The organism is Streptomyces umbrinus (assembly GCF_030817415.1).
GTDB lineage: Bacteria > Actinomycetota > Actinomycetes > Streptomycetales > Streptomycetaceae > Streptomyces > Streptomyces umbrinus_A.
The window spans coordinates 8,643,789-8,700,795 of record NZ_JAUSZI010000002.1 but is presented as its reverse complement, the minus strand read 5'-3'; the positions used below and the strand labels follow the sequence as shown (position 1 = coordinate 8,700,795).

At 69.8% G+C, this 57,007-nt stretch carries 49 protein-coding genes, 1 tRNA gene and 1 pseudogene (2 of these 51 only partly in view); 21 read left to right on the top strand and 30 right to left on the bottom strand.

The features are described 5' to 3' along the window. The 3 genes from QF035_RS38410 to QF035_RS38400 all read right to left on the bottom strand — a co-directional run. Window positions 1-494: the 5' end (the start) of a glycoside hydrolase family 6 protein gene (locus QF035_RS38410; RefSeq protein WP_373466799.1), read on the bottom strand. 532 nt of this gene lie to the left of the window's left edge; the window shows 494 of its 1,026 coding nt (coding positions 1-494); it begins with the start codon at window positions 492-494; its stop codon lies off the left edge, out of view. 276 nt (window positions 495-770) lie between these two features. Continuing rightward, window positions 771-1,487, bottom strand: coding sequence for an aspartate/glutamate racemase family protein (locus QF035_RS38405; RefSeq protein ID WP_189840405.1), 717 nt, complete (start codon window positions 1,485-1,487; stop codon window positions 771-773). A gap of 2 nt (window positions 1,488-1,489) precedes the next feature. Then, window positions 1,490-2,983, bottom strand: a complete 1,494-nt coding sequence (locus tag QF035_RS38400; RefSeq protein ID WP_307525626.1) for an NCS1 family nucleobase:cation symporter-1 — start codon at window positions 2,981-2,983, stop codon at window positions 1,490-1,492. 271 nt (window positions 2,984-3,254) lie between these two features. Here QF035_RS38400 and QF035_RS38395 point away from each other — a divergent pair. Both QF035_RS38395 and QF035_RS38390 read left to right on the top strand, forming a co-directional pair. Further along, window positions 3,255-4,005: pseudogene (locus QF035_RS38395) on the top strand (GntR family transcriptional regulator). Next, window positions 4,002-4,409, top strand: a complete 408-nt coding sequence (locus QF035_RS38390) for a (2Fe-2S) ferredoxin domain-containing protein (protein WP_307525624.1) — start codon at window positions 4,002-4,004, stop codon at window positions 4,407-4,409. Before QF035_RS38395 ends, QF035_RS38390 begins: the two are co-directional and overlap by 4 nt. Here the strand turns inward: QF035_RS38390 and QF035_RS38385 are convergent. Further along, window positions 4,406-5,140, bottom strand: a complete 735-nt coding sequence (locus tag QF035_RS38385; RefSeq protein WP_307525623.1) for a uracil-DNA glycosylase — start codon at window positions 5,138-5,140, stop codon at window positions 4,406-4,408. The two genes, QF035_RS38390 and QF035_RS38385, sit on opposite strands and share 4 nt — an antisense overlap. 66 nt (window positions 5,141-5,206) lie before the next feature. Between QF035_RS38385 and QF035_RS38380 the strand changes: the two genes are divergently transcribed. Continuing rightward, a complete protein-coding gene (locus QF035_RS38380; protein ID WP_307525622.1) occupies window positions 5,207-5,701 on the top strand; it encodes an RNA-binding S4 domain-containing protein in 495 nt (164 codons plus the stop codon). Window positions 5,702-5,800: 99 nt separating this feature from the next. Here QF035_RS38380 and QF035_RS38375 read toward each other — a convergent pair whose 3' ends face one another. From QF035_RS38375 to QF035_RS38365, 3 genes are all read right to left on the bottom strand, one after another. Next, entirely contained in the window at window positions 5,801-6,259 is a 459-nt protein-coding gene (locus QF035_RS38375; RefSeq protein ID WP_307525621.1) for a DoxX family protein, read from the bottom strand. Between the two features lie 209 nt (window positions 6,260-6,468). After that, the gene (locus tag QF035_RS38370) at window positions 6,469-7,200 is read right to left on the bottom strand and encodes a class I SAM-dependent methyltransferase (RefSeq protein ID WP_307525620.1); all 732 of its coding nucleotides are present in this window, start codon (window positions 7,198-7,200) and stop codon (window positions 6,469-6,471) included. A 135-nt stretch (window positions 7,201-7,335) separates the two neighbouring features. Beyond that, a complete protein-coding gene (locus tag QF035_RS38365) occupies window positions 7,336-8,373 on the bottom strand; it encodes an acyltransferase domain-containing protein (protein ID WP_373466798.1) in 1,038 nt (345 codons plus the stop codon). A 35-nt stretch (window positions 8,374-8,408) separates the two neighbouring features. Between QF035_RS38365 and QF035_RS38360 the strand changes: the two genes are divergently transcribed. Further along, window positions 8,409-8,672 carry a DUF6343 family protein gene (locus QF035_RS38360; protein ID WP_307525619.1) on the top strand — a complete coding sequence of 88 codons (264 nt, stop codon included), beginning with the start codon at window positions 8,409-8,411 and terminating at the stop codon, window positions 8,670-8,672. 45 nt (window positions 8,673-8,717) lie between these two features. Here QF035_RS38360 and QF035_RS38355 read toward each other — a convergent pair whose 3' ends face one another. The 5 genes from QF035_RS38355 to rpsA all read right to left on the bottom strand — a co-directional run bounded on the left by QF035_RS38355 (window position 8,718) and on the right by rpsA (window position 14,368). Beyond that, window positions 8,718-9,098 (bottom strand): tetratricopeptide repeat protein, encoded by a 381-nt coding sequence (locus QF035_RS38355; RefSeq protein WP_055617514.1) that lies wholly within the window; start codon window positions 9,096-9,098, stop codon window positions 8,718-8,720. A gap of 49 nt (window positions 9,099-9,147) precedes the next feature. Continuing rightward, window positions 9,148-9,756, bottom strand: a complete 609-nt coding sequence (coaE, locus tag QF035_RS38350; RefSeq protein ID WP_307525616.1) for a dephospho-CoA kinase — start codon at window positions 9,754-9,756, stop codon at window positions 9,148-9,150. A gap of 132 nt (window positions 9,757-9,888) precedes the next feature. Then, on the bottom strand, window positions 9,889-10,827 hold the full coding sequence (locus tag QF035_RS38345; protein ID WP_307525614.1) for a PAC2 family protein: 939 nt from the start codon (window positions 10,825-10,827) through the stop codon (window positions 9,889-9,891). Window positions 10,828-10,982: 155 nt separating this feature from the next. After that, window positions 10,983-12,509 (bottom strand): flavin monoamine oxidase family protein, encoded by a 1,527-nt coding sequence (locus tag QF035_RS38340; RefSeq protein ID WP_307531738.1) that lies wholly within the window; start codon window positions 12,507-12,509, stop codon window positions 10,983-10,985. A 347-nt stretch (window positions 12,510-12,856) separates the two neighbouring features. Then, on the bottom strand, window positions 12,857-14,368 hold the full coding sequence (rpsA, locus tag QF035_RS38335; protein WP_307525612.1) for a 30S ribosomal protein S1: 1,512 nt from the start codon (window positions 14,366-14,368) through the stop codon (window positions 12,857-12,859). Between the two features lie 346 nt (window positions 14,369-14,714). Here rpsA and QF035_RS38330 point away from each other — a divergent pair, with 346 nt between their 5' ends. Together QF035_RS38330 and hrpB are read left to right on the top strand one after the other, a co-directional pair. Then, window positions 14,715-15,626, top strand: coding sequence for a class I SAM-dependent methyltransferase (locus tag QF035_RS38330; RefSeq protein ID WP_373467014.1), 912 nt, complete (start codon window positions 14,715-14,717; stop codon window positions 15,624-15,626). A gap of 22 nt (window positions 15,627-15,648) precedes the next feature. Next, complete coding sequence (hrpB, locus tag QF035_RS38325; RefSeq protein WP_307525610.1) at window positions 15,649-18,231, top strand: ATP-dependent helicase HrpB; 2,583 nt, start codon at window positions 15,649-15,651, stop codon at window positions 18,229-18,231. A 15-nt stretch (window positions 18,232-18,246) separates the two neighbouring features. On the opposite strand, the gene QF035_RS38320 is transcribed toward hrpB, so the two are convergent. From QF035_RS38320 to QF035_RS38310, 3 genes are all read right to left on the bottom strand, one after another. Then, window positions 18,247-19,239 (bottom strand): DUF3068 domain-containing protein, encoded by a 993-nt coding sequence (locus QF035_RS38320; RefSeq protein ID WP_307525608.1) that lies wholly within the window; start codon window positions 19,237-19,239, stop codon window positions 18,247-18,249. Window positions 19,240-19,317: 78 nt separating this feature from the next. After that, entirely contained in the window at window positions 19,318-19,452 is a 135-nt protein-coding gene (locus tag QF035_RS38315) for an SPW_0924 family protein (RefSeq protein ID WP_143637639.1), read from the bottom strand. A 153-nt stretch (window positions 19,453-19,605) separates the two neighbouring features. Next, on the bottom strand, window positions 19,606-21,318 hold the full coding sequence (locus tag QF035_RS38310) for a lytic transglycosylase domain-containing protein (RefSeq protein WP_307525607.1): 1,713 nt from the start codon (window positions 21,316-21,318) through the stop codon (window positions 19,606-19,608). 325 nt (window positions 21,319-21,643) lie between these two features. Here QF035_RS38310 and QF035_RS38305 point away from each other — a divergent pair, with 325 nt between their 5' ends. Further along, a complete protein-coding gene (locus QF035_RS38305; RefSeq protein ID WP_307525606.1) occupies window positions 21,644-22,498 on the top strand; it encodes a DUF4184 family protein in 855 nt (284 codons plus the stop codon). Here QF035_RS38305 and QF035_RS38300 read toward each other — a convergent pair. Both QF035_RS38300 and polA read right to left on the bottom strand, forming a co-directional pair. After that, window positions 22,419-23,495: a hypothetical protein gene (locus QF035_RS38300; protein ID WP_307525605.1), complete on the bottom strand. Its 1,077-nt coding sequence runs from the start codon at window positions 23,493-23,495 to the stop codon at window positions 22,419-22,421. The two genes, QF035_RS38305 and QF035_RS38300, sit on opposite strands and share 80 nt — an antisense overlap. 357 nt (window positions 23,496-23,852) lie before the next feature. Further along, the gene (gene polA, locus QF035_RS38295) at window positions 23,853-26,579 is read right to left on the bottom strand and encodes a DNA polymerase I (RefSeq protein ID WP_307525604.1); all 2,727 of its coding nucleotides are present in this window, start codon (window positions 26,577-26,579) and stop codon (window positions 23,853-23,855) included. A 188-nt stretch (window positions 26,580-26,767) separates the two neighbouring features. On the opposite strand from polA, the gene QF035_RS38290 reads away from it, so the two are divergent. The 9 genes from QF035_RS38290 (at window position 26,768) to QF035_RS38250 (ending at window position 36,753) form a co-directional block, all read left to right on the top strand. Further along, window positions 26,768-29,071 carry an FdhF/YdeP family oxidoreductase gene (locus QF035_RS38290; protein ID WP_307531736.1) on the top strand — a complete coding sequence of 768 codons (2,304 nt, stop codon included), beginning with the start codon at window positions 26,768-26,770 and terminating at the stop codon, window positions 29,069-29,071. Between the two features lie 61 nt (window positions 29,072-29,132). After that, entirely contained in the window at window positions 29,133-29,621 is a 489-nt protein-coding gene (locus QF035_RS38285; protein ID WP_307525603.1) for a PaaI family thioesterase, read from the top strand. A 67-nt stretch (window positions 29,622-29,688) separates the two neighbouring features. Next, window positions 29,689-30,099, top strand: a complete 411-nt coding sequence (locus tag QF035_RS38280; RefSeq protein ID WP_307525602.1) for a hypothetical protein — start codon at window positions 29,689-29,691, stop codon at window positions 30,097-30,099. Then, entirely contained in the window at window positions 30,096-30,728 is a 633-nt protein-coding gene (locus QF035_RS38275; RefSeq protein ID WP_307525601.1) for a Tat pathway signal sequence domain protein, read from the top strand. Before QF035_RS38280 ends, QF035_RS38275 begins: the two co-directional genes overlap by 4 nt. Before the next feature lie 280 nt (window positions 30,729-31,008). After that, window positions 31,009-32,244 (top strand): branched-chain amino acid ABC transporter substrate-binding protein, encoded by a 1,236-nt coding sequence (locus QF035_RS38270; protein ID WP_307525600.1) that lies wholly within the window; start codon window positions 31,009-31,011, stop codon window positions 32,242-32,244. Between the two features lie 111 nt (window positions 32,245-32,355). Continuing rightward, window positions 32,356-33,288, top strand: coding sequence for a branched-chain amino acid ABC transporter permease (locus tag QF035_RS38265; protein WP_055615817.1), 933 nt, complete (start codon window positions 32,356-32,358; stop codon window positions 33,286-33,288). Between the two features lie 5 nt (window positions 33,289-33,293). Beyond that, complete coding sequence (locus QF035_RS38260) at window positions 33,294-35,123, top strand: branched-chain amino acid ABC transporter permease (RefSeq protein WP_307525597.1); 1,830 nt, start codon at window positions 33,294-33,296, stop codon at window positions 35,121-35,123. A 5-nt stretch (window positions 35,124-35,128) separates the two neighbouring features. Next, window positions 35,129-36,040: an ABC transporter ATP-binding protein gene (locus QF035_RS38255; RefSeq protein ID WP_307525595.1), complete on the top strand. Its 912-nt coding sequence runs from the start codon at window positions 35,129-35,131 to the stop codon at window positions 36,038-36,040. Next, window positions 36,037-36,753 carry an ABC transporter ATP-binding protein gene (locus QF035_RS38250; protein WP_055615814.1) on the top strand — a complete coding sequence of 239 codons (717 nt, stop codon included), beginning with the start codon at window positions 36,037-36,039 and terminating at the stop codon, window positions 36,751-36,753. The genes QF035_RS38255 and QF035_RS38250 overlap by 4 nt, the downstream gene beginning before the upstream one ends. A gap of 107 nt (window positions 36,754-36,860) precedes the next feature. Here the strand turns inward: QF035_RS38250 and QF035_RS38245 are convergent, their stop codons facing one another. Beyond that, on the bottom strand, window positions 36,861-37,517 hold the full coding sequence (locus QF035_RS38245; RefSeq protein ID WP_055615813.1) for an ANTAR domain-containing response regulator: 657 nt from the start codon (window positions 37,515-37,517) through the stop codon (window positions 36,861-36,863). A 98-nt stretch (window positions 37,518-37,615) separates the two neighbouring features. On the opposite strand from QF035_RS38245, the gene QF035_RS38240 reads away from it, so the two are divergent. Both QF035_RS38240 and QF035_RS38235 read left to right on the top strand, forming a co-directional pair. After that, a tRNA-Leu gene (locus QF035_RS38240) sits at window positions 37,616-37,691 on the top strand. 106 nt (window positions 37,692-37,797) lie between these two features. Then, the gene (locus QF035_RS38235) at window positions 37,798-38,562 is read left to right on the top strand and encodes a helix-turn-helix domain-containing protein (RefSeq protein ID WP_307525592.1); all 765 of its coding nucleotides are present in this window, start codon (window positions 37,798-37,800) and stop codon (window positions 38,560-38,562) included. 10 nt (window positions 38,563-38,572) lie between these two features. Here QF035_RS38235 and pyk read toward each other — a convergent pair whose 3' ends face one another. Continuing rightward, the gene (gene pyk / locus QF035_RS38230; protein ID WP_307525591.1) at window positions 38,573-40,009 is read right to left on the bottom strand and encodes a pyruvate kinase; all 1,437 of its coding nucleotides are present in this window, start codon (window positions 40,007-40,009) and stop codon (window positions 38,573-38,575) included. A gap of 132 nt (window positions 40,010-40,141) precedes the next feature. Beyond that, window positions 40,142-40,870 carry an SIMPL domain-containing protein gene (locus QF035_RS38225; protein WP_307525589.1) on the bottom strand — a complete coding sequence of 243 codons (729 nt, stop codon included), beginning with the start codon at window positions 40,868-40,870 and terminating at the stop codon, window positions 40,142-40,144. Window positions 40,871-41,021: 151 nt separating this feature from the next. Here QF035_RS38225 and QF035_RS38220 point away from each other — a divergent pair, with 151 nt between their 5' ends. After that, the gene (locus QF035_RS38220) at window positions 41,022-42,833 is read left to right on the top strand and encodes a bifunctional metallophosphatase/5'-nucleotidase (protein ID WP_307525587.1); all 1,812 of its coding nucleotides are present in this window, start codon (window positions 41,022-41,024) and stop codon (window positions 42,831-42,833) included. Window positions 42,834-42,889: 56 nt separating this feature from the next. Here the strand turns inward: QF035_RS38220 and QF035_RS38215 are convergent, their stop codons facing one another. The 6 genes from QF035_RS38215 to QF035_RS38190 all read right to left on the bottom strand — a co-directional run bounded on the left by QF035_RS38215 (window position 42,890) and on the right by QF035_RS38190 (window position 50,758). Beyond that, entirely contained in the window at window positions 42,890-44,323 is a 1,434-nt protein-coding gene (locus tag QF035_RS38215; protein ID WP_307525585.1) for a lysine N(6)-hydroxylase/L-ornithine N(5)-oxygenase family protein, read from the bottom strand. Continuing rightward, the gene (locus tag QF035_RS38210) at window positions 44,320-45,705 is read right to left on the bottom strand and encodes a pyridoxal phosphate-dependent decarboxylase family protein (protein ID WP_307525583.1); all 1,386 of its coding nucleotides are present in this window, start codon (window positions 45,703-45,705) and stop codon (window positions 44,320-44,322) included. Before QF035_RS38210 ends, QF035_RS38215 begins: the two co-directional genes overlap by 4 nt. A gap of 419 nt (window positions 45,706-46,124) precedes the next feature. Beyond that, window positions 46,125-48,632, bottom strand: a complete 2,508-nt coding sequence (gene pepN, locus QF035_RS38205; protein ID WP_307525581.1) for an aminopeptidase N — start codon at window positions 48,630-48,632, stop codon at window positions 46,125-46,127. A gap of 95 nt (window positions 48,633-48,727) precedes the next feature. After that, a complete protein-coding gene (locus tag QF035_RS38200; protein ID WP_307525579.1) occupies window positions 48,728-49,201 on the bottom strand; it encodes a response regulator in 474 nt (157 codons plus the stop codon). A 182-nt stretch (window positions 49,202-49,383) separates the two neighbouring features. Then, window positions 49,384-49,758, bottom strand: a complete 375-nt coding sequence (locus tag QF035_RS38195; protein WP_307525577.1) for a chorismate mutase — start codon at window positions 49,756-49,758, stop codon at window positions 49,384-49,386. Between the two features lie 109 nt (window positions 49,759-49,867). Next, window positions 49,868-50,758 (bottom strand): helix-turn-helix domain-containing protein, encoded by an 891-nt coding sequence (locus QF035_RS38190; protein WP_307525575.1) that lies wholly within the window; start codon window positions 50,756-50,758, stop codon window positions 49,868-49,870. A 122-nt stretch (window positions 50,759-50,880) separates the two neighbouring features. On the opposite strand from QF035_RS38190, the gene QF035_RS38185 reads away from it, so the two are divergent. Continuing rightward, the gene (locus tag QF035_RS38185; protein ID WP_307525573.1) at window positions 50,881-52,632 is read left to right on the top strand and encodes a glycoside hydrolase family 35 protein; all 1,752 of its coding nucleotides are present in this window, start codon (window positions 50,881-50,883) and stop codon (window positions 52,630-52,632) included. A gap of 36 nt (window positions 52,633-52,668) precedes the next feature. Here QF035_RS38185 and QF035_RS38180 read toward each other — a convergent pair whose 3' ends face one another. Beyond that, window positions 52,669-53,337 carry an alpha/beta fold hydrolase gene (locus QF035_RS38180; protein WP_307525571.1) on the bottom strand — a complete coding sequence of 223 codons (669 nt, stop codon included), beginning with the start codon at window positions 53,335-53,337 and terminating at the stop codon, window positions 52,669-52,671. A 356-nt stretch (window positions 53,338-53,693) separates the two neighbouring features. After that, the gene (locus QF035_RS38175) at window positions 53,694-54,491 is read right to left on the bottom strand and encodes a S1 family peptidase (protein ID WP_189840369.1); all 798 of its coding nucleotides are present in this window, start codon (window positions 54,489-54,491) and stop codon (window positions 53,694-53,696) included. A gap of 174 nt (window positions 54,492-54,665) precedes the next feature. On the opposite strand from QF035_RS38175, the gene QF035_RS38170 reads away from it, so the two are divergent. Beyond that, entirely contained in the window at window positions 54,666-55,571 is a 906-nt protein-coding gene (locus QF035_RS38170) for a hypothetical protein (RefSeq protein ID WP_307525568.1), read from the top strand. A 233-nt stretch (window positions 55,572-55,804) separates the two neighbouring features. Here the strand turns inward: QF035_RS38170 and QF035_RS38165 are convergent, their stop codons facing one another. Together QF035_RS38165 and QF035_RS38160 are read right to left on the bottom strand one after the other, a co-directional pair. Continuing rightward, window positions 55,805-56,851 (bottom strand): hypothetical protein, encoded by a 1,047-nt coding sequence (locus QF035_RS38165; RefSeq protein WP_307525566.1) that lies wholly within the window; start codon window positions 56,849-56,851, stop codon window positions 55,805-55,807. Between the two features lie 114 nt (window positions 56,852-56,965). Next, window positions 56,966-57,007, bottom strand: partial view of an AAA family ATPase gene (locus QF035_RS38160; protein ID WP_307525564.1) — the final stretch only. The gene runs 2,925 nt beyond the window's last position; 42 of the gene's 2,967 nt are visible here — the last part of the coding sequence; its start codon lies off the right edge, out of view; the stop codon is at window positions 56,966-56,968.

Below are 57,007 nucleotides of genomic sequence, written 5' to 3'. Positions count from 1 at the left end.
TCGACGATCACGTACGCGTCCCGGTCGCCGAGCCCCGTCGCGAACTCGTCGACCCACTTCCGGTAGCCCGCGGCGTTCCAGGCCCCGCCTCCCGAGTACGAACCGCAGTCGCGGTGCGGGATGTAGTACGCGACGAGTACGGCCGTACGTCCCTGTCGTGCGGCAGCGGCGGTACGGGCCCGCACCACCGCCCGGGACGCGGGCCCGTTGAGCCACTCGGCCTGGGGACGGGCGGCGATCCGGTCCATGAGCAGGGCGTCAGCGGTCCGTCCCGCAAGGCGCCATTCGGCGGCCTGCAGGGCGGCGCGGGACCGGGGATCGACCCAGAAGGACTCCGCGGGACCGGGCCCCCTCACCTGCGGCTCGCCCCGCCAGGCCGGACCGACACCCGACACCCCGCCCGCGCCGGACACCTCACGCGCACCCGAAGTCCCGGCACCCCACACACCCGCCGAGGCGGCGACCACCAGAGCGGCCAGCCCGACGGCGACCACCCGAACCCGGAACCGACCCCCGGCAGGGCCCGGGCCCCGGCCACCAGTGAACAACCGGGCACGGGCACGACCGCGGGTGGCGCAGGAACGGGCGCCATGGGCGAACAACCGAACACGGGCACCCGTACCAGCGACCACGACCGACTCCGTTCCCACCGCCGGAGGCAACGGCGGCGACTCCTCTGCGGGGCACCGACCACGTACCGGCGCCGCTCCCCCGGAGTCTGCGGTCAGCCGCGCCCGGCCACCCCGTTCGCCGCTCGGGGGCGGAGAGAATCACTCCGACGGCGGCCCCCAAGTACGCCGCTTCGGCAGGGGCTTGGCATAGCTCCCCGCCCGGCTCGTCGTCAGCCCCAGCGACACCAGCGACTCGGCGAGTTTCACAGCCGCGCCCACCCCGTCGACGACCGGCAGCCCCAGCTTGTCCCCCACCGCCCGCTGCAGCCCGGTCATCCCGGCGCAACCGAGCACCAGGACCTCGGCGCCCGCGTCCCGGGCCCGCTCGGCGGCGGCCACGAAGGCCGCTTCGGTGCGCTCGGAGTCGCCGAGGTCGAGGACGCCGAGCCCGGTGCCCACGACGGCGGCACAGTGCTGGGCCACCCCGGCCCCGTACAGGCTGTCCTCGATCTGCCCGGCCGACCGCTCCAGCGTGGTGACGACGCCGTACCGCCGCCCGAGCAGGCACGCGAGATGGGCGGCCGCCTCGGTGATGTCGACGACGGGTACGTCCACGAGTTCCCGTACGCCCTCGCGCCCGTGCTCCCCGAAGCCGGCCATGACGACGGCGTCGTACGGGCCCTCGTACGTCCGCAGGGTGTCGATGACGGCGGCCGCCGAAAGGTAGCTGTCGAGCCAGCCCTCGGCGGACTCGGGTCCCCAGGCGGGGGTGAGTCCGAGCACGGTGGTGCCCGGGCCTGCTGCGGCCCGGGCACCTCGCACGATCTCCTCGGTCATCCCCTGCGTGGTGTTGCAGTTGGTGACGACGATCCGCACGCTCAGCCCTCCACGGGAGCCGAAGTCGGAGCCGACGCCGGCTCGGTGGCAGGGGCCGCGGCGCGCTCGGAGCGGCACAGGAGCGCGTACAGTCCGGCGGCCAGCGCCGTCCCGATGAACCACGAGTACGGGGCGACCTCGCTGAAGGTCGTCACGAGGGCGAGCACCGCCGAGACCGCCGCCGCGGGCAGGAACGCCCACAGGGCCTTGGGGTTGACGCCCTTGCGGTAGTAGTAGCGCGATCCGGGCTCGGCGTTGAAGAGCTCGTTCACGTCGATGCGGCCGTGCTTGACCCAGAAGTAGTCGAGCATGATCACACCGAACAGCGGGCCGAGGAAGGCGCCGAGACCGCCGAGGAAGTACTGGACGACCGTGGGGTTGGAGAAGAGGTTCCACGGGGTCACCACCAGCGCGGCCACCGTGCTGATCAGGCCGCCGACCTTGAAGGTGATCTTCTGCGGCCAGACATTGGCCAGGTCGTACGCGGGCGAGACGAAGTTGGCGACGATGTTGACGCCCATGGTGGCGATGGCGAAGGTCAGCGCGCCCAGCACCAGGACCCAGGTGTTGCCGATCTCGGCGACGAGGTGGGCCGGGTCGGTGATGGCCTTGCCGAACACCTCCAGCGAGCCGGCCGTCACGATGACCGACACGATCACGAAGGCGGTCGAGTTGATGGGCAGGCCCCAGAAGTTGCCGCGCTTGACCGTCCGGTAGTCGGGCGCGAAGCGCGAGAAGTCGCAGAAGTTGAGCATCAGCGTGCCGTACGTGGCGAGGATCAGCCCGATCGCGCCGAACCACTGGCGCCACTGCTCACCGACGGAGACCGGGTTCGGAGTCGTCGTGAGCGAGATGGTCCAGTCGGCCTTGGCGAGGATCCAGATCGCGAGGGCGATCATGACGAGCCAGATGGCCGGACCGCAGAAGTCCTGGAACTTCCGTACGGATTCCATGCCCTGGCTGATGATGAGCGCCTGGAGCAGCCACAGCGAGAGGAAGGACACCCAGCCGAGGGCGTCTAGACCGAGGAACGAGCTGTGGGTCCAGGACTCCAGACCCGGCCAGGCCGCGAGCAGCATGATGTTGACGGCGACGGAGGCCAGGTAGGTCTGGATGCCGTACCACATGATGGCGATGACGGCCCTGATCAGGGCGGGGATATTGGCTCCCCAGACCCCGAAGCTGATCCTGCTGATCACGGGGAAGGGCACGCCGTGCCGCTGCCCGATCTTCCCCATCCAGTTCATGCCGACGTAGATGAGCACGAAGCCGACGAGCAGGGACGTGAAGATCTGCCAGACGTTCATGCCGAGGACCAGCAGGCCCGCCGCGAACGTGTAGTTGCCGAGGTTGTGGACGTCGGACATCCACATGGCGAAGAGGTCGAAGACCTTCCAGTTGCGCTTGCCCGCGGGCGCGAGGTCTTCGTTGGTGAGCCGGGGGTCGGGGACGAACGCCGGCGTGCCGGTGGCTGTCGCTGGATCGGCGAGGGACACAAGGCCTCCATGAGCGAGGGGACGACGGGAGGACTGCGGGAGTACGGATGCGGGTGCGGGGTTCGGGGTGCGAGGAGAGTGCGGGGACGGGGGCGTGCGAGGTGGGGTGCGGGGAGGGACATGGTGAGGCTGAGAGCTGAGGCCCGGGGATCAGCCGCTTGCAGTTTTGGTATACCAAACTGAGGTCATGGTCTCGCCGCCGACGACATCTCGCCATGTCCGTACGGTTACAGCTCGGTAAAACCGTCTCCGGTTCGGCGAGGATGGACCCATGACAACGGTGGAACCGCTGGGGGCGGTGCGCGAGCGGGTCCTCAGCTCGCTGCGGCAGGAGATCATCGCCGGGGCGGCTGCTGCCCGGCGACCGGCTGGTCGAGCGCGAGCTGGCCGAGCGGTTCGGGGTCTCCCGCGTACCGGTCCGCGAGGCGATCCGGGCCCTGGTCGCCGAGGGCTTCGTCCTCTTCGAGACCCCGCGCCGCACGGTCGTACGCCGCCTGACCCCGACGGACGTCGCGGAACTCTTCGAACTGCGCGAGGCCCTCGAGGTGTACGCCACCGGGCTGGCCGCGCAGCGCGCCACCCGGGCCGATCTCGCCGAGCTGGAGGAGCTCCTCGACCGCGCCGCCGCCGCGACCCGCGCGGACGACGCGGAGGCGATCACCGACATCAACACCCGTTTCCACGACCGGATCCTGGCGATGGCCGGAAACAGCCTGCTGATCTCCGTGATGGAGCCGGTCGACGGCCGGCTGCGCTGGCTCACCCGCCAGAACGAGGAGTGGCCCCAACTCCTCGCCGAACACCGCGAGTTGTACACGGCCATCGCCTCCGGCGACCGTGAGCTGGCCCGCGCCCACGCCCTGGCCCACGTACAGGCCAACTACCGCTCGACGGTGCGCCACCTCTTCGGCGACACCGACCCCGCCTCCCAAGCCAACGCCACTGGCAACTCCGGCTCCAACTCCAACTCCAACTCCAACTCCGGCTCCGGCTCCGGCTCCGGCTCCGAGGGAGAAGCGTGACCGTCCGTACGGCTGTCGGTGCCGCGAGGACCCGTCCCTGCACGCTCGTCGTCTGCCGCGGCTGCTGCTGCGGCGACGCGCGCAAGTATCCGGGCTACGACCACGAATGGCAGTTGGACCGGCTGCGCGCCGCGGCCGAGGCCTCCGGCGGGCGCCTCGCGGTCAGTACGACGGACTGCCTCGGCCCGTGCGATCAAGCCAACATCATCGTCGTACAGCCGTCGGGCGAGGGCCGCAGGCGAGGCGGCCGGCCCGTCTGGATCGGCTGGTCGATGGGCGACGACTGCACCGACGAGATACTCCGCTGGGCGCAGGCGGGCGGCCCGGGTATCGCCCCTCCCCCGGCCACCCTTGAGCTGCAGTTCGTACAGTCGGCGGGCGAACGGGACCGGGCGCGACGCTAGCCCTCGTACGGTCGGGTCGGCAGGTCCGCCGCCTTCGCCGCCGTGCGCAGCACGTCTCGCAGCATCTCGGGGGTGAGCCGCCCCGTGAAGGTGTTGCGCTGGCTGACGTGGAAGCAGCCGAAGAGCTCCAGCGGCCGGTCGGGTCCGTCCAGCGTGACCCGTGCCCCGTGGGCGAAGGCCGGCCGGGGCCGGGGCATCGTCCATCCCGCCTCGGCGAACGCGGGCAGCGCGGCCTGCCAGCCGAAGGCACCGAGCACGACGACCGCGCGGAGGGTGGGCCTGAGCAGCCGCAGCTCGCTCACCAGCCAGGGCCGGCAGGTGTCCCGCTCCTCCGGCGTCGGCTTGTTGGCGGGCGGCGCGCAGTGCACGGGCGAGGTGACGCGTACGCCGTGCAGGGCCAGCCCGTCGTCGCTGCTCACGGAGGTGGGCTGGGACGCCAGGCCCACATCGTGCAGCGCCGCGTACAGCACGTCCCCGGACCTGTCTCCCGTGAACATCCGCCCGGTCCGGTTCCCACCGTGTGCCGCGGGCGCGAGTCCGACCACCAGCAGCGAGGCGTCCGGCGGCCCGAAACCCGGCACCGGGCGGCCCCAGTACGTCCAGTCCGCGAAGGCGGCCCGTTTCGTCCGGGCCACCTCCTCCCGCCAGTCGACCAGCCGCGGGCACGCCCGGCACCCGGCGATGCGCTCGTCCAGTTCGGTCAGCTCGGCCAGGCCGCGCTCCTGCTCCATACCCCCACGGTATGCCCGGCGGAAAACGGTTCCGACTGCCCGTCCGTCGAGGACTAAGGTCGGACCATGGCTTCAGGGACTCATGGGAACGGCAAGGACGGGACCGGCGCGGGTGGCTCCGACGCCGCCGTGGCCGACGCGAAGGCGGCCGCGCCGGCGAGCGGTGAGACCGTGCGCGTCGACAGCTGGATCTGGTCCGTGCGCCTTGTGAAGACCCGTTCGACGGGTGCCGCCGCCTGCCGCGGAGGTCATGTCCGGGTGAACGGCGAACGCGTCAAGCCCGCGCACACCGTCCGTGTCGGTGACGAGGTCCGGTTGCGGCACGACGGCCGGGAGCGGGTGGTCGTCGTGAAGCGTGTGATCCGCAAGCGAGTGGGGGCGGCTGTCGCCGCCGAGTGCCTTGTGGACAACAGTCCGCCGCCTCCGCCTCGCGAGGCCGTCGCTCCGGCGGGGGTGCGCGATCGGGGTGCGGGACGGCCCACCAAGCGGGATCGGCGCGAGCTGGAGCGTTTGCGGGGGCTTGGGGCGCCTGATGGCGGCCCCGGCACCCCTGAGTCTTGACCTTGGCAGTGGGAGGGCGAGTGCGCTGGGAGAGCTAGTACGCCGGGTGCGGGCCGTCCGTGGCTGGTCGCGCAGTTCCCCGCGCCCCTATGGGGGCGCTCAGGAGCGCCCGCCGATCAGCCTCGGCAGCTCGGCCGCGTCCCTTCGCCGGGCCCAGGCTATGAGTGCCAGCGGAAGTATCAGGATGAGCGGGGTAGCCGCGTTCTCCCCTCCGAAGACGGTGATCTGGGTGATGAACGCGCCCACCATCAGCGCGCCCAGCGACACGGCCGCCACCGACGAGAGCACCGGGATCAACAGCGCGACGGCACCGGCCAGTTCGAGCGCGCCGATGCTGTACATCCCCGCGCTGCCCCAGCCCATCTCGTCGAACACCTCGACCGCCGAGGGGTGCGCGATGAGCTTGGGCAGCGCGCTCGCGAACGCGTAGAAGAGAGCGAGCAGCACCTGAAGTCCCCGCAGGGCGAGGCGGGCACGACGGCCACGGGCGGTCGCGGACTCGGCGATGACGGTGCCGGTGCCGGTGCCGGAAGTGACGGAAGCGGTGGTCTCGGACATGGGGATCTCCCTGTGTGAAGCGGTGCGCGTTGCTGTCACAGAGGAAGACCGGACCGGTGTCCGAAACTCATCGCCGCACGAGGAATTCATTGCCCCGGAATTCGTTTCCCCGCAAGGGGACTTCGCCCTTCAGACCGGCACACCGGCACACCGGCACACCGGCAGGCCAACGGGCCAACGGGCCAACGGGCCAACGGGCCGTCAAGCCATCACGCCGGTACCGCCCGAACCCACACCCGGTCATCCGTCAGATACCGGTCGACCTTCAGCCCCGACTCCCCCAGCGCCTCCTCGAACGCCTCCTTCGTGAGCGGCCGGGCGAGGAACGTCTGCGTCCACACCGCGTCCGGGAACACATACTCCGCCCGCACCGAGTTGACCCCGTTCCCGACCGGCTCCGCCGAGAGCATCCGGATGGTGAACCCGCTCGGATCCTGCCTCCCCCAGCCTCCGGCCGGGGGGACCCCCATCTCGCTTCGCTCGCGCGGCAGATTCGTGTGGTAGTCCTCCCCCTCGCGCTGGATCAGCACGCACCCGTCGTCCGCGACATGGCTCCGGCAGGCGTCGAGCATCCCGCGCCGCACCTCGTCGTCTCCGTTGTGCACGAGGAACGAGGCGAGCATCACCACGTCGAACTTCTCCCCCGCCAGGCCGAGCGTCTCGATGGGGCTGCATATCGTGCGCGCCCCACGCACCCGCTCCAGCATCTCGGCCGACTCGTCCACGGCCGTCACCGTGAAGCCCCGCTCCAGGAGCGGGTGGGTCATACGCCCCACACCGCTGCCCAGTTCGAGAATGTGCGCCCCCGCCGGCACGGCTCCGGCGATGATGTCCGGCTCGTCCCCGACGGACAGCCGCGAGTACAGCTCCACCGCGCAGCCGTCCGGCGTGATGGCGCCGGGTCCTGTCCCCTCGTATCCCTCACGCATCTCGATCGTCATACCAGCCCAACGGCCCGTGCCCGCCGCCCCGTTCCCACCACCGCCCACACCACCCGTTCGAGTGACACCGCGAACTGGCCAGGAACTGACCGGTAGTTGACCGCCAATGACGTCAGCTGGTCACAAAACTTTCGGTCACCACGCGAACCAGCCATGCCCGCCGTACCAGTGACCGCCCGCCCGCAGATGGTCCACGACCGCCCGCTCGATCCTGGTCCGCCGCGGCAACTCCTCCACCGGCAGCTCCGGATCGCCGAAGACGAATCCCACGGGACCCTTGTCGTCCGCCTTCGTCTCCTCGTAGGCGACCTGGAACCGGTCCTGGAAACTCACGATGTTGGAGTCCGCCGGAAGGTACCGCTTCAACTGCGGGTCGAGCAGCCAGGAGTGGCACTCCGCCACCGCGTAGCTCTCGTCCGGGTAGTGGCGGGCGAAGAACTCCCGGGCCAGGACCAGCGACTGGTCGCAGGCCTCCGGTGACAGGGGTCCCCGGAAATCGGCGATGTGCACGCTCAGACAGAGGTCGCCGGGGCCGGTGTCGAGTCCTGCGGCCGCGGCTGCCTCCCCCGTGTGGCCGCCGAGCCGCGCGCGCTGGAACTGCAGCCGCCCCAGCTGGTACAGCTCCCCGTGGAAGTGCAGCCCGATCCACCAGGGCACCAGCAGCCCGCTGGTGCCGACGCGTCGCCGGTGCACGGCCATGTGCCGGCCCAGGTCGGCGAGCGTACGCCGGGACACGTCCGCCGGAACGCCTCGCTGCAGGTGATAGGCGCGCACATAGGGCAGCGCGGCGATGAAGACGAACACATGGAAGGTGCGCCCGAGCGCTCCGGTGGACTCCGGGAACGCGGGCGGCTCCCACCCCTTGCCGATCTCCCCCATGCCGCGTACGAACCGGGCGACGCACCGCCGCAGCAGCGTCATCGCCTCCGGGTCCGCCACCACCAGGCCGCGCAGTGCGACGAGTTCGTTGACGTACTCGTGCGGCACCGACAGGTCGAGCAGGACGTCCGGCAGCGCGATCGCGTCCGGCAGGACGTCCTCCGCCCGTGGACCGCCGGGCTCGCCCTCGCTCTCCAGGTCCCTCAGCCATCCGGCGAGCCTCTCGTCCGCCCGCAGCTCCTCCACCAGCACAGTTGCTCCCCGTTCGTCCGCCTCTTGGTGAACGTGCACCACGAAGAGTACGTTTCCCGGTAGGAGTAGTGGTCCGGATGCGTACGGGTAGTGAACCGTCGACTGCGCGCAGTGCGCTGAGAGCACGCCTGTGGCTCAGTGTGTGGGGCCTTGTCTGGGCGATCGCGGGGACGGCCGCTTTCGCCCTCGCCGGGCGGCCGGGCTGGGCGATCGCCTGCGGAGTGCTGTGGCTGATCGTCACCGTCGACCTGGCGATGGTTCTCAGGCACATCCGCCAGGGACCCCACTACCAGCCCGGACCCGACATCCCGCCGTACCGACCCCCGGAACACCGCCTGTAGGGCGCGCGCTTCACCGCCCTGACTCTCAGAGCCACTGGCCTCGTGTCAGGAGTCGAAGCGCGCCGCGGCCAGATACTCCGGCTGCGGGTCCAGCGCCGCCGCGAGCCTGAAGTGGCGCAGGGCCTGGTCGGAGCGGCCGGAGCGCTCATAGGTGCGGGCGAGCGCGAAGTGCGCGAACGCGTTGTCCGGCTCGCGCTCCAGCACGATGGTGAACTCCAGCTCGGCGGGCCGCAGTTGCGCCGCCGCGAAGAAGGCACGCGCGCGCAGCAGCCGGGCCGCGGTGTTCTCGGGATGTGCGGCGATGACTCGGTCCAGCAGCTTCACCGCACCCCGCGGATCCCGCGCGGCCAGCAACTGCTCGGCGGCACGGAAGTCGATGACATGCGTCTCCGGAGTACGTCCGGTGAATCCGCTGGTCTCGGGCACGGCAGAGTCCTTCCCTCACTGCAGGGAGTCAACGCCCCCGAGGGGCCCACTATTCCGAGGCCGCCCCGGCCCGCCGGACCAGATCCGCCCACACGTCCCGTACGCGCCGCTCCAGGGCTTCGAGTGGTACGTCGTTGTCGATGACGACGTCCGCGATCTCCAGGCGCTTGTCGCGCGTGGCCTGGGCGGCCATGCGGGCGCGGGCGTCCTCCTCGGTCATGCCACGCAGCCGTACGAGCCGGTCGAGCTGGGTCTCGGGGCTCGCGTCGACGACGATCACGAGGTCGTAGAGCGGTGCGAGGCCGTTCTCGGCGAGCAGGGGAACGTCGTGCACGACCACGGAGTCCTCCGCGGCGGCCGCTTCGAGCTCGTGGGAGCGGGCACCCACCAGGGGGTGCACGATCGAGTTCAGCACGGCGAGCTTCTCGGCGTCCGCGAAGACGATCGACCCGAGCCTGGGCCGGTCCAGACTGCCGTCCTCGGCGAGCACGCCCTCGCCGAAGGCATCGACGACCGCCCCGAGCCCCTCGGTGCCCGGCGCCACGACCTCCCGCGCGATCCTGTCGGCATCGATCAGTACGGCGCCATGCTCCACGAGCAGCCGCGACACCTCACTCTTGCCGGCCCCGATCCCACCGGTCAGACCAACCTTCAGCATGCCCAAGAGCTTAGGCCCCGCCACCGCCACGGCCCCTTCGGGGGCTCCGGCGGCGCCCCCGAAGGGGCGCGGGGAACTGCGCGCCCAGCCACAACGCACCCGCAGCCAAAATACGAGCCCGCCAGCGAAGCGCTACGCGTCGCCCTCCCGCTCCGCCAGGAACTTCTCAAACTCCAGCCCGATCTCGTCCGCAGACGGAATCTCCACCGGCTCGGCCATCATGTTGCCCCGCGTCTCGGCGCCCGCGGCCGCGTCGTACTGGTGCTCAAGTCCCTGGACGAGCGCGACCAGTTCCTCGTCGCCCTCCTGGATCTGCCGGTCGATCTCGGTCTGCGTGCGGTGCGCCTCGGTGCGCAGGGCGTGCGCGATCCCGGGCAGGACCAGACCGGTGGCCGCCGTGATGGCCTCCATGACGGTCAGTGCCGCGTCCGGGTACGGAGAGCGGGCGATGTAGTGCGGCACGTGGGCGGCGACGCCCAGGATGTCGTGTCCGGCCTGCATCAGGCGGTACTCGACCAGCGACTCGGCGCTGCCGGGGACCTGGGCCTCGTCGAAGGGGCTGCGATGGCCCGGGACGAGATCCGTGCGGTTGCCGTGCGGTGTGAGGCCCACGGGGCGCGTGTGCGGTACGCCCATGGGAATGCCGTGGAAGTTCACGGACAGGCGCACGCCCAGGCGCTCGACGATCTGCTGGACGGCCACGGCGAAGCGCTCCCACTCGACGTCCGGCTCGGGACCGGAGAGCAGCAGGAACGGCGCGCCGGTGGCGTCCTGGACGAGCCGCACGTCCAGCGTGGGCTCCTCGTAGTCGGCCCAGCGGTCGCTCCTGAACGTCAGGAGCGGGCGCCGGGCGCGGTAGTCCACGAGCCTGTCGTGGTCGAAGCGGGCCACGACCTGGTGGGGCAGCGAGTCGAGCAGCCGGTCGACGATCTGGTCGCCGGTCTCGCCCGCGTCGATGTATCCGTCGAAGTGGTAGAGCATGACAAGACCGGCCGACTCCTGGGCGAGCGCCATGTCGACGACAGCCAGGCCCTTCGGCTCCCATGCGTACAAACCCTGCGGATCAAGCACAGTGACCGCTCCTCCTCGTGTTCGTACTCCACAACGCGGACCGGGACACGAGCATTCCCCGCCCACGCCCGTTCGCTGCCCCCTTTTACCGGCTTCTCATGCGCCTTGACCTCGCCATGACAGTGCAAGACGCCATGACAACACCATTGCCGGCGCTACGCCGCCAGCACGCGCGCGTGGAGCGCGGTGACCGCCTTGCGGGCGGACGTGAACGCTCCGTGCTGCCAGGCGTCCGTGTAGCTGAGCCAGTCGCCGGCGAAGTAGACGCGTCCTGTGGGCTCGTTGAGCGGCTTGTAGCGGGCGTGGTCGGGGCCGCCGGTGGTGGTGTGCCAGGCGGCCTCCAAATGGGGCGTCTGGCGCCAGTGGTGGGAGAAGGAGGACGCCAGTTCGGTGCGGTACTTCGCTCCGTAGATCTTCACGCCCGCGGCGACCGCACGCGTCTCGCGCTGCCTGGGTGTGAGCTTCGCGTACGCGTCCGCGTCGGCTCCGTAGTTGTAGTAGCCGATCATGACGCCGCGTTCGCCGTGGAAGCCGTGGGACGGGTGCCAGATGTGGGTGACGTCCTGGTCGGTCTCGGTGATGCCGCCGTAGATCCGGTGGTCGAGCTCCCACCAGCGGGAGCGGTACTCCAGGCCGATCTTGCCCGCGGACGACGGGGTGATCGCCTCCAGCGCGGTCTGTACGCCTGAGCCGAGATTGTGCGGGATCTTGGCGAGGATGTTGGGCGGCAGCGCGCCGACGCAGTAGTCGGCGTCGATGCTCCTGGTCCGGCCGCCCTGGGTGTACGTGACGGTGACGCCGCTCCCCTTGTCGGTGATCTTCGAAACGACGGCCCCCGTGCGAATGCGATGGCCCCCGATCGCCCTCGTCAGGGCGCGCGGTATCCGGTCCATGCCGCCCACCGGCTGGAACATCAGCATCGCCTGGTCGAAGCCGAACTCGAAGGAGAAGTAACGGCCGACGCCGCTCGCGAACACCTCGGAGGCGGACGGGACGTCGCCGAGGAGCACACCGGGGGTGCCCGCCGCCGCGGGGACGACGTCGTATCCGCGGCGCTCGCCACCCGTGTAGTCCAGCGTGTCTCCCAGGTCGCCGAAGTCCTTGAGGAACTCGACGAGCCTCTCCCGGTCGGTGGCGGTCAGTTCCGCGTCGAGGGCACCCGTGTCCGTGGCCTTGGCGAGCAACTCCGAGACGTACCCGTAGACATCGCCCTTCGCCGTTCGGTACCGCATCGGCTCGGTCATGCCGGCCGACTCGTTGAAGAGGTACGCGTCCGCGTTGACGTTGGTGAACACCTCGACCGGGACGCCGAGTTCGCGGCAGTAGTCAAGAGTGACCATCCACTGGGGCAGACGGGCCGGGCCCGCGTTCATGTACTGCCCGTCGCCGAAGCGGGCCGTCTGCCTGTTGCCGAACAGGTCGGTGGTGGTGTCGCCGCCCCGGACCGTGAAGTTGCGGCCACCGGTGCGGTCTCTGGCCTCCAGGACCGTACAGTCGTAGCCCGCCTTGCCGAGTTCGTACGCGGTCGTGAGGCCGGCGATGCCGCCGCCGACGACCACCACCTTGGCCGCGCCGCGCCCGCTGAGCGTGAAGTCGCTCGGCTTCGGGGCGTGGAAGGGCAGTTCGCGCTGGGCGGCCTGGGCCGTGGGGGCGAGGCCGAGGGCCCCCATGGTGGCGAACATCGTGCCCGCGCCGCCGGTGAGGCCCACCTTGCGCAGGAACGAACGCCGACTCGTACCAGGACCGCTCTGAGGCTGTGCCATGACGGGGGCTCCCCTTCTCGATCTTGAACGACCGAGGAAGCCTCCCAATGGCCGGTTACGGCCCGTCAGTTATTCATGTATCCCGCAAGTTTCTGCAACCGCGAGCTTCCGGCCGAACGAACGCCTCGGCCGCGAGCGCCAGGCATCCGGCATCCGGCATCCGGCACAGCAGAACCCGGCCCGCGCGAGGTGAACGCACTGCGGGCCCGCACCCAGAAGGGTGCGGGCCCGCAGTCACCAGCCAGTTACTGCCTGGAGGTGAGCGATCAGCTCTGGCCTCCGGCCAGCTTCTCGCGGAGGGCGGCCAGCGCCTCGTCCGACGCCAGGGCGCCGGAGTTGTCGTCCGACTCCGAGGAGTACGAACCGCCGCCGCCACCACCGCTGGAGGCGGCCGGAGCCGCACCCGGGGTGGTGACACCCTCGGCCTCGGCCTGGGCGTCCGCCTCGCGGGACTTGATGACCTGAGCCTGGTGCTGCTCGAAGCGCGTCTGCGCCTCGGCGTACTGGGTCTCCCACACCTCACGCTGGGACTCGAAGCCCTCGAGCCAGTCGTTGGTCTCGGGGTCGAAGCCCTCGGGGTAGATGTAGTTGCCCTGGTCGTCGTACGACGCGGCCATGCCGTACAGCGTCGGGTCGAAGTCGACCGTCGCCGGGTCGGCACCGAAGGCCTCGTTGGCCTGCTTCAGCGAGAGGCTGATGCGACGGCGCTCGAGGTCGATGTCGATGACCTTGACGAAGATCTCGTCGTTGACCTGGACGACCTGCTCCGGGATCTCCACGTGGCGCTCGGCCAGCTCGGAGATGTGGACCAGACCCTCGATGCCCTCGTCGACGCGCACGAACGCACCGAAGGGAACGAGCTTGGTGACCTTACCCGGGACGACCTGACCGATCTGGTGCGTACGGGCGAACTGCTGCCACGGGTCTTCCTGCGTCGCCTTCAGCGACAGGGAGACACGCTCGCGGTCCATGTCGACGTCGAGAACCTCGACGGTGACTTCCTGGCCGACCTCGACAACCTCGGAGGGGTGGTCGATGTGCTTCCAGGAGAGCTCGGAGACGTGAACGAGACCGTCGACGCCACCCAGGTCCACGAAGGCACCGAAGTTGACGATCGAGGAGACGACGCCGGAGCGGACCTGACCCTTCTGCAGGGTGGTGAGGAACGTCTGGCGAACCTCGGACTGGGTCTGCTCGAGCCAGGCGCGGCGGGACAGGACCACGTTGTTGCGGTTCTTGTCCAGCTCGATGATCTTCGCCTCGAGCTCCTTGCCCACGTAGGGCTGGAGGTCGCGGACACGGCGCATCTCGACGAGAGAAGCCGGCAGGAAGCCACGGAGGCCGATGTCGAGGATGAGACCACCCTTGACGACCTCGATGACGGTGCCGGTGACGATGCCGTCCTCTTCCTTGATCTTCTCGATGGTGCCCCAGGCGCGCTCGTACTGGGCGCGCTTCTTCGAGAGGATCAGGCGGCCTTCCTTGTCCTCCTTCTGGAGAACAAGGGCTTCGATCTCGTCGCCGACCTTGACGACCTCATTGGGGTCGACGTCGTGCTTGATCGAGAGCTCGCGGCTCGGGATGACACCTTCGGTCTTGTAACCGATGTCGAGCAGGACCTCGTCCCGGTCGACCTTCACGATGACGCCGTCGACGATGTCGCCGTCGTTGAAGTACTTGATCGTCTCGTCGATCGCGGCGAGGAAGGCTTCCTCGTTACCGATGTCGTTGACCGCAACCTGCGGGGTGGTGGCGGTGGTCTCGGTGCTGCTCGTCATGTGGGTAAGGGCTCCGGTACGGACAGTGAGTCGTAGGTACTGCTTACGCCGGGAGCCCGTTTCGCTCTGAAGAAGCCGGACAGCCAAGGAAGCGCCGAATCCGGGCGTGTTCAATGACGAACACTTTCCGGTGGCGCCTCGAAAACCGAGGGGACATACAACAGATGCGAGCGCAGCCTGCTACGTCTGAGGAGCGCAGGCCCGCAGCGCAACTTGTAGCATACGGGGGCAGCCGGACAGGGTCAATGCGCGAAGGCGCACACCCGGGGCGGAACGCCGCATACCCGGCACAAGACCCACGCGGCGGCAGCCGCATATCAGATAACGCCACGAGGCCACGCGGGCCCTGCGACGTCCCTTACGTGACGGCCACCGGGGACGGGTTGAACGGAAGAGCCCGCAGATTAGTACGAGGGAGCCGATCATCCAAGAGCCCGAACCGTTCGAGCCCGAGGCGACACGACGGGAGGCGGGGTCCGGCGAGAGCACCCGCGCCAATCGTGGCTGGTGGGACCGGAACGCGGACGAGTACCAGGTCGAGCACGGCACGTTTCTCGGCGACGACCGTTTCGTGTGGGGCCCCGAGGGTCTCGACGAGATCGAGGCCGAGCTGCTCGGACCGATGGAGGAGCTCCAGGGGAAGGACGTCCTGGAGATCGGCGCGGGTGCCGCCCAGTGCTCGCGCTGGCTGGCCGCCCAGGGTGCCCGTCCGGTCGCCCTGGACCTCTCGCACCGCCAGCTCCAGCACGCGCTGCGGATCGGCGCCAAGGGAGTGGGGCTCGTGGAGGCGGACGCCGGCGCACTGCCGTTCGCGGACGCCTCCTTCGACCTGGCGTGCTCCGCTTACGGGGCGCTGCCGTTCGTCGCGGACCCCGTGAAGGTGCTGAGGGAGGTGCACAGGGTGCTGCGGCCCGGCGGCCGGTTCGTCTTCTCCGTCACGCACCCGATCCGCTGGGCCTTCCCGGACGAGCCCGGCCCCGAGGGGCTGACCGTGGCCTCGTCGTACTTCGACCGCACGCCGTACGTGGAGCAGGACGACGCGGGCCACGCGGTGTACGTCGAGCACCACAGGACGGTCGGCGACCGCGTCCGGGACGTGGTGGCGGGCGGTTTCCGGCTGGTCGACCTGGTCGAGCCGCAGTGGCCCGCCTGGAACACCCAGGAGTGGGGCGGCTGGTCGCCCCTTCGGGGAAACCTCATCCCGGGGTCGGCGATCTTCGTGTGCGAGCGAAGCGAGATGGGGGCACCCCCGGCCTGAGGCCGGGGGAGAGACTGAGCATGTGATCCGTTACGACGCTCTGGACGTCCTGCCCGTACGCGGTGCGCTGCCCGGCCTGGGCGAGGCCTTGGACCAGCACGGCGGTGCCGTGCTGGTCGCGCCGCCCGGCACCGGCAAGACGACCCTCGTACCGCTCGTCCTCGCCGGTCTGGTCGGCGACGGGCCCGTACGCCGGGTCGTCGTCGCCGAGCCGCGGCGGATCGCGGCGCGGGCGGCCGCGCGGCGGATGGCGTGGCTGCTGGGCGAGAAGACCGGCGAGAGCGTCGGGTACACGGTGCGCGGGGAGCGGGTTGTGGGGCCACGCGCGCGTGTGGAGGTCGTCACGACCGGTGTGCTGCTGCAACGGCTGCAGCGGGACCAGGAACTGGCGGGCGTCGACGTGGTCGTGCTCGACGAGTGCCACGAACGGCACCTGGACGCCGACACGGTGGCCGCGTTCCTGCTGGACGTACAGGCCGCCCTGCGCCCCGAGTTGCGGTTGGTGGCCGCCTCCGCGACGACCGACGCCGAGGGGTGGGCGAGGCTGCTGGGCGAGGTGCCGGTGGTCGAGGCGCAGGGTGTGTCCCATCCCGTCGAGGTGGTCTGGGCGCCGCCCGTACGCCCTGTGCGGCCGCCGCACGGCATGCGGGTGGACCCGGTGCTGCTGACGCACGTGGCGTCGGTGGTGCGGCGGGCGCTTTCCGAACGCGACGGGGACGTCCTGTGCTTCCTGCCCGGTGTCGGGGAGATCGCGCGGGTCGCCGGGCAGCTCGGCGGTCTCGGTGACGTCGAGGTGCTTCAGGTGCACGGTCGGGCGCCGGCCGCGGTGCAGGACGCGGTGCTGTCCGGGGGTGCGCGGCGCCGGGTGGTCCTCGCGACGTCGGTGGCCGAGTCGTCGTTGACGGTTCCGGGCGTGCGGGTGGTCGTGGACTCCGGTCTCGCGCGGGAGCCGCGGGTCGATCACGCGCGGGGGCTGAGCGCGTTGGCGACGGTACGGGCCTCGCAGGCGGCCGGCCGGCAGCGGGCGGGGCGTGCCGGGCGCGAGGCCCCGGGTGCGGTGTACCGGTGCTGGGCGGAGGCGGAGGACGGGCGGCTGTCGCGTTTCCCGGCGCCGGAGATCAAGGTGGCCGATCTGACGGCGTTCGCCCTCCAGGCGGCCTGCTGGGGCGATCCCGACGCGTCGGGGCTGGCTCTGCTGGATCCGCCGCCGGGAGGCGCCATGGCGGCCGCTCGGGGGGTTCTGGAGGCCATCGGTGCGGTGGGCTCCGACGGGCGTCCGACGGAGCGGGGTGTACGGATGTCGCGGCTCGGGCTGCATCCGCGGCTGGGGCGGGCGTTGCTGGACGCGGGGCACTCCGTGGGTTCCGAGGTTGCCGCTGAAGTGGTTGCCCTCTTGAGTGAGGAGCCGCCGCGGGAGTACGGGGATGATCTTGCTGCTGCCTTGCGGGCCGCTCGGCGTGGGGGTGACGCCTATGCCGGGCGGTGGCGTACGGAAGTTCGGCGACTGCGGGCCGCGTCGGCGCCCGCGCCGGGCGCTCCGCGGGATGCGCCGTTCGATACGTGCGGGCCGTCCGTGGCTGGTGGCGCAGTTCCCCGCGCCCCTGAAGGGGCGCGCCTTGGCGGAGCCCCGACTGACGATCACGCCGTCGGGCTCGTCGCCGCTCTTGCCTTTCCCGAGCGGGTTGCCCGGAAGCAAGGGGGCTCGTTTCTCATGGTGTCCGGTACTCGGGCCGAGGTGGGTGACGGGAGTGGGCTGCGGGATGCGGCCTGGATCGCTGTCGCCGTCGCGGACCGGCCCGTCGGTGCGGGGCACGCGCGCGTGCGGCTCGGGGCCGTGGTGGACGAGGGGGTCGCGCGCGAGGCGGCAGGGGCCCTGTACGGCAGGGGCGACGAGGTGCGCTGGGCCGACGGGGACGTCGTGGCGCGGCGGGTCGAGCTGCTGGGCGCGGTGGAGCTGGCGGTGCGGCCGCTGCGGAACGCCGAGCCCGGGCTCGTACGGGAGGCGCTTCTTGAGGGGTTGAGGGACGAGGGGTTCGGGTTGCTGCGGTGGTCCCGGGACGCCGAAGTGCTGCGGCAGCGGCTCGGGTTCCTCCGTCACCGGCTCGGCGCCCCCTGGCCCGATGTGTCGGACGACGCGCTCCACGCGCGCGTGGACGAGTGGCTGGAGCCGGAGTTGGGCCGGGCCCGGCGGCGGGCCGATCTGGAGCGGATCGACGCCGGGCAGGCGCTGGCCCGGCTGTTGCCGTGGGCGTCAGGGGAGGCGGGCCGGTTCGACGAGCTGGCGCCTGAGCGCATCGAGGTGCCGAGCGGGTCCAGGATCCGGGTCGACTACGCGGATCCCGAACGGCCCGTGCTGGCGGTGAAGTTGCAGGAGATGTTCGGGGCGCGGGAGTCGCCGGCCGTCGCCGGGGTGCCCGTGGTCGTGCATCTGCTGTCGCCCGCGGGCCGCCCGGCCGCCGTGACGTCCGACCTGGTGTCCTTCTGGCGGGACGGCTACCGGGGCGTACGGGCGGAGCTGCGTGGCCGGTATCCGAAGCACCCGTGGCCCGAGGACCCCGCGACCGCGGAACCGACGCGGCACACGAACGCGCGCCTCAGGCGCTGACGGGCAGCCCTGGGTTCAGGCGCTGACCGGTTCCGGTTCGCGGGTCTCCGTCGATGAGGGGTCGCCCGGGCGGCGGCTGCGGGCCTCCAGGTAGAGGGAGAGCGACAGCAGCCCGGCGCCCAGGACCAGGAATCCCCACGGCAGGTACGAGGTCATCAGCAGGACGAGCAGCCGCTGGGACTTGACCAGGTCGACCGTCGAGCGGATGTAGTCCTCGCGCATCTTCACGTGCCCGGCGAAGGCGGTCACCTTCTCGCGGCCCCCGAGGAGGGTGCCGCCGCGCAGCTCCTCCTTGTGGATCTCTTCTCCGTAGACGGGTGCTCCGGTGGTGGGTTCGACCCAGAACTTGCGGACCGTGGTGTACCAGCGGGTCGTGCCCGTCTTGGCGACCGACTCCGGAGTGATGCCTTCGACGGGCATGATCTGCGGGAAGGGGACTTTGGTCCAGGGGATGGTCTGCTCGAAGTAGTAAACGTTTACGCCCCGGAAGTCCTGCTCGCCCTCGTAGTGGATCGGCGCGGTGACGCGGGCCTGTGCGTCGAAGTACTCGTAGTCCCTCTTCTCCGTGAGGAACGGCCACTTGAACTCGATGCCCTCGCGTTTGACCGGGTCGCCGTCGACCATCTCACCGGTGGCGTGGACGGGTTCCTGGGTGTGCGCGTCGAAGATGTAGCGCTCGGGGATCTTGGAGACCATCTTGCCGTCGGGGCCCTGGACGTAGGAGAGGCCGTCCCAGACGACGACGTCGCGGCCCGCGGTCTTCTCGATCTTCTCGGAGGCCTCGACGTTGCCCTTGAGGGTCTGCACGATGGTGACCTTGTCGACCTTCTTGGCCTTCATCGTGCCGTAGTCGAGGAGGGTCGCGTCCTTCGCCTCCAGGACCATGTCCTGGTACTGGTCGGCCGGGATCTTGGCGAGGCGCGGGAAGGCGTACCAGCGCATCAGCGGGGACAGCGCCGCGAAGAACACGGCGAGGGCGAGCAGGATCAGGCTGGCCTTGCGGCGCATCTCGGCGGCCCTCCCTGTGCGTTGGGGGTGTGTGTCACGGGTGTGCGGTGCGGGCGTGTGCCGCGGGTGGCTCGTGTGTCACGGGTGGCTGGGGATGGTGGTGAGCAGCGGCTTGGGTGACGTCTTGCCCGCCGGTGAGCCCATGGCCGTGATGGTGAGGACGAGCGCGAGCGCGACGGCGAGACCGGTCGCGGCGGCGATCAGGGCGCGCATGCGGGGCCTCCCGACTCGGCGAAGCTGATACATCGTCAGGTCGGGCACCGTAGCAACGGGTGGGCGAGATGAGAACACGTTGCACACACAGAACGACGGTGCCCTTCCACCCGGTCGGGTGGAAGGGCACCGTCGTTCTGAAGGCCTGCGAGGCTACGAGGCGGAGGGGCTCGGCGAGGAGGAGGGGGCGGCCGTCACCTTCAGCTCGACCGTCAGCGTGGCACCGCCGGTGGTGTTGATGCGGAGCAGGAACGTGCCGGCCGTGTCGTCCGCGTACAGCTTCGGCAGCTTCAACAGGCCGTTCGCGTCCGTCTTGAGGCCCGCGAGGGTCCGTACGGTCTTGCCGTCCGCGTCCTTGAAGTAGGGGCCCTTGTCGTTGGCGGTCGCGTCGTCCGCCGCCTTGATGAGCGTGGCGGTGGCCGCGACGCCGTCCGCGGCGGCACCCTTGTAGGTGGCCTTCAGTTCGACCTGGTCCGCGAACTCGCCGCCCGCGACACAGGTCAGCGCGGTGTCGCTCGTACGGGCGAGGGCGTCGGCCTGGCGCGCGGTGACCGTCGCCTTGTAGTCGAGGCCGGTAACGGCACGGCCGACGACGGTGGCGCGGACCGTGAAGTCGCCCGTCTTCTCACCTGCCTTGAGGGCGGGCGCGGTGGCCACGCCTGCGCTGTTGGTGACGACGGTCGCGACGCTCTCGCCGCCGGTGAAGACGGAGTCGGTGTCGCCGACGATCGTGAACCGGACCCGGACCTTGGCGACGGCCTTGCCGGCCTCGGTCTCGGTGCGGGTGGCGATCTTCTCGGCGAAGGCGTCGCCCGCGGTCGCGGTGAGCTTGGCGGTGCCCGCGTCCTCCAGGTGGTCCACCGTGTCGGTGGGCGTGGCGGGAGTCGTCGGCGGCGTGCTCGGCGGCGGTGTCGTGGTGGGCGGCTTCGGGCTCGGGCTCGTGGAACCGCCGCCGCCCGGCGTCTGGGAGCTGGGCGGGGTCGTGCCCGGCGGGGTCGGCGTCGGCGTCGGGGAGGAGCTCGACCCGTTGTTGTCGTCGCTGCGGCCGGAGGGCAGCGTGCCCGTGCCGTCCGGGACCTCGTGGGTGCCCTTGCGGTAGTACTCCAGCCACGACAGGACCGTGTTCAGGTAGTGCGTCGAGTTGTTGTAGCTGAGGATCGCGCGCCTGAGGTCGGCCTTGTCGGACAGGTCCCAGCCGAACCGGCACAGGTAGCCGCCGGCGGCGAGGGCCGCGTCGTAGATGTTGTTGGGGTCCTTCTTGCCGTCGCCGTTGCCGTCGCGGCCCGACCACTCCCAGGTGGAGGGAATGAACTGCATGGGGCCGACGGCACGGTCGTGGGTGGTGTCCCCGTCGTACGCGCCGCCGTCGGTGTCGGTGATCCTCGCGAAGCCGTTGCCGTTGAGGACCGGGCCGAGGATCGGGGTGATCGTGGTGCCGTTGGCGTCGACGCGGCCGCCGCGGGCCTGGCCGGACTCGACCTTGCCGATGGCGGCGAGGAGTTGCCAGGGCAGGTTGCAGCCGGGCTTGGATTCGCCCAGCGCCGCCTCGGCCTTCTTGTAGGCGTCGAGGACGGTCGCGGGTATGCCGGCCTCGGCCTCGCCCGTGCCGGTCGGCGTTCCGGTGCCCGTGGTGGGCGTCGGGGTGGGGCTGTTGAGCGGCGGAAGGTCGGTGTAGTACGGCGAGTTGCCGGTGGCGCTGTTGTCGGCGTCCGGGTCGGACGAGGGCTGGGAACCGGTGTTCTGTCTGCCCTGTGCGGTGTCGGTCACGCCCGGCGCCTGGGACGCGGACAGCGCCGCGACCGCGACCGCGGCCACAGCGGTGGTTGCCGCCCCCTTGACAACTCGCCTGCCGAATTGCGCCGCCATTGCGTGAACCCCTCCCGTGGACGATCGCCCGCGCCTCGCGCGTTTCCTGTTGTCCGGCCGTACTCCCCCGTACGGCGACCCAGGCGACCCTACGACAACTTCCGTTGCGCAGACACCCGTTCGTGCCCGTTTTTCACCGGTTGGCCATATCGCGTTTCTCCTGCCCCGGCGTCTTGGGGGGCATGCGGGACCGACGGGAACTGCCGACCGCATACTGAGCGTCATCGATCAAGGGATCGCCGGGACCGTTCCGGGATCACCGGGCCGTCGCGTGCGGTCGATGCCGGCCGCCGCGTGTGGTCAATGCCGTTCGCAAGGAGCCCCGTTGCCGTTCACCCTCAGCCATGCCGCGGCCGTTCTGCCCGCCGTGCGCACCGACGGGGCCGGACGCGGCCGACTGGTTCCGGCCCTGCTCGTGGCCGGATCGTTCGCGCCCGACATGACCTACTACGCGGCGAGTGTGCTGCCGGAGGCGATGGAGTTCGGCGACTTCACGCACTCCTTCACCGGGGTGTTCACGGTCGATGTGCTGGTCGCCTGGGCGCTCGTGGGCGCCTGGCTGGTGCTGCGCGAGCCGCTGGTGGCTCTGCTGCCGCGCGGCCGGCAGGGGCGGGTCGGGGCCCTCCTGCGCTGCGGTGCGCCGCGCGCCCGCGTGCGGCCCGCACTGGCCCTGTGGTGGTACGTGTCCGCGGTGGCCGGCTCCTTGACGCACGTCGTGTGGGACGCGTTCACGCATCTCGACCGGTGGGGCATGCGGGTCTTTCCGGTCCTCGGGCAGGAGATCGCGGGCTCGCCGCTCTACTGGTATCTGCAGTACGGCGGTTCGGCGGTCGCCGCGGTGGTGATCGCCGCCTTCGTCGTGGTCGCCCTGCAGCGGCAGCGCGACACGGAGCCCGTGGGGGTGCCGGTGCTGTCCGTACGGGACCGGTGGCTGGCGGCGGCCGTGATCGGTGGCTGCGCGACGGTGGCCGCGGTGCGGCGGGCGACGCGGTGGTGGGACCACTGGTCGTCCGGCGCGAAGCCCTGGGAGCTGATTCCCACCGTGTGCTTCGGGGCGGGGGCGGGTCTTGCCGTCGGCCTCGCGCTGTACGGGGTGGCGGTCAGGGTGTGGCGTCCGGCTCCGGTTCGTCCCAGCCCGGCAGCGGTTCGTACGGAGCCGAGCCGTCCGACTCCTCGCTGATCGCGGTCTCCGGGGTGAGGTCCCGGCCGAGGCCGCGGCCCTGGCCCAGGCCCCGGTGGACGGCCTGGGCTATGCGCTCGATGGTGCGGACGCCGTACGCCATCGTGGGGTTGTCGTGGGACAGGACGACGATGCGGTAGCTGCGGCCCTCGCCGGTGAAGGCGCCGATGCTGTGGACACGCCAGCCGTGGGTGGCTCTGGGCAGCCAGCCGTTCTTGACGTGCGCCGTCAGTCCTTGCGGCATACCCGCGGGGACGCCCCAGCGCTGGTCGGCGCGGACCTCTGAGAGCAGTTTCAGGCCGTACGCGCGGGTGCGGAGGAAGGACTGGGCGTTCGTCAGCACGTCCAGCAGGCGCAGCTGGTCGGTGGCCGTGGTGCGGGTGAGACCCCAGTAGCGGCCCGGGCCCAGGAGGGTGGCGCTGGTGCGGACGCGAACAAGAAAGTCGTTCAGGTAGCTGCGGCCCAGGTCGGCCCACAGTCGCACGGCCGAGTCGTTGTCGGAGCTGATGATCATGGGGCGTACGTTCGTCTCCTCCCACTGGGTGAGTCGGCGCCCCAGGTCCTCGGCGCGGCGGAGCAGTCCCTCCATGATCAGCACCTTGACGACGCTCGCCGAGTCGTACTGCCGCTCGCCGGCGCGTACGCAGGTCAGTCCGGAGTCGTCCTGCACCGCCACGGAGACCGTGCCGTCCCTCCCCGACAGGGCCGCCTGGATGTCCTGGGAGAGCCGGGCAGCCAGGTCGGGGGCGTGGGGGGCCTGGCAGGTGACGGTGCCGGCGGGGTCCGCCGTGGAGGCGTGGTGGCCCGTGGCGCCCTGCCGGGGGTGCCGGTCGGTCCAGTCCGTCCAGTCGGTGGTGTCGGCCGGGACGCGTCTGGTCGTGGCGCCGGCCGGGATTCTGGGGCTGGCCGCGGTGGCCGCGACGGCGGGGACCGGGGTGAGGAGCACGGAGGCGAGGGCTGCGACGAGGGCGGTGCGGCAGTGTCGTACGTACCGCACGCGCTGTACGTGTACACGCTGTATGTGTCGTATGTGAGGACCCATGCCCGCATCCTTGCGGGGCGCTCCGCCGGGGGCTTCTGGTCGGGGGCCACGTGGGTGACGAGGCCTCCGGGGGTTGGGTGGGGGCGGGGGCGTTTGTTTGTCGGGTGCGGGTGGGTGGGGGCTGGTGTGGTGGGTTCACCGCGGGCCGGTGGGGGTTGCTCGCGCAGTTCCCCGCGCCCCTGAAAGGCGGGGGCTGCGCTCCCGCGCTTTCGTCTTCAGGGGGCGGTAGCCCCTGCCTTTAAGGGGCGCGGGGAACTGCGCGACCAGCACCCAACCGGGCCCGCAGCCGAATTCCGCGCCCCCCGGAGGGCCCTAGTGGGCCGCCGACTCCCAGTCCGGGCCCGAGCCGACCGAGACGTCCAGGGGGGCCCGGAGGTGCACGGCGTTGGCCATTTCGTGGCGGACCAGTTCCTCGGCCTTCGCGCGCTCGCCGGGGGCGATCTCCAGGACGATTTCGTCGTGGACCTGGAGGAGCATGCGGGACTTGAGGTCGGCCTTGCGGAGAGCCCGGTCCACGTTCAGCATGGCGATCTTGACGATGTCCGCCGCCGTGCCCTGGATCGGCGCGTTCAGAGCCATGCGCTCGGCAGCCTCGCGGCGCTGGCGGTTGTCGCTGTTGAGGTCGGGGAGGTAGCGGCGGCGCCCGAAGAGCGTCGCCGTGTAGCCCGTCGCCCGCGCCTCGTCGACCGCCCGGCGCAGATAGTCCCGTACGCCGCCGAAGCGCTCGAAGTAGGTGTCCATCAGCGCGCGGGCCTCGCCCGCGTCGATGTTCAGCTGCTGGGAGAGGCCGAAGGCGGACAGTCCGTACGCCAGGCCGTACGACATGGCCTTGATCTTGCGGCGCATCTCCGCGTCGACGGCCGTGCCCTCGACGGAGAACACCTGGGAGGCGACGGTGGTGTGCAGGTCCTCGCCGGAGGTGAACGCCTCCAGGAGGCCCTCGTCCTCGGAGAGGTGGGCCATCACGCGCAGTTCGATCTGGCTGTAGTCGGCGGTCATGAGGGATTCAAAGCCCTCGCCGACGACGAAGCCGCGGCGGATCGCGCGGCCCTCCTCCGTGCGGACCGGGATGTTCTGCAGGTTCGGGTCCTGCGACGAGAGACGGCCCGTCGCGGCCACCGTCTGGTGGAACGTGGTGTGGATGCGGCCGTCCGCGGCGATCGTCTTGATCAGGCCCTCGACGGTGACGCGGAGCTTCGCCTGCTCGCGGTGGCGGAGCATGATGACCGGCAGTTCGTTGTCGGTCTGGCCGGCGAGCCAGGCGAGCGCGTCGGCGTCCGTCGTGTAGCCGGTCTTCGTCTTCTTCGTCTTGGGCAGGCCCAGTTCGCCGAAGAGGACTTCCTGGAGCTGCTTGGGCGAGCCGAGGTTGAACTCGTGCCCGGCGGCCGCGTGCGCCTCCTTCACGGCCTGCTGGACTGCGCCCGCGAACATCTGCTCCATGGCTTCCAGGTGGGCCTTGTCGGCCGCGATGCCGTGCCGCTCCAGGCGGGCCAGGAGCACGGAGGTGGGCAGCTCCACGTCACGCAGCAGGTCGGCCGCGCCGACCTCCTTCAGGCGCTCCGTGAACGCGTCGCCCAGGTCGAGGATCGCGCGGGCCTGCACCATCAGCGCGTCGGCCTCGGCGCCTTCGTCCGCGCCGAAGGCGAGCTGCCCGTCGGCCGCGGCGGCGGGCGCCAGCTCCCGGCCGAGGTACTCCAGGGACAGCGCGTCCAGGTCGAAGGAGCGGCGGCCCGGCTTGACGAGGTAGGCGGCGAGGGCGGTGTCCATGGAGACGCCCTCGATGCTCCAGCCGTGCTCGGCGGAGACCCGCATGGCGGCCTTGGCGTTGTGCAGCACCTTGGGCCTGTCGGGGTCGGCGAGCCAGGCCGCGAACGCGTTCTCGTCGGACTCGTCCAGCTCGGACGGGTCGAACCATGCGGCGGCGCCGTCGGCCGCGGCGAGGGCGACCTCGGCGACCGAGCCGGTGCCGAGGGCCCAGGTGTCGACCGTGGCGACGCCCAGGACCGTGGTGCCGTGCTCGGAGAGCCACGGCTTGAGCTCGCCCGCGCCGATGACCGTGCCATCCACGGCCACGCCCGCGGCGGCCGGCGGACCGGCGTCCGCCTCCTCCGCCCCGGGGTCGACGGCGAGCAGCCGCTCGCGCAGCGACGGGTTACGGATCTCCAGGGTGTCCAGGACCATCGCGACGGCCGTGCGGTCGTACGGAGCGCGCTCCAGGTCGGCGGCCGACTTCGGCAGCTCGACGTCGCGCACCATCTCCGTGAGGCGACGGTTGAGCTTGACCGCGTCCAGGTGGTCACGGAAGTTCTGCCCGGCCTTGCCCTTGACCTCTTCGGCGCGCTCGACCAGTTCCGCGAACGACCCGAACTGGTTGATCCACTTCGCGGCGGTCTTCTCGCCGACCCCGGGGATGCCCGGCAGGTTGTCGGACGGGTCTCCGCGCAGGGCCGCGAAGTCGGGGTACTGCGCGGGCGTCAGTCCGTACTTCTCGAAGACCTTCTCCGGAGTGAACCGCGTCAGCTCGGAGACACCCTTCGTGGGGTAGAGCACGGTGGTGTGCTCGGAGACGAGCTGGAAGGAGTCGCGGTCGCCGGTGACGATGAGCACCTCGAAGCCCGCGGCCTCGGCCTGGGTGGCGAGCGTGGCGATGATGTCGTCCGCCTCGAAGCCGTCCACGGCGAACCGCTCGGCGTGCATCGCGTCCAGGAGCTCGCCGATCAGCTCGACCTGACCCTTGAACTCGTCCGGGGTCTTCGACCTGTTCGCCTTGTACTCGGTGAACTCCTCGGAGCGCCATGTCTTGCGGGAGACGTCGAACGCCACCGCGAAGTGCGTGGGCGCCTCCTCGCGCAGCGTGTTGGCGAGCATCGACGCGAAGCCGTAGATCGCGTTCGTCGGCTGGCCCGTCGCCGTCGTGAAGTTCTCCGCGGGCAGCGCGAAGAACGCTCGGTACGCCAGCGAATGCCCGTCCATGAGCATCAGCCGCGGGCGTCCGCCGCCGGAGGTCTTCTCGGTCTTCTTCGATGCTGAATCTGCCACGCCCCCGATCCTGCCACGCCCCACTGACAGTCGGACCCGCCCCGCCCTCCGCGAGCGCCTTCGCGCCGTGTCCGTCACAGCTTTCGGACCGCGCGCGATCATCGCCGCGGACGGGCCGCGATCGTTGTCACCACCACGTGGGAGGATCGAAGACGTACCTCATACGTGTGCTCGAAGAGGAGGCCGAGATGGCCGGCAAGCCGCCCCAGAGTGATCCGGTTCAGGACGCGCCCCAGGTCGCCGGCCCGAAGCACGCCGCCGCCGGACTGCCCGCGGTCGGGCACAGCCTGCGCATGGCCCAGCAGCAGATGGGTGTGAAGCGCACGGCGCTGACGCTGCTGCGGGTCAATCAGAAGGACGGCTTCGACTGCCCCGGCTGCGCCTGGCCCGAGCCGGAGCACCGGCACACCGCGGAGTTCTGCGAGAACGGCGCGAAGGCGGTCGCCGAGGAGGCCACCCTGCGCCGGGTGACCCCGGACTTCTTCGCCGCGCACACGGTCGCCGACCTCGCGACCCGCAGCGGCTACTGGCTCGGCCAGCAGGGCCGTCTCACCCAGCCCATGTATCTCGCGGAGGGCGCCGAGCGCTACGAGGCGGTGCCCTGGGAGCGTGCCTTCGACATCATCGCCGAGGAGCTCACCGGCCTCGCCTCCCCGGACGAGGCGCTGTTCTACACCTCGGGGCGCACCAGCAACGAGGCGGCGTTCCTGTACCAGCTGTTCGCCCGCGAGTTCGGTACGAACAACCTGCCGGACTGCTCCAACATGTGCCACGAATCGTCGGGTTCCGCGCTGAACGAGACGATCGGCATCGGCAAGGGCAGCGTCCTCCTGGAGGACCTCTACAAGGCGGACCTGATCATCGTCGCCGGGCAGAACCCGGGCACGAACCACCCGCGCATGCTCTCCGCCCTGGAGAAGGCGAAGGCGGGCGGTGCGAAGATCATCACCGTGAACCCGCTGCCCGAGGCGGGCATGGAGCGCTTCAAGAACCCGCAGACCCCCCAGGGCATGTTCAAGGGCGCCGCGCTCACCGACCTGTTCCTGCAGATCCGCATCGGCGGCGACCAGGCCCTCTTCCGCCTCCTGAACAAGCTGATCCTCGCTGAGTCCGACAGCGCCTCCGGCGCGGGGTCGGGCGCCGTCGACAAGGCCTTCATCGACGAACACACCCACGGCTACGAGGAGTTCGCCAAGGCCGCCCGCGCCGCCGACTGGGACGAGACGCTCACCGCGACGGGCCTCACGCGCGAGCAGATCGACGAGGCCCTGCGCATGGTCCTCGCCTCCGAGCGGACCATCGTCTGCTGGGCCATGGGCCTCACCCAGCACAAGCACTCCGTGCCGACCATCCGCGAGGTCGTCAACTTCCTTCTGCTGCGCGGCAACATCGGCCGCCCGGGCGCGGGCGTGTGCCCGGTGCGCGGCCATTCGAACGTGCAGGGCGACCGCACGATGGGCATCTTCGAGCGCCCCGCGCCCGCCTTCCTGGACGCCCTGGAGAAGGAGTTCGGCTTCGCCCCGCCGCGCGGCCACGGCTACGACGTCGTACGGGCCATCCGCGCGATGCGTGACGACAAGGCCAAGGTCTTCTTCGCGATGGGCGGCAACTTCGTGTCGGCCTCCCCCGACACCGAGGTCACCGAGGCGGCGATGCGCCGCGCCCGCCTCACCGTCCATGTGTCGACGAAGCTCAACCGCTCGCACGCCGTCACGGGCGCGCGTGCCCTGATCCTGCCGACCCTCGGCCGTACCGAGCGCGATCTCCAGGGCAGTGGCGAGCAGTTCGTGACCGTCGAGGACTCCATGGGCATGGTGCACGCCTCACGCGGCCGCCTGGAGCCCGCGAGCGAGCACCTGCTGTCCGAGCCCGCCATCGTGTCGCGCCTCGCCCGCCGCGTTCTCGGCGACGAATCCCGCACGCCCTGGGAGGAGTTCGAGAAGGACTACGCGACGGTCCGCGACCGCATCGCGAGGGTGATCCCGGGCTTCGAGGACTTCAACGCGCGCGTGGCCGACCCGAACGGCTTCGCCCTGCCGCACGCCCCGCGCGACGAGCGCCGCTTCCCCACCGCCACCGGCAAGGCCAACTTCACGGCCGCGCCCGTCGAGTACCCGAAGCTCCCCGAGGGCCGTCTCCTCCTGCAGACACTGCGCTCACACGACCAGTACAACACCACGATCTACGGCCTGGACGACCGTTACCGGGGCATCAAGAACGGCCGGCGGGTCGTTCTCGTCAACCCCGAGGACGCCCGCGAGCTCGGCCTCGCCGACGGCTCGTACACCGATCTGGTCGGCGAGTGGAAGGACGGCGTGGAGCGGCGCGCCCCCGGTTTCCGTGTCGTGCACTACCCGACGGCCCGCGGCTGCGCGGCCGCGTACTACCCGGAGACCAACGTCCTGGTGCCGCTGGACGCCACCGCCGACACCAGCAACACGCCCGCCAGCAAGTCCGTCGCCGTGCGTCTGGAACAATCGGCAGCCAACTGAGCGTTCGCTTAGCCAGCGCGGCCGCTCAGGCGGCGTGATCGACGACGAAGGAGCAGGACCCATGGGCGAGCAGCACCACGCGAAGTTCCCGCAAGAGGTCATCGACGAGTACGCGGCGCTCGGCGTGGACCTGGTCGCCATGTTCTCCGCCGGACATCTCGGCACGCGCATGGGCGTCCAGGTCGTCGAGGCCTCCGCGGACCGCGTGGTGGGCACCATGCCGGTCGAGGGCAACACCCAGCCGTACGGGCTCCTGCACGGCGGCGCCTCCGCCGTGCTCGCCGAGACACTCGGCTCGGTCGGCGCCATGCTGCACGGCGGCAGCTCCAAGATCGCCGTCGGCGTCGACCTGAACTGCACCCACCACCGGGGCGCCCGATCCGGCCTGGTGACCGGCGTGGCCACGCCCCTGCACCGCGGCCGCTCGACAGCCACGTACGAGATCGTGATCAGTGACGAGGACGGCAAGCGGGTGTGCAGCGCGCGGCTGACGTGCATGCTGCGCGACGTGAATCCGAGCGACGCGCAGCGCGTCGACGCGAGGAACTGACCCAACCGGAAAACCGTTGTCCGCGGGCGGCGTTGATCCCGGGCACCCGGCGGCATAGCGTCATGACATGGGAACGGGTGGGGCCCTCTGGCGGGGGCCGGTGCTTGGGCTGGTGCTCCTGACCGGCGCTGTGGCCACCGGGTGCGGCGAGTCCGGCCCGCAGGGCCAGGCGGCGGGCACGCGGGCCGCTTCCGGTGCGCCGTCGTCACCGCCCGCCACACCTCCCGAGGACCTGTGCGCCCGGATCGTCGCCCACTGGTCGCAGGAGGTGCTGGACAGCGACACCTACGGGGACTACCAGTCGATGGGCCTGTCCAACGGGCAGTACGAGATCCTGATGGAGGTCGTGGACGCGGCCCGGGCCGAGAAGAGGCGCTCCGGCGGACAGGCGGCGCGGGAACTGATCGACCGCGACGCACGCGAACGCTGCACCAAGCGGTACCGCGACGGCAATCCGACGGGAGGGCCCTGGAGTTGAGCGGCGTCGGTCCGGTCGAGCCGGGCGAGGGCACACGCGCGTGGGACACCGTCGAGCCGGCCCCGCCGTTCCTCCCCGGAACCCCGCGCGAGCGGCTGACAAGCCTGTACGCCCGGCACCGCCGTGCCGTGCTCGCGTCCACCACCGTGGTCGCCCTCGTGGCGGGCGGCGGCTATCTCTTCGCGACCCGGCCCCACGACCCGCCACCACCCGAGGCACCCAACCCGTCCCAGGCGGTGTCCATCACCTACCTCGGCCAGGAGGGCACGCCCGCCGGCGCTCCGAGCAGAAGCTTCAGCTTCGCGGTGAAGGTCACCGCGCAGGACGGACCCACGATCACCGTGGTGCGCATCTCGCAGCCCTACGCGAGCCTCTCGCTGACGTCGGTTCCGCCCCCGCCGTTCCGGACCAAGCCCGGTTTCGGTCACAAGATCGTCGTCACGATGCATGTCACGGAATGCGCGAATGTGCCGTCAAACGCCGCTTTCCCTTTCCTGGACGTAACTCTGCGTAATACGCGCGCAATAGAAGACCACAGCTTCATCCTGGGTGAGCGCTATGCGCACGACCTCTCAGAGGCCCTGCAAGTAGCCTGCAGCAACGACTCCCGGTCATCACCAAAACGGTAGGACGCTCCTGAAATGACTGCGGCACGTCCTGCAGGTTCTCACTATGTGGACCGGACGAATAGGCAGGAAGTCTGCCCATCCGCCCAGTGAGTACCGCTCTGCATTACCTCGTGTCATAACAAGAGCGTCACAGCATGAGTCAGACTCTCCTCCACGTTCCCCCGACACGCTTAGAGTCACGGCCAGTCACCGCGCCATCGGATTCGAATTATTTTCGGCCCAGCGCTCGACTCGGCCCGTTCCACGAGGAAGGGCTGCGCCAGGGAAAGGACTGCTGATCGTGCGTCAACGTTCGCTCATCGCCATCACCGCCGCGTTGGCGGCGGGAGCACTCACCCTCACCGCCTGCGGCTCGCGCGACGAGGACGGCGGCGGTTCGGACTCGAACGGCGGTGACACCACCGTCGTCATCGGCGTCGACGCCCCGCTGACCGGCGACCTCTCCGCGCTGGGCCTCGGAATCAAGAACTCCGTGGACCTTGCGGCCAAGACGGCCAACAAGGAGAAGACCGTCGAAGGGATCACCTTCAAGGTCGAGGCCCTGGACGACCAGGCGCAGCCCTCCTCGGGCCAGCAGAACGCCACCAAGCTGGTCGCCGACAAGGACGTCCTCGGCGTCGTCGGCCCCCTGAACTCCTCGGTCGCCGAGTCCATGCAGAAGGTCTTCGACGACGCCAAGCTCGTCGAGGTCTCGCCCGCCAACACCAACCCGGCCCTGACCCAGGGCACGAAGTGGAACGGCGGCGAGAAGGCCCGCCCGTACAAGTCGTACTTCCGCACCGCGACCACGGACGCCATCCAGGGCCCGTTCGCCGCGCAGTACGTCTTCAACGACGCCAAGAAGAAGAGCGTCTACGTCATCGACGACAAGAAGACCTACGGTGCCGGCCTCGCCGCCACCTTCACCGAGGAGTTCAAGAAGCTCGGTGGCAAGGTCGTCGGTACGCAGCACATCGACCCCGACACCAAGGACTTCTCCGCCGTCGCCACGCAGGTGAAGAGCTCCGGTGCCGACGTCGTCTACTACGGCGGCGAGTACCCGCAGGCCGGCCCGCTCAGCAAGCAGATCAAGGCCGCGGGCGCCAAGATCCCGCTCGTCGGCGGTGACGGCATCTACAGCGCCGACTTCATCAAGCTGGCCGGCGCCAGCGGCACCGGCGACCTCGCCACCTCGGTCGGCGCGCCCGTCGAGGACCTCCCCTCCGCCAAGGAGTTCGTGTCCAGCTACAAGGCCGCGGGCTACAAGGAGGCCTACGAGGCGTACGGCGGCTACTCCTACGACTCGGGCTGGGCGATCATCGAGGCCGTGAAGAAGGTCGTCGAGGACAACGACGGCAAGCTTCCGGACGATGCCCGCGCCAAGGTCACCGAGGCCATGCAGGGCGTCTCCTTCGACGGTGTGACCGGCAAGGTCTCCTTCGACGAGTACGGCGACGCCACCAACAAGCAGCTCACCGTCTACTCCGTCGAGGGTGGCACCTGGAAGCCGGTGAAGTCCGGCACGTACGAAGGCTGATCCACACCCGCATCACCACCTGAGCCGCGCGGGGCGCTGCACCACAAGCGCCCCGCGCGGACTCGCATCCGGTCACATCCCTCGACTATCCGAACGCTCGGAGGACATGCGGTGAACGAACTGCCGCAGCAGCTGGTCAACGGCCTGCTACTGGGATCCATGTACGGGCTGGTCGCCATCGGCTACACGATGGTCTATGGCATCGTCCAGCTCATCAACTTCGCCCACGGCGAGATCTTCATGACCGGGGCCTTCGGCGCGCTCACGGTCTATCTGTACGTACTCCCCGACGGCACCACCATGTGGATCGCCCTGCCGCTCATGCTCGTCGGCGCCATCTTCGTCGCCGTCACCGTCGCAGTCGGAGCGGAACGGTTCGCCTACCGCCCCCTGCGCACCGCACCACGCCTGGCCCCCCTCATCACCGCCATCGGCCTCTCCCTGGCCCTGCAGCAGGCGGTATGGGCCTGGTACCCCAACGCCAAGTCGGCGCGGACCTTCCCGCAGATCGAAGGCGGCCCCTTCGAGATCGGCAGCGTCACCATCCAGACCGGTGACGTCTTCCTCTTCATCGCGGCCCCCATCAGCATGGCCGTCCTCGCCTACTTCGTCATGAAGACCCGGACCGGACGCGGCATGCAGGCCACCGCCCAGGACCCGGACACCGCCAAGCTCATGGGCATCAACACCGACCGCATCATCGTGGTCGCCTTCGCCCTCGGCGCCGCGTTCGCCGCCGTCGGAGGCCTCGCCTACGGCCTCAAGTACGGCCAGATCGACTTCCGCATGGGCTTCATCCTCGGCCTCAAGGCCTTCACCGCCGCCGTCCTCGGCGGCATCGGCAACATCTACGGAGCCATGATCGGCGGCGTCGTCCTCGGCCTCGCCGAGACCATGGCAACCGCCTACATCGCCGACGTCCCCGGCATGTCACAGCTCGGCGGCCAGTCCTGGGCCAACGTCTGGGCCTTCGTACTCCTCATCCTCGTGCTCCTCTTCAGGCCACAGGGCCTGCTCGGCGAGCGCGTCGCGGACAGGGCGTGAGACCTATGACCACACAGACCACCAGCCCCCAGACGCCCGCCAAGGAGCCGGCCGGCTCCACCGCCGGACTCATCGGCATCCCCCCGAACATCGGACGCGCCCTCGCCACCGGCGGCGGCATCCTCACCATCATCTCCACCTTCCTCGCCTGGACCTGGACCGCCGCATTCCCCGGCGACCTCACCGTCTACGGCTACCCCGGCGGCCTGCAGGTCCTCGTCCTCATCGGCGGCGCCCTCACCACGCTCTTCGGCCTCTCCTCCTACGGCGTCAAGGGCCTGCGCTGGCTCACCCCCGCAGGCGCCGACAGCGCCATCAAGCTCGCCGCGCTCGCCGCGTTCGCCACCGCCTGGTACACGATCATCGCGATCAGCACCAAACTCGGCGGGCTGGCCAACCTCGAACCCGGCGGCTGGATCGTGGCCGTCGCCACCCTCGCCGCCCTGGTCGGCTCGCTCTCCCTGCCGTTCCAGCGACCGGCACCCGACCCGTACGACCCCGACGACACCGCCTGGGAGCAGTTCCGCCACCAGCGGCGGTACGACGTCACCGTCGTCAAGGCAGCCTTCGCCTCCGGCACCACCAAGGCCCCGGCCCACAAGCTGCCCGCGTACGCCGAAATCCTCGTCATCGTCGCCGCACTGGCCCTCGGCCTGACCGTCTTCACCTACGGCATCGGCACCGAGTACGACGAGCAGTTCATCGGCTTCCTCATCACCGCGGGCCTCGGCTTCGCCGCCGCGGCCAAGGCCGGACTCGTCAACAGGCTGTCCGCACTCACCTCGAAGCACCGCAACGTCACCATGATCGGCGCGTTCGTCGCCGCCGCCGCATTCCCCTTCACCCAGTCCGACGACCAGTACGCGACCATCGGCGTCTACATCCTGATCTTCGCCACCGTCGCCCTCGGCCTCAACATCGTCGTCGGCCTCGCCGGACTCCTCGACCTCGGATACGTCGCCTTCCTCGGCGTCGGCGCCTACACCGCGGCCATGGTCTCCGGCTCCCCCTCCTCACCGTTCGACATCCACCTGCCGTTCTGGGCCTCCGCCCTCCTCGGCGCGGCGGTCGCCATGGTCTTCGGCGTCCTCATCGGCGCCCCGACCCTCCGGCTGCGCGGCGACTACCTCGCCATCGTGACCCTCGGCTTCGGTGAGATCTTCCGCATCACCGTCCTCAACATGGACGGCACCAGCGGACCCGACATCACCAACGGCTCCAACGGCATCTCCTCGATCCCGAACCTCAACATCCTCGGGTTCGACTTCGGCCAAGAGCACAGCATCGCCGGATTCACCATCGCGCGCTTCGCCAACTACTTCCTGCTGATGCTCCTCATCACGCTGGTCGTCGTGGTCGTCTTCCGCCGCAGCGGCGACTCCCGCATCGGCCGCGCCTGGGTCGCCATCCGCGAGGACGAGACCGCCGCGCTCGCCATGGGCATCAACGGCTTCCGCGTCAAGCTCATCGCCTTCGCCCTCGGCGCAGCCCTCGCCGGCCTCGCCGGCTCCGTCCAGGCACACGTCACCTACACCGTGACACCCGAGCAGTACCAGTTCGCCCACGTCGTCCCGCCCAACTCGGCCTTCCTGCTCGCAGCGGTCGTCCTCGGCGGCATGGGCACCATCAGCGGACCGCTCGTCGGCGCCGCACTGCTCTACCTGATCCCCGCCAAGCTCCAGTTCCTCGGCGACTACCAGCTCCTCGCCTTCGGCCTCGCGCTCGTCCTGCTGATGCGCTTCCGTCCGGAAGGCCTCATCCCGAACCGGCGCCGCCAGCTCGAATTCCACGAGGAAGCGGAAGCTCCCACAGTCCTCAGCAAGGCAGGGGCCTGACCACGATGACTACCGACACCACCACCAAGGGCGCCGCCCCCGGCGCCACCGCCCCCGGCGAAACGGTGCTCGACGCACGCGGCGTCACCATGCGCTTCGGCGGCCTCACCGCCGTACGCAACGTCGACCTCCAGGTCAACAGCGGAGAAATCGTCGGCCTCATCGGCCCCAACGGCGCCGGCAAGACGACCTTCTTCAACTGCCTCACCGGCCTCTACATCCCCACCGAGGGAGAGGTCCGCTACAAGGGCACCGTCCTGCCGTCCCAGTCCTTCAAGGTCACCGCCGCCGGCGTCGCCCGCACCTTCCAGAACATCCGTCTCTTCGCCAACATGACGGTCCTGGAAAACGTCCTCGTCGGCCGCCACACCCGCACCAAAGAAGGACTCTGGTCCGCACTCGTACGCGGCCCCGGCTTCAAGAAGGCCGAAAAAACCTCCGAAGACCGCGCCATGGAACTCCTCGAGTTCATCGGCCTCGCCGCCAAGCGCGACCACCTCGCCAGGAACCTCCCCTACGGCGAACAGCGCAAGCTCGAAATCGCCCGCGCCCTCGCCAGCGAACCCGGCCTGCTCCTCCTCGACGAGCCCACCGCCGGCATGAACCCGCAGGAGACCCGGGCCACCGAGGAACTCGTCTTCGCCATCCGGGACATGGGCATCGCCGTCCTCGTCATCGAGCACGACATGCGGTTCATCTTCAACCTCTGCGACCGCGTCGCCGTCCTCGTCCAGGGCGAAAAACTCGTCGAAGGCGACAGCGCCACCGTCCAGGGCGACGAACGCGTCATCGCCGCCTACCTCGGCGAACCCTTCGAAGACGCACCCGGCCAGGAGGAGGTCGCCGAGGTCGAAGCCGCCGAGGCACAGGCCGAAGCCTCCACGGACGCCGCGCCCCGCAAGGAGAACGACCGATGACCGCACTGCTCGAAGTCGAGGACCTCCGAGTCGCCTACGGCAAGATCGAAGCCGTCAAGGGCATCTCCTTCAAGGTCGACGCCGGCCAGGTCGTCACCCTCATCGGCACCAACGGCGCCGGAAAAACCACCACCCTGCGCACCCTCTCCGGCCTCCTCAAGCCCGTCGGCGGCCAGATCAAGTTCCAGGGCAAGTCACTGAAGAAGACCCCCGCCCACCAGATCGTCTCCCTCGGGCTCGCCCACTCCCCCGAGGGGCGGCACATCTTCCCCCGCATGACGATCGAGGACAACCTCCGCCTCGGAGCCTTCCTGCGCAGCGACAAGGCAGGCATCGACAAGGACATCCAACGGGCGTACGACCTCTTCCCGATCCTCGGCGAACGCCGCAAGCAGGCCGCGGGCACGCTCTCCGGCGGCGAGCAGCAGATGCTCGCCATGGGCCGCGCGCTCATGTCCCAGCCCAAGCTGCTCATGCTCGACGAACCCTCCATGGGCCTCTCGCCGATCATGATGCAGAAGATCATGGCCACGATCTCCGAACTCAAGTCCCAGGGCACCACCATCCTGCTCGTCGAGCAGAACGCCCAGGCAGCACTCTCGCTCGCCGACCAGGGACACGTCATGGAGGTCGGCAGCATCGTCCTCTCCGGATCCGGCCAGGACCTCCTGCACGACGAGTCGGTCCGCAAGGCGTACCTCGGCGAGGACTGAGCCGACGTTCGCGGTACGGCCCCTCGCGGCTACTCGCATACGGCTGAGGCCCGCACCCGTTGACACGGGTGCGGGCCTCAGCCGTACGTACGCTCGTTGCCGGTCGCTCAGCCCTTCGCGGCCTTCTTCTCGTCGGCGTCCTGAATAACCGCCTCGGCGACCTGCTGCATCGACATACGACGGTCCATGGACGTCTTCTGAATCCAACGGAACGCGGCCGGCTCCGACAGGCCGTACTCCGTCTGCAGCACCGACTTCGCACGGTCGACGAGCTTCCTCGTCTCCAGACGCGTCGTGAGATCCTCGATCTCCTTCTCCAGCGCCTTCAACTCCGTGAAGCGCGAGACAGCCATCTCGATCGCCGGAACGACATCGCTCTTGCTGAACGGCTTCACCAGATACGCCATCGCACCGGCGTCACGCGCCCGCTCGACGAGGTCGCGCTGCGAGAACGCGGTGAGCATCAGCACCGGGGCGATGGACTCCTCGGCGATCTTCTCCGCGGCGGAGATGCCGTCGAGCTTCGGCATCTTCACATCGAGGATGACGAGGTCGGGGCGGTGCTCCCGGGCGAGCTCGACGGCCTGCTCACCGTCACCGGCCTCGCCTACGACCGTGTACCCCTCTTCTTCGAGCATCTCCTTGAGGTCGAGACGGATCAACGCCTCGTCCTCGGCGATGACGACACGGGTCGTCAGCGGAGGCACGTGCGACTTGTCGTCGTCGGGCGCGTCTACGGGCTGGGGCGACTCGGGGGCGGTCACGGGGGCTCCTCGTTCAGGGCGGGGTACTGCTGACAAGAGCGTACCTAGCTGCGGTATGGTGGGAACGCAGCGGGTCGGAGTGAACCTTCGATTTGCGGGCCCCGGTAGCCCAATTTGGCAGCAGGCAATGGATTCAAAACCCATACAGTGTCGGTTCGAGTCCGACTCGGGGCACTTTTCCTTCGAATTGAAGGTCGCCAGAAGAAAGCGGATGCTCACGTTCTCGTGAACATCCGCTTTTCGCTGCGCATGGTCACGATCAGTAGCACAGAGTGGCCGCATGTACGACATGGGCACACGCAAGCGAGCTCTGGCACTTGTCGCTCAGGGACGCAGCCTGAACTCAGTGAGCCAGGAGACCGGTGCCTCCCGGTCAGCGATCCGCTCCTGGCAATCACGCATCGAACCGTTACCGCGCATGAAGCGCACGCCATGCTCGAGATGCGGTCCAACGACTGAGTCACCTTCCAACACGGCGGCCTACAGCTATCTCTTGGGGCTCTACCTCGGCGACGGCTGCATCAGTCCCGGCATACGAGCGGGCTCCTTTCTCCGCATCGCATGCGCCAACGCTTGGCCCGGCCTCATCGAGGCTTGCGCTACCGCCGTCGAAGCCATCAACCCCAGCAAGAAGTCGAACCGGGTCCACGCAGTCGGATACGTCTCGGTCGTCGGGTACAGCCAGCACTGGCCCTGCCTGTTCCCCCAGCACGGCCCCGGCAAGAAGCATGAGCGCCCGATCGTCCTCGAACCCTGGCAGCAGGAAATCGTCGATGCGCACCCATGGGAATTCATCCGGGGACTCATCCATTCCGACGGCTGCCGTATCACCAACTGGACGACCCGCCTAGTCGGCGGTGAACGCAAGCGATACGAGTACCCCCGGTACTTCTTCACCAACAAGTCGCCTGACATCATCCAGCTCTTCACGGACACCCTCGACGCGGTCGGCGTCAGCTGGAAGCGAGCGAACTCTTGCAACATCTCCATCGCCCGCCGCGCCTCCGTAGCCCTAATGGACACCCACGTAGGCCCCAAGTACTGACCCCACACCCCTACTTAGGGCTGTCGTCCTCGCCGATGTGGTGGACGCGGACCAGGTTCGTGGAGCCGGAGACTCCGGGCGGGGAGCCGGCCGTGATGACGACGATGTCGCCCTTCTCGCAGTGGCCGTACTTCAGGAGCAGTTCGTCGACCTGGTCGACCATCGCGTCGGTCGAGTCGACGTGGGGGCCGAGGAAGGTCTCGACGCCCCAGGTCAGGTTGAGCTGGGAGCGGGTCGCCTCGTCCGGGGTGAAGGCCAGCAGCGGGATCGGGGAGCGGTAGCGGGACAGGCGGCGGACCGTGTCGCCGGACTGGGTGAAGGCGACCAGGTACTTCGCGCCGAGGAAGTCGCCCATCTCGGCGGCGGCCCGGGCGACCGCGCCGCCCTGGGTGCGGGGCTTGTTCCGGTCCGTCAGGGGCGGGAGGCCCTTCGCCAGGATGTCTTCCTCGGCCGCCTCGACGATGCGGGACATCGTGCGGACCGTCTCGATGGGGTACTTGCCGACGCTCGTCTCGCCGGACAGCATCACGGCGTCTGTGCCGTCGATGACGGCGTTGGCGACGTCGCTCGCCTCGGCCCTCGTCGGGCGGGAGTTGTCGATCATCGAGTCGAGCATCTGGGTGGCGACGATGACCGGCTTGGCGTTGCGCTTGGCGAGTTTGACCGCGCGCTTCTGGACGATCGGGACCTGTTCGAGGGGCATTTCGACGCCGAGGTCGCCTCGGGCGACCATGATGCCGTCGAAGGCGGCGACGATGTCGTCGATGTTCTCGACGGCCTGAGGCTTCTCGACCTTGGCGATCACGGGGAGGCGTCGGCCCTCTTCGTCCATGATGCGGTGGACGTCCACGATGTCGCGTCCGCTGCGGACGAAGGAGAGGGCAATGACGTCGCATCCGGTGCGCAGGGCCCAGCGGAGGTCGTCCTCGTCCTTTTTGGAGAGGGCGGGGACGGAGACGGCGACGCCGGGGAGGTTGAGGCCCTTGTTGTCGGAGACCATGCCGCCTTCGATGACGGTGGTGTGGACGCGGGGGCCGTCGACGGCGGTGACTTCGAGGCAGACCTTGCCGTCGTCGACGAGGATGCGCTCGCCGGTGGTGACGTCGGCGGCGAGGCCGGAGTAGGTGGTCCCGCAGGTCTGGCGGTCACCCTCTGTGCCCTCTTCCACCGTGATGGTGAAGGTGTCTCCGCGTTCAAGGAGTACGGGTCCTTCGGTGAAGCGGCCGAGTCGGATCTTCGGGCCTTGAAGGTCGGCGAGGATTCCGACGCTGCGGCCGGTCTCGTCGGAGGCCTTTCGCACGCGCTGGTAGCGCTCCTCGTGGTCGGCATGGCTGCCGTGGCTGAGGTTGAGGCGGGCTACGTCCATTCCGGCTTCGACCAGTGCCTTGATCTGGTCGTACGAGTCGGTGGCGGGGCCCAATGTACAGACGATTTTTGCTCGGCGCATGGTTCGAGCCTAGGCCTTACCAGCGGGTAGGGAATTGGTCGGGCATGACTACTCAACAACCTTTGCGTGAAGGGCTGTTGACAAGTGTTGAATTGTGCATGGGGCCGCTCCGATGAGCATTTCGGAGGGCTTTCAGAGCACCGGCGGTGACATTGTGAAGCGGGCGTTGACCTGTGCGTAGACGTGCTGTCGTTCGGGTTCGAGGTCGAGGGCCGGGGCGCTTTCGGGGGCGGCCGCGTCGAATGCCATGGTGCGCATGCTTCGGGCGGATCCCGTTTCCATGCCGTAGGGGTGGGCGTTCTCGGCGCCGATGTCGGCGAGTTCCACGAGGGCGGCGAGTGTGGTGCCGAGGGCTTCGGCGTATTCGCGGGCTCGTTGGACGGCTTCGCGTACTGCCTGTTGCCTGGCCTGGCGGTGGGCGGGCGAGTCGGGGCGCAGGGCCCACCAGGGGCCGTCGACGCGGGTGAGGTCGAGGTCGGCGAGGCGGGTGGTGAGTTCGCCGAGTGCGGTGAAGTCGGTGAGTTCGGCGGTGATGTGGACGCGGCCGTGGTAGGCGCGGATGCGTTCGCCGCGGCCGTGTTTGGTGAGTTCGGGGGTGATGGAGAAGGCGCCGGTCTCCAGCTTTTCGACGGCGTCGCCATAAGTCTTCACGAGGTCGAGGGCGGTGGTGTTGCGGCGGGTCAGGTCGGTGAGGGCGTCGCGGCGGTCGGTGCCGCGGGCGCTGACGGTGATGCCGATGCGGGCGATCTCGGGGTCGACTTCGAGGTGGGCTTCGCCGCGGACGGCGATTCGGGGTGCGTCGGGTGTGCCGTAGGGGACGGCGGAGCGGGTTTCCTCGGAGGCTTCGGAGGGTGAGGTCATACGTCCCACTCTGTCACCGGCGGCCCGTTTCCGGACCGTGCCGGTCATCAGATCGAAACCTGCGGGGGCTGTTGTCGTACGTCATGACCGGGTCAGAATCTACGCGCGTATCTGCGTGTGTTGTCGACCGTTTCCCGAGGAGTGGCCCGCCATGCCGTTGAACCGTCGGAAGTTCCTGAAGAAGTCCGCCGTGACCGGCGCGGGGGTCGCCCTGGCCGGTGCGGCCGTGGCTCCGAGCGCTCAGGCGGCGGAGGCCGCGGTGGCGAAGGGCGGCAGGAAGCCGAAGCGGTATTCGCTGACGGTGATGGGCACGACCGATCTGCACGGTCACATCTTCAACTGGGACTACTTCAAGGACGCGGAGTACAAGGATGCGGCGGGCAACGCGCAGGGTCTGGCGCGGATCTCGACGCTGGTGAACGCGGTCCGCAAGGAGAAGGGCCGGTGCAACACGCTGTTGCTGGACGCCGGTGACACCATTCAGGGCACGCCTCTGACGTACTACTACGCGAAGGTTGACCCGATCACCGCCAAGGGTGGTCCGGTGCATCCGATGGCGCAGGCGATGAACGCGATCGGTTATGACGCGGTGGCGCTCGGCAATCATGAGTTCAACTACGGAATCGAGACGCTGCGGAAGTTCGAGTCGCAGTGCCGTTTTCCGCTGCTGGGTGCGAACGCGCTGGACGCGAAGACGCTGAAGCCGGCCTTCCCTCCGTACTTCATGAAGACGTTCCATGTGAAGGGAGCCCCGCCGGTGAAGGTGGCCGTGCTGGGTCTGACGAACCCCGGTATCGCGATCTGGGACAAGGCGTATGTGCAGGGCAAGTTGACGTTCCCGGGTCTGGAGGAGCAGGCGGCGAAGTGGGTGCCGAAGCTGCGGTCGATGGGTGCGGACGTGGTGGTCGTGTCGGCGCACTCCGGTTCGTCGGGCACGTCCTCGTACGGTGATCAGTTGCCGTATGTCGAGAACTCGGCGGGGTTGGTGGCGCAGCAGGTGCCGGGGATCGACGCGATCCTGGTCGGGCACGCGCATGTGGAGATTCCGGAGCTGAAGGTCACCAACACGAAGACGGGGAAGACGGTCGTCCTGTCGGAGCCGTTGGCGTATGCGGAGCGGTTGTCGCTGTTCGACTTCGAGCTGGTCTTCGAGAAGGGGCGTTGGACGGTCGAGTCGGTGGCGGCGTCGGTCCGCAACTCGAACTCGGTGGCGGACGATCCGAAGATCACGAAGCTGTTGAAGGACGAGCACGACGTGGTCGTGGCGTACGTGAACCAGGTGGTCGGGACGGCGACGGAGACGTTGACGACGGTGGAGGCGCGTTACAAGGACGCTCCGATCATCGATCTGATCACGAAGGTCCAGGAGGACGTGGTCAAGGCGGCGTTGGTGGGGACGGAGTACGCGTCGTTGCCGGTGCTGTCGCAGGCGTCGCCGTTCTCGCGTACGTCGGAGATCCCGGCCGGTGATGTGACGATCCGGGATCTGTCGAGTCTGTATGTGTACGACAACACGCTGGTCGCGAAGTTGATGACGGGTGCGCAGGTGCGGGCGTACCTGGAGTACTCGGCGCAGTATTTCGTGCAGACGGCGGCCGGTGCCGCGGTCGACGTGGAGAAGCTGACGAACGCGGGCAACCGGCCGGACTACAACTACGACTACGTGTCGGGTCTGGCGTACGACATCGACATCGCTCAGGCGGCGGGTTCGCGGATCAGGAACCTGTCCTACAACGGTGTGGCGTTGGACGACGCGCAGCAGTTCGTGTTCGCGGTGAACAACTACCGGGCCAATGGCGGTGGGGCGTTCCCGCATGTGGCGTCGGCGAGGGAGCTGTGGGCGGAGTCGACGGAGATCCGTACGCGGATCGCGGAGTGGGTGACGGCGAAGGGTTCGCTGGACCCGAAGGAGTTCGCGTCGGTGGACTGGAAGCTGACGCGTGAGGGGACGCCGGTCTTCTAGTCGGCTGCTGTTCTGGTCGGCTGGTTCTGGTCGGCTGCTGTTCGGCTGGTCGGTTTCTATTCGGCGAGCGGTGTGAGCATCCGTGGCTGCTGCCTGGCGGGTGGGATCTGGGGCTGCTGGGTGAGTCCGAAGGTCGTGAAGGCCGTTCGGCTCGGCAGCGGGTAGGGGTCTTTGCCCGTCAGGGAGTTGAGGATGCTCGCGCTGCGCCAGGCGGTGAGGCCGAGGTCGGGGGCACCGACGCCGTGGGTGTGCCGTTCGCCGTTCTGGACGTGGACGGCTCCGGTGACGGAGGGGTCGAGGACGAGGCGGTGCCGGTCGTCGATGCGGGGGCGTTCGGAGGCGTCGCGGCGCATGTAGGGGTCGAGTCCGGCGAGGATTCGGCCGAGGGGGCGTTCGCGGTAGCCGGTGGCGAGGATGACGGCGTCGGTGGTGATGCGGGAGCGGCTGGCCTGTTGGGCGTGTTCCAGGTGGAGTTCGACCTTGGTGGTGGCGATGCGGCCCGCGGTGCGGACGTGGACGCCGGGGGTGAGGACGGTGTCGGGCCAGCCGCCGTCCAGGGTGCGGCGGTAGAGCTCGTCGTGGATGGCGGCGATGGTGTCGGCGTCGATGCCCTTGTGGAGTTGCCATTGGGCGGGGACGAGCCGGTCGCGTACGGGTTCGGGCAGGGCGTGGAAGTAGCGCGTGTAGTCGGGCGTGAAGTGTTCGAGCCCGAGTTTTGAGTACTCCATGGGTGCGAAGGCCTCGGTGCGGGCGAGCCAGTGGATTTTCTCGCGTCCTGCGGGGCGGTTTCTGAGGAGGTCGAGGAAGACTTCGGCGCCTGACTGTCCTGAGCCGATGACGGTGATGTGTTCGGCGGTGAGGAACCGGTCGCGGTGTTCGAGGTAGTCCGCGGCGTGGATGACGGGCACGCCGGGGGCTTCGACGAGGGGGCGGAGCGGTTCGGGGATGTAGGGGGCGGTGCCGATACCGAGGGCGATGTTCTTGGTGTAGGTGCGGCCGAGTGCCTCGGCTTCGCCGTCGCTGTCGAGTTGGGTGAAGTCAACTTCGAACACGTCGCGTTCGGGGTTCCAGCGGACGGCGTCGACCTGGTGGCCGAAGTGGAGTCCGGGGATGCTGTCGCTGACCCAGCGGCAGTAGGCGGCGTATTCGGCGCGGTGGATGTGGAGTCGTTCGGCGAAGTAGAAGGGGAAGAGGCGGTCGCGGGCCTTGAGGTAGTTGAGGAAGGTCCAGGGGCTCGCGGGGTCGGCGAGGGTCACCAGGTCGGCGAGGAACGGGACTTGGAGGGTGGTGCCTTCGATGAGGAGGCCGGGGTGCCAGTCGAAGGCGGGCCGCTGTTCGTAGAAGGCGGTGTCGAGTTCGGCCAGGGGGTGGGCGAGGGCGGCGAGGGAGAGGTTGTTGGGGCCGATGCCGATGCCGACGAGGTCGCGGGGGGCTTCGGGTTCGTGGTGTACGGGGTGCTTGGGGGGTGTGGGTGACGTGGGGGGCGTCATCGTGGCGTGTGTCCTTCCACCAGTTTCAGGAGCGCGGCCAGGTCGTCGGCTCCGGTGTGCGGGTTGAGCAGGGTGGCTTTGAGCCAGAGGCGGTCGTCGAGGCGGGCGCGGCCGAGGACGGCCCGGCCTTCGGTGAGGAGGGTGCGGCGTACGGCGGCCACGGTGTCGTCGGTGGTGTCGGCGGGCCGGAACAGGACGGTGCTGATGGTGGGCCGGTCGTGGAGTTCGAAGCGGGGGTGCCGGTGGATGAGTTCGGCGAACTCGGCGGCTTGTTCGCAGACCCGGTCGACGAGGGCTCCGAGTCCGGTGCGGCCGAGGGTTTTGAGGGTGACGGCGATCTTGAGGATGTCGGGTCGTCGGGTGGTGCGCAGGGAGCGGCCGAGGAGGTCGGGCAGGCCCGCTTCGGTGTCGTCGTCGGCGTTGAGGTAGTCGGCGTGGTGGCCGAGTGGGGCGAGGTCGTGCCGGTCGCGTACGGCGAGGAGTCCCGCCGCGACGGGCTGCCAGCCGAGTTTGTGCAGGTCGAGGGTGACGGTGTGGGCGCGGGCGAGGCCGTCGAGCTTGGGGCGGTGGCGGTCGCTGAAGAGGAGGCCTCCGCCGTAGGCGGCGTCGATGTGGAGGCGGGCGCCGTGGGTTTCGCAGAGGGCGGCGATGTCGGGGAGGGGGTCGATGAGGCCGGCGTCGGTGGTGCCTGCGGTTGCGGCGACCAGGAGGGGGCCCGGGAGTGCGGTGAGGGCTTCGCCGAGGGCGGCGGGGTCCATGGTGCCTGCGGGGGCCGGCACCGTGACGGGTTCCGGGAGGCCGAGGAGCCAGGTGGCGCGGCGGAGTGAGTGGTGGGCGTTCTCGGCGCGGACGAGCTGGGTGTGGCCGTGGTGTTCGCGGGCGAGGAGGAGGGCGAGTTGGTTGGACTCGGTGCCGCCTGTGGTGACGAGGGCTTCGCTGTCTGTCCGGGTTCGGTCTGCCTCCGCGTGGACCTCTGGGTAGACCTCGGCGGCGAGGGCCTTGGTGACGAGGGCTTCCAGTTCGGAGGCGGCCGGGGCCTGGTCCCAGGAGTCGAGGGAGGGGTTGAGGACGGAGGCGGCGAGGTCCGCGGCGGTGGCGACGGCGAGGGGCGGGCAGTGGAGGTGGGCCGTGCACAGGGGGTCCGCGGGGTCTGCCGCGCCTGCCGCGACGGCTTGGACGAGGGTGCGGAGGGCGTCTTCGTCGCCGTGGTCCGGGAAGGGGGCGCCGAGGGCCTCTCGGAGGCGGGCGGCGACCTCGGTGGGGCCGCCGGACGGGAGGGGGCCGTCGCGGGTGGCTGCGCCGGCTGTCAGTGCGTCGAGCACGGTGGTGAGCAGCGGTCGCAGGGTGGTCGGGCCTTGGGGGCCTGATGCGAGCGGGCTCATGGTCGTCCTCCGGGGCGCGGGCGGGGACTTCCAGCGTGTCTGTGTTTGGGGCGGCGTGCGCGGAGAGTGCGGTGATCAGCACTCGAAAGGGGTATTGGCGCTGCGCGCCGGGGTTCTTGGCGCTCCGCGCCGGGGGTTGGGGGCGTGCGGGTTTGTGGTGACGTGCGGGTCGGTCGGGGCTGGTCGCGCAGTTCCCCGCGCCCCTAAAAGATGGCGGTTCGCGGCGCCCGTGCAAGAGAGCGAGCCCCGCGCCTCTGAAGAGCAAAGGCAGGCTGTCGCCCGCACCCCCCGCGAGAAGGCGACCCCCGAACCCCGTAAGGAAGCCGCCCCGCGCCCCTAGAAACCGAAGGCAGGCGGTTGCCCGCGCCCCTGGAGCCAAAGGGGCGCGGGCGCGGGGTCGGCCAATCAGCCCTAGTCCTCTATGCCTCTCGTACTCGCAATGCCCTTGCCAGGTCGTCCAGTTGGTCTGTGAGTTTGCGGCGGAGGGCGGGGATTGGGGTGGACTCTGTCAGGCACTGTTCGCCTGCTTGGAGGGTTTCCGGGGTGATGGCGTAGGCCGGGAAGGCCCAGCGGCCCGCTGCTTCGGCGATGGCGGGGCCGCGGCGGGCGGCCACGGCTGTCGCGTCGTTCCAGTAGAGGTCGACGTACTGGCGTACGAGGTCGGTCTGTTCGGGTTGCCAGAAGCCCTGGGCGGTGGCGGTGAAGAGGTAGTTGGAGAGGTCGTCGGTGGTGAACATCGAGTCCCAGGCGGCGCGTTTGGCGACGGGGTCGGGGAGGGCGGCGCGGCAGCGGGCGGCGCCTTCCTGGCCGGTGGCGCTGGGGTCCTGGACGAGTTCGGTGTCGATGACGGCGTCGTCGATGGCGCCGAGGACGGCGAGGCGGCCGAGGATGCGCCAGCGCAGTTCGGGGTCGAGTTCGGGGCCGCCGGGGACGGTGCCTTCGGAGAGCCAGGCGCTGATGGTGTCGGGCTGGGCGGCGACGTCGATGAGGTGGCGTACGGCGATGAGGCGCAGGCCGGGGTGGTCGCCGTCCTCGGTGCGGCGGATGAGGTCGCGGCAGAGCGAGGTGAGGGTGGCGAGGGCGGCGGGCCGTTCGTGGCCGGGCAGGTAGCGGTCGGCGACCTGGGCGGCGGCGAAGCTGAGGACGCCCTGGACGACGGCGAGGTCGCTCTCCTCGGGGAGGTGGGCGCGGGCGGTCTCCAGGTAGGCGGCGGGGGCGAGGTCGCCGTCGCGGACCATGTCGCGCAGGGTGTTCCACAGGACGGCGCGGGTGAGGGCGTCGGGGACGTCGGAGATGCCGCGCAGGGCGGTCTCGGAGGACACCTCGTCGAGGCGGACCTTGGCGTAGGTGAGGTCGAGGTCGTTGGGGACGACGAGGGCGGGGCGGGGGCCGGGGCGGGGTTCGGGGGCCGGCTGTTGCGGGATGTCCGTCTCGTAGCGTTCGCGCAGGAGGAGTGCGCGGCTGTCGTTGAGGTCGCGGTCGTAGACGCCGACGGTGACGCGGTGGGGGCGGCTGCCCGCGTGGTCGAGGGTGAGGGTCCACTCCCCCGGCTGAGCGGTGACGGACGCGGTGAGGGTGTCGACGCCGGTAGTGCGCAGCCAGGAGTCGGCCCAGGCGTGGACGTCGCGTTCGGTGGCGGCGGCGAGGGATTCGATGAAGTCGGCGAGGGTGGCGTTGGAGAACCTGTGGCGGGCGAAGTGGGTGTTGATGCCGGCGAGGAAGTCCTTCTCGCCGAGCCAGGCGACGAGTTGGCGTAGTGCCGAGGCGCCCTTGGCGTAGGAGATGCCGTCGAAGTTGAGCATCGCGGAGGCGGTGTCGGGGACGGCTTCGGGGTCGGGGGCGACGGGGTGGGTGGAGGGCCGCTGGTCGGCGTCGTAGCCCCAGGCCTTGCGGACGATGCCGAAGTCGGTCCAGGTGTCGGTGAAGCGGGTCGCTTCGGTGAGGGTCTGGTAGCCCATGTACTCGGCGAAGGACTCGTTCAGCCAGATGTCGTCCCACCAGCGCAGGGTGACGAGGTCGCCGAACCACATGTGGGCCATCTCGTGGGCGATGACCATGGCGCGGGTCTGGCGTTCGGTGTCGGTGACGGCGGAACGGTAGACGAACTCGTCGCGGAAGGTGACGAGTCCGGGGTTCTCCATGGCGCCGGCGTTGAACTCGGGGACGAATGCCTGGTCGTAGGAGTCGAAGGGGTAGGGCTCCTCGAACTTCTCGTGGTAGCGGTCGAAGCAGGCGCGGGTGATGTCGAGGATCTCGTCGGCGTCGGTGTCGAGGTGGGGGGCCAGCGAGCGGCGGCAGTGGATGCCGAAGGGCAGGCCACGGTGTTCGGTGCGTACGGAGTGCCAGGGGCCGGCGGCGACGGCGACGAGGTAGGTGGAGATCAGCGGGGTGGGGGCGGCCCGCCAGCGGCCGTCCTCCTGCAGTTCGGTGATGCCGTTGGCGAGTACGGTCCAGCCTTCGGGGGCCGTCACGGTCAGTTCGAAGACGGCCTTGAGGTCGGGCTGGTCGAAGGCCGCGAAGACGCGCTGTACGTCTTCCATGAACAGCTGTGTGTAGACGTATGTCTCGCCGTCGGTGGGGTCGGTGAAGCGGTGCATGCCCTCGCCGGTGCGGGAGTAGCGCATGGTGGCGTCGATGCGCAGTTCGTGCTCGCCGGCCGTGAGGTCCTTGAGCGGCAGCCGGTTCTCGTCCAGGGAGAGGGTGTCCAGGTCGAGAAGGTGGCCGTCGAGGGCGACGGAGCGCAGTTCGGCGGGCTTGAGCTCGACGAAGGTGTCCCCGTCCGCGCGGGTGGTGAAGCGGATGACGGTACGGGAGTCGAAGATCTCGTCGCCGCGCGTCAGGTCGAGTTCGATCTGGTAGCGGTGGACGTCGAGGAGCTTGGCACGGGTCTGCGCTTCGTCGCGCGTCAGTACGGACATGGGTGCCATGCTGCCTGATGGGCGTGGCCCGGCACAGGGGTGGCCTGGTCCGGGCGGGGCTGCGCCCCCGGAGCGGTCGGAGTTGTGCCTCGGACCGGTCGGGGTTACGTCCCCGGTCCCACGAAGCGCCCGGCGGGCGGCTGTTCCTTCACCCGGGCGCGGAGTTCGCGTACTTCGCGTTCCAGGGACCGGTAGCGCTGGTGGGAGTCGTACAGGTAGCGGACCTTGGTGCGCAGGGCCCAGGGGTCTATGGGTTTCATGACGAGGTCGGCGACGCCCAGGTGGTAGGCGGTGGCGGTGAGTTCGGCGTCGGGGCCGAAGCCGGTGACGAGGATGATCGGGATGCGCTGGGTCTGTTCCACGCCGCGCATGTAGCGGACGACGTCGAGGCCGCTGACGCCCGGCATGCGTACGTCGAGGACGAGCAGGCCGACATGGCCGCGCAGGACTTCCTTCAGCGCTGCGTCGCCGCTGGTGGCCCGCGTCAGGTGGTAGCCGAGCGGGGCCAGGGCGCTTTCCAGGGCGTAGAGCGTTTCCTCATGGTCGTCGACTATGAGGATCTTGGCATCCGGCGGCATGGAGCGAAGTCCCCTCGCTTGGACGACAAGCTTATGTCCGAACCGACCGACAGGGAGTACTCGTGGACTGACAAGGAGTGCTCACGCAGGATGCCTCATTTCGGCGCGCACGCCGAGAGGGCGGACCTACGACGGCATGAGAATCGGCGTGGGAAGTGGGGCTCGCCGGTGGGCCGTTGTGCTCATTCCCGGCTGCCTGCGCCGCCCGTACCGACCGTGCCGCCCGTGCCGCCTGCGCTGTCCGCGATGCTCTCGTGGTGGCGGATCACCTCGGCGATGATGAAGTTGAGGAGCTTCTCCGCGAACGCCGGGTCGAGTCTGGCGTTCCCGGCGAGGCTGCGCAGCCGGGCGATCTGCTGGGCCTCTCGGGACGGGTCGGCGGGCGGCAGTTGGTGGGCGGCCTTGAGGTGGCCGACCTGCTGGGTGCACTTGAAGCGTTCGGCGAGCATGTGGACGACGGCCGCGTCGATGTTGTCGATGCTCTCGCGCAGCCGGGCGAGTTCGGCGCGGACGGCCGGGTCGACGCCGCCCGCGTTTCCGGTGTTGCTGGTGGTCATGGAGGGCAACCCTACGTGGCGTGCCGCGGGCGGTGCGCGGCCGTTCGATCAACGTGGTCCCGGGGAATCCGGGTCATCGTGTTCCCGGGGAAGTCCCGAGGAGTCCCGGTCATCGTGTTCCCGGGGAATGGAGCATCGGCGGATCGTCGGGGTCGGGGACCTGGTTGCTCCAGCCGCCGGGGACGGTGCGTCCCTGTTGTTCCCGGAAGCGCACGGGTGCCGTGCCGACGCGGCGGGTGAACAGGCGGGAGAAGTAGGCCGGGTCGTCGTAGCCGACGCGTCTGGCCACGGCGGCGACGGGGAGTTCGGTGGCGGCGAGGAGTTCCTTGGCACGGCCGAGGCGGATGCCGAGGAGGTAGTCCTTGGGGCTGCATCCCGCGCCGCGGCGCACGGCGGTGCGCAGTTCGGCGGGGCTCATGCCGTGGCGGGCGGCGTGGTCGGCGACGGAGAGCGGCTTGAAGGCGTCGCGGGCGAGGGCCTGGAGTACCTGTTCGCCGTCGGGGGCGGTGTCGGCGCGGGCGCGGCGCAGGGTGACGAGGAGTTCGTGGACGGCGGCGCTGGTCTCGACCTCCAGCAGGGGGTTGCCGAGGCGGGCGGCGCGGGCGATACGCGCGACGGTGGTGCGGGCCGGGCCCGCGTCGGAGAGGGGGACGACGGGCCGGGCCGGTTCGATGTAGCCGAGTTCGGTGTACGTGTCGGCGGTGGGCCCGGTGAAGTCGACGAAGGCCTCGTCCCAGCCGGTCTCGGGGTCGGGCGCGTAGTGGTGGGGTACGCCGGGGGTGAGCCAGAGCAGGGCGGGCGCGGTGACGGCCGTGGACCCCCCGCCGACGGTACGGAACCAGCCTCGTCCCGCGCTGACCACGACGGCCACGTGGTGGTCGAGGGTGCGGGGTCCGACGGTGGGCAGTGCCCCGTACTGGAGGCCGACGCCGAGGCAGACGAGGCCGAGCTTGTGGTGGGCGGGTCCGGGGCTGAAGAACCGCATCCAGGTGTGGTACATCGGCTGTCCTCCCACCTGTCCGGCAAGCCCGTCCCGCGCTCCGTCGGCGGTGTCAGCTGCGTCCAATCACCGCTGATCTTTGTCCATGGACCCGGTCGCCGCCAGGGGTCAGGGTGGTGCTCATGACCGAGTTCACGGTGGGGGACACCGATTTTCTGCTGGACGGGCGGCCGGTGCGGCTGTTGTCGGGGGCGCTGCACTACTTCCGGGTGCACGAGGGGCAGTGGGGGCACCGGCTGGCGATGCTGCGGGCGATGGGCCTCAACTGTGTGGAGACCTACGTCCCGTGGAATCTCCACGAGCCGCGGCCGGGCTCCTTCCGGGACGTCGGGGCGCTCGGCCGGTTCCTGGACGCGGCCCGGCGGGCAGGGCTGCGGGCGATCGTGCGGCCGGGTCCGTACATCTGCGCCGAGTGGGAGAACGGCGGGCTGCCGCACTGGCTGACCGGCGAGTCGGGCGCGCTCGTGCGCACCCGTGACGAGCGGTTCCTGGGTCATGTGGAGCGCTGGTTCGCCCACCTGCTGCACGAGATCGTGCCCCGGCAGATCGACCGGGGCGGTCCGGTCCTGATGGTGCAGGTGGAGAACGAGTACGGGAGTTACGGCTCGGACCAGGTCTATCTGAGCCGGCTCGCCGGCCTGCTGCGCGAGGGGGGCGTGACCGTGCCGCTCTTCACGTCGGACGGCCCCGAGGACCACATGCTCACCGGCGGCTCCCTGCCCGGCGTCCTGGCGACCGCGAATTTCGGGTCGCACGCGCGCGTGGCCTTCGAGACGCTGCGCCGGCACCGGCCGACGGGTCCGCTGATGTGCATGGAGTTCTGGTGCGGCTGGTTCGACCACTGGGGCGCCGAGCATGTCGTACGCGATCCCGGTGACGCCGCCGACGCGCTGCGGGAGATCCTGGAGTGCGGGGCCTCGGTCAACCTCTACATGGCGCACGGCGGCACGAACTTCGCGGGCTGGGCGGGCGCCAACCGGGGCGGCGGCGCACTGCACGACGGGGTGCTGGAGCCGGACGTGACGTCGTACGACTACGACGCGCCGATCGACGAGTACGGGCGCCCCACGGAGAAGTTCTGGCGGTTCCGGTCGCTCCTGGCCGCGTACACGGACGGCCCGCTGCCCGAACTGCCCGCCGCACCGGACCGGTTGGGCTCTCCGGCCACCGTGGACCTGGCCGGATGGGCGTCCCTGTCCGCCGTGCTCGACGCGCTCGGCGGGCCCGAGAGCGAGCGGCCCGTGCCGCCGACCTTCGAGGAACTGGACCTCGACCGGGGGCTCGTCCGCTACACCATCGCCGTTCCGGGCCCCCGCCGGCCGTATCCGCTGACCGTGCGCGGCCTGCGGGACCTGGCGACGGTGTACGTCGACGGAGAGCCGGCCGGAGTGCTCACCGAGGACGAGCCGCAGCTCAAGGAGCCGGTCGCCGGTCCCGCGCGCGTGGACCTGTGGGTGGAGTCGCTGGGTCGGGTCAACTACGGCCCGCGCACCGGGGAGACGAAGGGCATCACCGGCGGCGTACTGCACGAACGGCAGTATCTGCACGGGGTGCGGGCGCGGGCGCTGCGTCTCGACGCGTTCGACGCCGGTGTGGAGCCGGTGCCGTTCCGGACACTCCCTGATTCCGGTGCGCCCGGCCTGTACCGCGGCACGGTCACGCTACGCGGCGCGGGGGACGCCCGCCTCCAACTACCCGGCTGGACAAGGGGGTTCGCGTGGATCAACGGCTTCAACCTGGGCCGCTACTGGTCCGTCGGCCCGCAACAATCCCTGTACGTCCCCGGACCTGTTCTGCGGGAGGGCGTGAACGAGGTATGGCTGCTGGAGTTCGAGGAGGCGTCCGGGCCCGCTCCTTTTCTCTCCCAGGTGTGACGGCCTTCTCTTGTACGCGGATTCGACGGACCGGCGTCAGCCTTTTGCCGCGGCTCGCAGAATGAGCCCGGCGATGGCTTTCGGGTGCGTCACGAGCGACAGATGGCCGGAGTCGACCTCGACGGTCGTGGCATTCATGCGCTGAGCCATGAAACGCTCAAGGTCCGGATTGATGGTGCGGTCGTTCTTCGAGACCGCGTACCAGGACGGCTTCTCGTGCCAGGCGGCGACGCTCGTGGTGGGCGGCGCGGTCGAGAGCAGGCCCTGGGCCGCATAGAGCACGAGGGCCTCTTTCCTGGGCACGCCGTTGGCGAAATCCTTGAGGAAGGCCGACCGGCCGATCCACTTGAAGCCACCCGAGGAGATGATCCCGGGGGTGACCGGAGGGGTGGGAAACCTGGCGGACAGCGCGGCGAAGTCCTCGCCGGCTTCCGGGGCGCGGGCGGCGACGTAGACGAGCCCGGTGACGTTCGGGGCGAGCCCGGCCTCGGAGATGACGGTGCCTCCGTAGGAGTGCGCGACCAGGACCGTGGGCCCGTCCTGCCGGGCCAGGGCGAAGTTCGTGGCGGCGACGTCGTCGGCGAGCGAGGTGAGCGGGTTCTGCACCGCGGTGACGTTCATGCCCGCCTCCTGCAGCAGCGGGATGACCTTCGCCCAGGAGGAGCCGTCGGCGTAGGCGCCGTGAACGAGTACGACATTGCGCACCGCGGGCTTGCGCGGAGGGGTTTCCGCCCGGGCTGCCGGGGCTCCGGAAAGCGTGGTTGCTGCGACTCCCGCACCCAGCGCGGAAAATCGACGACGGCTGATTTCCATTATTGGCTTCCCTTGTTCGCGCACGGTTCCTGCGCACAATCCTGCATTGCCGTCGCGGACAGCGGCCACGCTTTGACGCGCGCGTTGCGAATTCATTTCTGTTCGCTTTGGTGCACGTCATCTGCGGTTCGCCGTATGGAATGCCGGAATGGACCGGGCTATGCCCGACAAGCCGAAACGGCCCGCCGGACGAACCAACGAGCCGTCACGAACCAACGAGCCGTCACGAAAAATCGAGGCCGGAGCGGCTAGAGCGTCGCCGCAGCCCGGGCTATCGCCGCGGAGAACGTGGACACCTCGGTGTACACGCCCGGCACGAGCGGCCGGGCGCACCCGTCGCCCCAGCTGACGATCCCGACCTGGAGCCACTTCCCGCTGTCGTCCTTGCGGAACATGGGCCCGCCGGAGTCGCCCTGGCAGGTGTCGACCCCGCCGCGCGGAACCCCGGCGCAGATCTCCTGTCCGGCGATGAGCCGGCTGCCGTAGTGCCGCTTGCACTGGCGGTCGGCGACGAACGGCACCTTGGCCTTGAGGAGCTGCGTGGAACCGGTGTTCGCGTTCTCCGCGGTGTCGCCCCACCCGGCGATGGTGAACGTGCCCCTGTTGTAGCGGGTGTTCGTCGCGAGCTTCAGCGTGGGCAGGTTGATGGGCCGGGCGAGCTTGATGAGCGCCCAGTCCTTGCCGCTGCCGTTGTAGCCCGGGGCCTGGAGGACCTTGGTGGACTTGACCTTGATCGCGCCGGAGGCGTTGAGGTCGGCGACCCCGGCCGTGGCGGTGATCCGGGTGGTGTTGCCCGAGCCGTCCACGCAGTGCGCGGCGGTCAGGACGACGTCCTTCTTGTAGAGGGCACCGCCGCAGCCCATGGACAGGCTGACCATGAACGGGAACTCGTTCTGCGCCGCGGGCGTACCGCCGACGACCGGCACCGGCGCCGCGTGCGCGGCGACGGGCTGGAGGCTGGCGGTCGCGAGGGCGACGGCACCGATCGCCGCGGCCCGCTTGAAGGCGGATCTCTTGAGGAGACTGACTGCCCTGTTTGTCAACATGATCCCTTTCATGGGGGGTTGAGTGCGCAGAAGAGCGCACAGAAGTATGAGGATCATGACGCATGGGCGGCAAGGGTGGATCTCACTCCCCCACCGGGCAACCCAACCCAGGAGAATCCGCTCGCGTCCCCTTAGAGTGGAATGGGGGTTCAGGGCCTCTTTGGGGGTACGGACGTGACGAACGGCGGTCCGGTCGAGCACGGCTACCCGCACCTGGACACGGTGCGGGCGGCGATCACCGCGCTGTACAAACGCCTCTCGTACGACACCATCCACAGCTTCGCCACCAGCGTGGCCCCCGTCGACGTGGCGTTCTGCGACACGGACGATCTCCATCTGGGCGCCCAGCGGGTCGCCCGCGAGCTGGTGCGGCACTTCCGTCTGCCGGATGCCCGCATGATCGTGAGCTTCCGCGAGATGGAGCACGCGGCGAACGTCGAGCTCGCCGCGGGCCCCGAGTACTTCATCGAGCTGAACGACCGGTTCCGCACCCACCGCAGGGACATCGGCGCGGCGCTCGCGCACGAGGTGATGCACGTCTATCTGCACCGCCTGGACCTGTCGTTCCCCGGCACGCGCGACAACGAGATCCTCACGGACACGGCGACGACATATCTCGGCGCGGGCTGGCTGCTGCTCGACGCGTACCGGGAGGACTCGGCGTCCTCGCAGAAGCTGGGCTATCTGACGCCGGAGGAGTTCGGGTACGTGCTGGCGAAGCGGTCGCTGGTGTTCGGTGAGGATCCGGCGACCTGGTTCACCAGCCCGCAGGCGTACACCGCGTACACGAAGGGCATGACGCGGGCCCGTCACGACGAGCGGCAGCCGCCGCTGACCGCGGCGGGGTGGGTGGGGCGGCGGCGTTACGCGAAGGACCGGCGTCATGCGCAGGACCACGTCGCCGCGGCCGGGCCGGGCGACGTGCCGTACGCCTTTACGCCGGACGCGCCTGGTGGGCGCGGGCCGTTGCGGGTGTCGTTTCCCTGTCCGACCTGTCATCAGCGGATTCGGGTGCCGGTGCGGGGGCGGGTTCGGGCTCGGTGTGGGCTTTGTCGGACTGTTCTGGAGTGCGATACGTAGGCGTGGGTGGCGTGTTGGATCGTGGGGAGGGTGCGGGTGCGTTGTGGCTGGTCGCGCAGTTCCCCGCGCCCCTTGGCCAGCTCCCCTCGCCCCTTGCCAATAGGGCGAGGAACCTCGGTGTGCAGCGGAAAAGCCGCCGCCCGTCTGTCCCGTCGACGGGCGGCGGCCTTCCGGCCCCCGCATCCCCCTGGTTCTCCCGAGGTTGGATCCAGCCGTACGGCTGCGCGGCTCGCTCAGTCGTACATGCGCCAGTCGTACGTCAGTTGGTAGTGGCCGCCGTGGCCTCGGTAGTCGGCGACCGCCGGGGCCGTGAAGGGGCGGCCGGCCCAGCGGCCGGTGAGGGAGGGGATGACCGCGCTGACGGTGACGGGCTTGAACACCTCGTCGCCGAAGAGGCCCTTGAGCTGGTCGAAGACCCAGCCGACGGCCGCGCCGACCGCCATCCCGATGAGGATGCCGACGGGTCCGCCGGAGGCTCCGATCGCGCCCCCGATGGCCGCGGCGAGGTAGGCGGTGACCTTCTTCTTGACGAGGTCGAGCAGTGCGCCCACGTAGTCGGCGAGGCCGCCCCAGTCGACCTCGGCGAGCACCAGCGTGACGAAGTACGACTTCGGGTACTGGGTGCCCTCGTCGAGGCCGAACCAGTGGAAGCGGCGCGGCGGGTCGTACACCTTGACGTCGCCGTCGTCGAAGCTGCGGACCTTGAACTGGCCGATCTTCAGGGTGTCGCCGCTCTCGTCCACGCTGGTTCCGGCGAGATGGATCTCGTCGGATCCCCATTCGGACGTCTCGTCCAGGCACTTCACCCGGTGGATCCGCAGTTCCAGCTTGTGCAGGGCGGCCGGTACGGCGGCCAGGCCCTGCGGGGCCGACTCCTCGGGGAGGAGGGAAGTCGGCGGCTTCCTGAGTTCGTCGGCCGGGAACCTCAGCCGCTCGGGAAAGCCGAGACGCTTGACCTGCGTGTCCACCGAGGCGGGCGAGCGCAGGTCGACGCGGGCCAGGTCACCGAGCCGCCGGGCCCGTACGGCACCGGTCTTGAGGTCGGCGAGGACCGCGGTCGCCGCCTTCTTCTTCCTTTCGTCGGTGAGGCTGTCGAAGCGCCGCGCGACGAGGTGCTCGGCTGCCGTCCTGTCCGCGGGCAGTGGGTACTTGGCGGGTTCCGCGTAATGGGCGGCTACCTTGTCGGCGGCGAGCGTGAGTTCCTGGATGACACGCTCGGTGACGGCCCGCACCTTGGCATGCGGGACGTCGGTCACCATTCGATGGGTGTTCTCCGGCATTTCTGTTCATCCCCCGTTGCTTACTGCTCCCTTCGCGACTGTTTCCGCGAAGGCCCGACCGACGGTACGGACAGGGGGAGTCCGGGCGCCCCGGGATGCGCCCCGGGGGAATCCCTAGGGTGCGCGTCCGGGCCCCGGTACCGGCTCGTCCGCGGC

What these genes read in the sequence shown, in the direction of transcription:
- QF035_RS38385 (WP_307525623.1), bottom strand. Translation starts at nt 5,140, where the DNA reads ATGGAGCAGGAGCGCGGCCTGGCCGAGCTGACCGAACTGGACGAGCGC.
- QF035_RS38380 (WP_307525622.1), top strand. Translation starts at nt 5,207, where the DNA reads ATGGCTTCAGGGACTCATGGGAACGGCAAGGACGGGACCGGCGCGGGT.
- QF035_RS38375 (WP_307525621.1), bottom strand. Translation starts at nt 6,259, where the DNA reads ATGTCCGAGACCACCGCTTCCGTCACTTCCGGCACCGGCACCGGCACC.
- QF035_RS38370 (WP_307525620.1), bottom strand. Translation starts at nt 7,200, where the DNA reads ATGACGATCGAGATGCGTGAGGGATACGAGGGGACAGGACCCGGCGCC.
- QF035_RS38360 (WP_307525619.1), top strand. Translation starts at nt 8,409, where the DNA reads ATGCGTACGGGTAGTGAACCGTCGACTGCGCGCAGTGCGCTGAGAGCA.
- coaE (WP_307525616.1), bottom strand. Translation starts at nt 9,756, where the DNA reads ATGCTGAAGGTTGGTCTGACCGGTGGGATCGGGGCCGGCAAGAGTGAG.
- QF035_RS38340 (WP_307531738.1), bottom strand. Translation starts at nt 12,509, where the DNA reads ATGTTCGCCACCATGGGGGCCCTCGGCCTCGCCCCCACGGCCCAGGCC.
- rpsA (WP_307525612.1), bottom strand. Translation starts at nt 14,368, where the DNA reads ATGACGAGCAGCACCGAGACCACCGCCACCACCCCGCAGGTTGCGGTC.
- QF035_RS38320 (WP_307525608.1), bottom strand. Translation starts at nt 19,239, where the DNA reads ATGCGCCGCAAGGCCAGCCTGATCCTGCTCGCCCTCGCCGTGTTCTTC.
- QF035_RS38315 (WP_143637639.1), bottom strand. Translation starts at nt 19,452, where the DNA reads ATGCGCGCCCTGATCGCCGCCGCGACCGGTCTCGCCGTCGCGCTCGCG.
- QF035_RS38310 (WP_307525607.1), bottom strand. Translation starts at nt 21,318, where the DNA reads ATGGCGGCGCAATTCGGCAGGCGAGTTGTCAAGGGGGCGGCAACCACC.
- QF035_RS38290 (WP_307531736.1), top strand. Translation starts at nt 26,768, where the DNA reads ATGGCCGGCAAGCCGCCCCAGAGTGATCCGGTTCAGGACGCGCCCCAG.
- QF035_RS38285 (WP_307525603.1), top strand. Translation starts at nt 29,133, where the DNA reads ATGGGCGAGCAGCACCACGCGAAGTTCCCGCAAGAGGTCATCGACGAG.
- QF035_RS38280 (WP_307525602.1), top strand. Translation starts at nt 29,689, where the DNA reads ATGGGAACGGGTGGGGCCCTCTGGCGGGGGCCGGTGCTTGGGCTGGTG.
- QF035_RS38260 (WP_307525597.1), top strand. Translation starts at nt 33,294, where the DNA reads ATGACCACACAGACCACCAGCCCCCAGACGCCCGCCAAGGAGCCGGCC.
- QF035_RS38255 (WP_307525595.1), top strand. Translation starts at nt 35,129, where the DNA reads ATGACTACCGACACCACCACCAAGGGCGCCGCCCCCGGCGCCACCGCC.
- QF035_RS38250 (WP_055615814.1), top strand. Translation starts at nt 36,037, where the DNA reads ATGACCGCACTGCTCGAAGTCGAGGACCTCCGAGTCGCCTACGGCAAG.
- QF035_RS38235 (WP_307525592.1), top strand. Translation starts at nt 37,798, where the DNA reads ATGTACGACATGGGCACACGCAAGCGAGCTCTGGCACTTGTCGCTCAG.
- pyk (WP_307525591.1), bottom strand. Translation starts at nt 40,009, where the DNA reads ATGCGCCGAGCAAAAATCGTCTGTACATTGGGCCCCGCCACCGACTCG.
- QF035_RS38225 (WP_307525589.1), bottom strand. Translation starts at nt 40,870, where the DNA reads ATGACCTCACCCTCCGAAGCCTCCGAGGAAACCCGCTCCGCCGTCCCC.
- QF035_RS38220 (WP_307525587.1), top strand. Translation starts at nt 41,022, where the DNA reads ATGCCGTTGAACCGTCGGAAGTTCCTGAAGAAGTCCGCCGTGACCGGC.
- QF035_RS38215 (WP_307525585.1), bottom strand. Translation starts at nt 44,323, where the DNA reads ATGACGCCCCCCACGTCACCCACACCCCCCAAGCACCCCGTACACCAC.
- QF035_RS38210 (WP_307525583.1), bottom strand. Translation starts at nt 45,705, where the DNA reads ATGAGCCCGCTCGCATCAGGCCCCCAAGGCCCGACCACCCTGCGACCG.
- pepN (WP_307525581.1), bottom strand. Translation starts at nt 48,632, where the DNA reads ATGGCACCCATGTCCGTACTGACGCGCGACGAAGCGCAGACCCGTGCC.
- QF035_RS38200 (WP_307525579.1), bottom strand. Translation starts at nt 49,201, where the DNA reads ATGCCGCCGGATGCCAAGATCCTCATAGTCGACGACCATGAGGAAACG.
- QF035_RS38195 (WP_307525577.1), bottom strand. Translation starts at nt 49,758, where the DNA reads ATGACCACCAGCAACACCGGAAACGCGGGCGGCGTCGACCCGGCCGTC.
- QF035_RS38190 (WP_307525575.1), bottom strand. Translation starts at nt 50,758, where the DNA reads ATGTACCACACCTGGATGCGGTTCTTCAGCCCCGGACCCGCCCACCAC.
- QF035_RS38185 (WP_307525573.1), top strand. Translation starts at nt 50,881, where the DNA reads ATGACCGAGTTCACGGTGGGGGACACCGATTTTCTGCTGGACGGGCGG.
- QF035_RS38175 (WP_189840369.1), bottom strand. Translation starts at nt 54,491, where the DNA reads ATGTTGACAAACAGGGCAGTCAGTCTCCTCAAGAGATCCGCCTTCAAG.
- QF035_RS38165 (WP_307525566.1), bottom strand. Translation starts at nt 56,851, where the DNA reads ATGCCGGAGAACACCCATCGAATGGTGACCGACGTCCCGCATGCCAAG.